Annotated in this window: 40 protein-coding genes, 1 other RNA gene and 1 pseudogene (1 of these 42 only partly in view); 15 read left to right on the forward strand and 27 right to left on the reverse strand. The window is 59.4% G+C overall.

Going from position 1 to position 57,671, the window contains the following annotated elements:
* Positions 1-92: 92 nt before the first annotated feature.
* The 9 genes from ABVN21_RS14635 to ABVN21_RS14675 all read right to left on the reverse strand — a co-directional run bounded on the left by ABVN21_RS14635 (position 93) and on the right by ABVN21_RS14675 (position 13,116).
* A complete protein-coding gene (locus ABVN21_RS14635; protein WP_339553144.1) occupies positions 93-2,054 on the reverse strand; it encodes a hypothetical protein in 1,962 nt (653 codons plus the stop codon).
* A gap of 34 nt (positions 2,055-2,088) precedes the next feature.
* Positions 2,089-2,454, reverse strand: a complete 366-nt coding sequence (locus ABVN21_RS14640) for a hypothetical protein (RefSeq protein ID WP_339553143.1) — start codon at positions 2,452-2,454, stop codon at positions 2,089-2,091.
* Entirely contained in the window at positions 2,447-2,887 is a 441-nt protein-coding gene (locus ABVN21_RS14645) for a hypothetical protein (RefSeq protein WP_339553142.1), read from the reverse strand. Before ABVN21_RS14645 ends, ABVN21_RS14640 begins: the two co-directional genes overlap by 8 nt.
* Positions 2,888-3,632: 745 nt before the next feature.
* An RNA gene (gene ffs / locus ABVN21_RS14650) (signal recognition particle sRNA small type) lies at positions 3,633-3,729 on the reverse strand.
* 147 nt (positions 3,730-3,876) lie between these two features.
* Positions 3,877-5,043, reverse strand: a complete 1,167-nt coding sequence (locus tag ABVN21_RS14655; RefSeq protein ID WP_339553141.1) for a putative zinc-binding metallopeptidase — start codon at positions 5,041-5,043, stop codon at positions 3,877-3,879.
* 231 nt (positions 5,044-5,274) lie between these two features.
* A complete protein-coding gene (gene ligA, locus ABVN21_RS14660; RefSeq protein ID WP_339553140.1) occupies positions 5,275-7,632 on the reverse strand; it encodes an NAD-dependent DNA ligase LigA in 2,358 nt (785 codons plus the stop codon).
* 220 nt (positions 7,633-7,852) lie between these two features.
* On the reverse strand, positions 7,853-8,707 hold the full coding sequence (gene zipA / locus ABVN21_RS14665) for a cell division protein ZipA (RefSeq protein WP_339553139.1): 855 nt from the start codon (positions 8,705-8,707) through the stop codon (positions 7,853-7,855).
* Between the two features lie 258 nt (positions 8,708-8,965).
* Positions 8,966-12,454 carry a chromosome segregation protein SMC gene (gene smc / locus ABVN21_RS14670; protein ID WP_339553138.1) on the reverse strand — a complete coding sequence of 1,163 codons (3,489 nt, stop codon included), beginning with the start codon at positions 12,452-12,454 and terminating at the stop codon, positions 8,966-8,968.
* Positions 12,455-12,456: 2 nt separating this feature from the next.
* On the reverse strand, positions 12,457-13,116 hold the full coding sequence (locus ABVN21_RS14675; protein ID WP_339553137.1) for a GntR family transcriptional regulator: 660 nt from the start codon (positions 13,114-13,116) through the stop codon (positions 12,457-12,459).
* A 266-nt stretch (positions 13,117-13,382) separates the two neighbouring features.
* Here ABVN21_RS14675 and xdhA point away from each other — a divergent pair, with 266 nt between their 5' ends.
* The 4 genes from xdhA to guaD all read left to right on the forward strand — a co-directional run bounded on the left by xdhA (position 13,383) and on the right by guaD (position 19,503).
* Positions 13,383-14,837 carry a xanthine dehydrogenase small subunit gene (gene xdhA, locus ABVN21_RS14680; protein ID WP_339553136.1) on the forward strand — a complete coding sequence of 485 codons (1,455 nt, stop codon included), beginning with the start codon at positions 13,383-13,385 and terminating at the stop codon, positions 14,835-14,837.
* Entirely contained in the window at positions 14,830-17,229 is a 2,400-nt protein-coding gene (xdhB, locus tag ABVN21_RS14685; protein ID WP_339553135.1) for a xanthine dehydrogenase molybdopterin binding subunit, read from the forward strand. Before xdhA ends, xdhB begins: the two co-directional genes overlap by 8 nt.
* 115 nt (positions 17,230-17,344) lie before the next feature.
* On the forward strand, positions 17,345-18,190 hold the full coding sequence (gene xdhC / locus ABVN21_RS14690; RefSeq protein WP_339553134.1) for a xanthine dehydrogenase accessory protein XdhC: 846 nt from the start codon (positions 17,345-17,347) through the stop codon (positions 18,188-18,190).
* An 8-nt stretch (positions 18,191-18,198) separates the two neighbouring features.
* A complete protein-coding gene (gene guaD / locus ABVN21_RS14695) occupies positions 18,199-19,503 on the forward strand; it encodes a guanine deaminase (protein WP_339553133.1) in 1,305 nt (434 codons plus the stop codon).
* Positions 19,504-19,584: 81 nt separating this feature from the next.
* Here the strand turns inward: guaD and ABVN21_RS14700 are convergent, their stop codons facing one another.
* Positions 19,585-20,349, reverse strand: a complete 765-nt coding sequence (locus ABVN21_RS14700) for a GntR family transcriptional regulator (protein WP_339553132.1) — start codon at positions 20,347-20,349, stop codon at positions 19,585-19,587.
* A 345-nt stretch (positions 20,350-20,694) separates the two neighbouring features.
* Between ABVN21_RS14700 and ABVN21_RS14705 the strand changes: the two genes are divergently transcribed.
* Positions 20,695-21,885: a benzoate/H(+) symporter BenE family transporter gene (locus tag ABVN21_RS14705; protein ID WP_339553131.1), complete on the forward strand. Its 1,191-nt coding sequence runs from the start codon at positions 20,695-20,697 to the stop codon at positions 21,883-21,885.
* 49 nt (positions 21,886-21,934) lie between these two features.
* Here ABVN21_RS14705 and ABVN21_RS14710 read toward each other — a convergent pair whose 3' ends face one another.
* Positions 21,935-22,279 (reverse strand): YggL family protein, encoded by a 345-nt coding sequence (locus tag ABVN21_RS14710; protein ID WP_007971486.1) that lies wholly within the window; start codon positions 22,277-22,279, stop codon positions 21,935-21,937.
* Positions 22,280-22,513: 234 nt separating this feature from the next.
* Here ABVN21_RS14710 and dacB point away from each other — a divergent pair, with 234 nt between their 5' ends.
* Positions 22,514-23,974 carry a D-alanyl-D-alanine carboxypeptidase/D-alanyl-D-alanine-endopeptidase gene (gene dacB / locus ABVN21_RS14715; RefSeq protein WP_339553130.1) on the forward strand — a complete coding sequence of 487 codons (1,461 nt, stop codon included), beginning with the start codon at positions 22,514-22,516 and terminating at the stop codon, positions 23,972-23,974.
* A 125-nt stretch (positions 23,975-24,099) separates the two neighbouring features.
* On the opposite strand, the gene ABVN21_RS14720 is transcribed toward dacB, so the two are convergent.
* Together ABVN21_RS14720 and rlmKL are read right to left on the reverse strand one after the other, a co-directional pair.
* On the reverse strand, positions 24,100-26,499 hold the full coding sequence (locus tag ABVN21_RS14720; RefSeq protein ID WP_339553129.1) for a diguanylate cyclase: 2,400 nt from the start codon (positions 26,497-26,499) through the stop codon (positions 24,100-24,102).
* Positions 26,500-26,641: 142 nt separating this feature from the next.
* Positions 26,642-28,912 carry a bifunctional 23S rRNA (guanine(2069)-N(7))-methyltransferase RlmK/23S rRNA (guanine(2445)-N(2))-methyltransferase RlmL gene (rlmKL, locus tag ABVN21_RS14725; protein ID WP_339553128.1) on the reverse strand — a complete coding sequence of 757 codons (2,271 nt, stop codon included), beginning with the start codon at positions 28,910-28,912 and terminating at the stop codon, positions 26,642-26,644.
* A gap of 530 nt (positions 28,913-29,442) precedes the next feature.
* Between rlmKL and ABVN21_RS14730 the strand changes: the two genes are divergently transcribed.
* Complete coding sequence (locus ABVN21_RS14730) at positions 29,443-29,658, forward strand: ribosome modulation factor (protein WP_003223300.1); 216 nt, start codon at positions 29,443-29,445, stop codon at positions 29,656-29,658.
* Between the two features lie 214 nt (positions 29,659-29,872).
* Here the strand turns inward: ABVN21_RS14730 and ABVN21_RS14735 are convergent, their stop codons facing one another.
* Complete coding sequence (locus tag ABVN21_RS14735; protein WP_339552908.1) at positions 29,873-30,892, reverse strand: quinone-dependent dihydroorotate dehydrogenase; 1,020 nt, start codon at positions 30,890-30,892, stop codon at positions 29,873-29,875.
* A gap of 228 nt (positions 30,893-31,120) precedes the next feature.
* Between ABVN21_RS14735 and ABVN21_RS14740 the strand changes: the two genes are divergently transcribed.
* The 7 genes and pseudogenes from ABVN21_RS14740 (at position 31,121) to cobA (ending at position 41,141) form a co-directional block, all read left to right on the forward strand.
* Positions 31,121-32,332: a CmpA/NrtA family ABC transporter substrate-binding protein gene (locus tag ABVN21_RS14740; RefSeq protein WP_339552907.1), complete on the forward strand. Its 1,212-nt coding sequence runs from the start codon at positions 31,121-31,123 to the stop codon at positions 32,330-32,332.
* A gap of 15 nt (positions 32,333-32,347) precedes the next feature.
* Entirely contained in the window at positions 32,348-32,923 is a 576-nt protein-coding gene (locus ABVN21_RS14745) for an ANTAR domain-containing protein (protein WP_090323954.1), read from the forward strand.
* Between the two features lie 249 nt (positions 32,924-33,172).
* Positions 33,173-34,384, forward strand: a complete 1,212-nt coding sequence (locus tag ABVN21_RS14750; protein ID WP_339552906.1) for a nitrate/nitrite transporter — start codon at positions 33,173-33,175, stop codon at positions 34,382-34,384.
* A gap of 7 nt (positions 34,385-34,391) precedes the next feature.
* A complete protein-coding gene (locus tag ABVN21_RS14755; RefSeq protein WP_339552905.1) occupies positions 34,392-36,059 on the forward strand; it encodes a bifunctional protein-serine/threonine kinase/phosphatase in 1,668 nt (555 codons plus the stop codon).
* A gap of 330 nt (positions 36,060-36,389) precedes the next feature.
* Positions 36,390-37,586 (forward strand): annotated as a pseudogene (locus ABVN21_RS14760) (FAD-dependent oxidoreductase); the annotation flags it as partial.
* Between the two features lie 59 nt (positions 37,587-37,645).
* Positions 37,646-40,363: a molybdopterin-dependent oxidoreductase gene (locus ABVN21_RS14765; protein WP_339552903.1), complete on the forward strand. Its 2,718-nt coding sequence runs from the start codon at positions 37,646-37,648 to the stop codon at positions 40,361-40,363.
* Between the two features lie 10 nt (positions 40,364-40,373).
* On the forward strand, positions 40,374-41,141 hold the full coding sequence (gene cobA, locus ABVN21_RS14770; protein WP_339552902.1) for a uroporphyrinogen-III C-methyltransferase: 768 nt from the start codon (positions 40,374-40,376) through the stop codon (positions 41,139-41,141).
* A 103-nt stretch (positions 41,142-41,244) separates the two neighbouring features.
* Here the strand turns inward: cobA and ABVN21_RS14775 are convergent, their stop codons facing one another.
* The 8 genes from ABVN21_RS14775 to ppsA form a co-directional block, all read right to left on the reverse strand.
* On the reverse strand, positions 41,245-42,276 hold the full coding sequence (locus ABVN21_RS14775) for an OmpA family protein (protein ID WP_339552901.1): 1,032 nt from the start codon (positions 42,274-42,276) through the stop codon (positions 41,245-41,247).
* A 107-nt stretch (positions 42,277-42,383) separates the two neighbouring features.
* Complete coding sequence (sigX, locus tag ABVN21_RS14780; RefSeq protein ID WP_075949123.1) at positions 42,384-42,974, reverse strand: RNA polymerase sigma factor SigX; 591 nt, start codon at positions 42,972-42,974, stop codon at positions 42,384-42,386.
* A gap of 90 nt (positions 42,975-43,064) precedes the next feature.
* Positions 43,065-43,889, reverse strand: a complete 825-nt coding sequence (locus ABVN21_RS14785) for a mechanosensitive ion channel domain-containing protein (RefSeq protein ID WP_008048604.1) — start codon at positions 43,887-43,889, stop codon at positions 43,065-43,067.
* A gap of 2 nt (positions 43,890-43,891) precedes the next feature.
* The gene (locus ABVN21_RS14790) at positions 43,892-44,140 is read right to left on the reverse strand and encodes a hypothetical protein (RefSeq protein WP_034147985.1); all 249 of its coding nucleotides are present in this window, start codon (positions 44,138-44,140) and stop codon (positions 43,892-43,894) included.
* Between the two features lie 63 nt (positions 44,141-44,203).
* Positions 44,204-45,199: a zinc transporter ZntB gene (locus ABVN21_RS14795; protein WP_034147986.1), complete on the reverse strand. Its 996-nt coding sequence runs from the start codon at positions 45,197-45,199 to the stop codon at positions 44,204-44,206.
* Positions 45,200-45,220: 21 nt separating this feature from the next.
* Entirely contained in the window at positions 45,221-45,712 is a 492-nt protein-coding gene (gene rraA, locus ABVN21_RS14800; protein WP_160038931.1) for a ribonuclease E activity regulator RraA, read from the reverse strand.
* Between the two features lie 137 nt (positions 45,713-45,849).
* The gene (locus ABVN21_RS14805) at positions 45,850-46,839 is read right to left on the reverse strand and encodes an alpha/beta fold hydrolase (protein ID WP_339552899.1); all 990 of its coding nucleotides are present in this window, start codon (positions 46,837-46,839) and stop codon (positions 45,850-45,852) included.
* 97 nt (positions 46,840-46,936) lie between these two features.
* Positions 46,937-49,312, reverse strand: a complete 2,376-nt coding sequence (gene ppsA, locus ABVN21_RS14810; RefSeq protein WP_339552898.1) for a phosphoenolpyruvate synthase — start codon at positions 49,310-49,312, stop codon at positions 46,937-46,939.
* Between the two features lie 174 nt (positions 49,313-49,486).
* Here ppsA and ABVN21_RS14815 point away from each other — a divergent pair, with 174 nt between their 5' ends.
* Positions 49,487-50,305: a pyruvate, water dikinase regulatory protein gene (locus ABVN21_RS14815; RefSeq protein WP_008048584.1), complete on the forward strand. Its 819-nt coding sequence runs from the start codon at positions 49,487-49,489 to the stop codon at positions 50,303-50,305.
* Positions 50,306-50,422: 117 nt separating this feature from the next.
* Here the strand turns inward: ABVN21_RS14815 and prpD are convergent, their stop codons facing one another.
* The 5 genes from prpD to prpB all read right to left on the reverse strand — a co-directional run.
* Positions 50,423-51,907, reverse strand: a complete 1,485-nt coding sequence (gene prpD, locus ABVN21_RS14820; protein ID WP_339552897.1) for a 2-methylcitrate dehydratase — start codon at positions 51,905-51,907, stop codon at positions 50,423-50,425.
* A gap of 141 nt (positions 51,908-52,048) precedes the next feature.
* The gene (gene prpF, locus ABVN21_RS14825; protein ID WP_339552896.1) at positions 52,049-53,239 is read right to left on the reverse strand and encodes a 2-methylaconitate cis-trans isomerase PrpF; all 1,191 of its coding nucleotides are present in this window, start codon (positions 53,237-53,239) and stop codon (positions 52,049-52,051) included.
* A 66-nt stretch (positions 53,240-53,305) separates the two neighbouring features.
* The gene (gene acnD, locus ABVN21_RS14830) at positions 53,306-55,900 is read right to left on the reverse strand and encodes a Fe/S-dependent 2-methylisocitrate dehydratase AcnD (RefSeq protein ID WP_339552895.1); all 2,595 of its coding nucleotides are present in this window, start codon (positions 55,898-55,900) and stop codon (positions 53,306-53,308) included.
* Positions 55,901-56,104: 204 nt separating this feature from the next.
* Positions 56,105-57,232: a 2-methylcitrate synthase gene (prpC, locus tag ABVN21_RS14835; RefSeq protein ID WP_339552894.1), complete on the reverse strand. Its 1,128-nt coding sequence runs from the start codon at positions 57,230-57,232 to the stop codon at positions 56,105-56,107.
* A gap of 131 nt (positions 57,233-57,363) precedes the next feature.
* Positions 57,364-57,671, reverse strand: the end of a protein-coding gene (prpB, locus tag ABVN21_RS14840) for a methylisocitrate lyase (RefSeq protein ID WP_053157387.1). 583 nt of this gene lie beyond the right edge of the window; the window shows 308 of its 891 coding nt (coding positions 584-891); the start codon falls outside the window, past its right edge — the gene reads right to left on this strand; it ends in the stop codon at positions 57,364-57,366.

A 57,671-nucleotide genomic window follows, 5' to 3' on the forward strand; every position in this document is an offset into this window, starting at 1 on the left:
CGTTTCGAAACATGCAGCACAGGCATAGAGAGGCGGGAATTCGATGCTGACTCCTTATAACGACAAACTGACGGCTGGAAGGGTGTATTCAATCAATAGTCGTGCGACTCGCGGTATTTCTGGTACTTGTGGTAATCGATCCAGTCAACCACATCGTAAGGAAGGTAAAGCTGCTGCCTGGCACGGGAGATCGCTATGTACACGACACAGATCCGCTGATCGAACTCATAGGCGTCCTTGAACTTCACATTTGTGAGCAGCTCGGGCGTCAGCAGCACGCGGTCGAACTCCATCCCCCCCGCATCTTCTGCCATCATAAGCATGCAGCTCTTTCCGGGGCTACCAATCATCCTGTTCAACCGGGTCACATCGGCGATCTTGAAGCCTTTTTCCAACTCGGACTCAACCCAGAGAAACGACTCATCGAATTGATTGGCATCACGCACCTGTTGCCAGTCGGCCATCTCACTGAAATACGTATGTACCCCCTCCGCACTGCACTCGACGCTGTAGTATTGCGGCTTGAACAACTCGATGGCAGTAGTCATGAAAAGCTCAAGGTCCTGCTGCGCCGCCTTGTTCGGGAAACTGAACGCACAGCTGGCATCGTGCATCTGGATCACCCATTTCATCGTGTCCCAGCGAGATGCGGTGAGCACCACGCAGCCCTCGGGCGGCACAAAGCCTTGCGGATAATGCTCGATACTCACATCAGCATTACGAGCGCCTTCGAATGGGACCTTGCTCTTCTCCGAGTGCAGGCAGATCAACGGGTTGACCAGACGCTCAACATTGCGACCTGAACGAACGGAGTAGCTAACATCGCTTTGCCGCACCTCACGCTTTCTTTTGACGATGACGCCACTGGCCTGCTGGTACTCATCGCCGAGGGTAATCAATACCTGGCGCCCTCTCTCGATGATCTGTAGCAGTGAAGCGGGAACATCCTGGCTTTCGTCAATGAGAACGTGTGTATAGTGAGCAGGCACCATACAGCCCGCAAGGCTTGCCCGCTTTATCATCAATAACCCTTCGAACCCGGTCCGACTGGCCCATGCCGGGTTTGTCTCAAGGTAAGACCAAAAGCGGCTCGAATACTCAAGAAGTACCTTGGCATCCAAGTTGGACAAGGCAAGCTTGAAATGAGGCAGGTGCTTAGCCGATAAGCTGTGATCCCTCGACTGACAATAGCTTTTGAGCACCCTTAGACAGGCGTCAAGTGCCCTCTCCGCATCGTGACCACGAAAACCGAGGATGTTCAGCTCCTGCGATAGTGCCTGCTTGCTCAGCCCCCTGACCGGCTTACTCACGGGTTTCGGCCGGGGACCGTGCAATAGGGCGTTCGCAAAGGCCTCGAAGGTCGTGCCCGTGCTCCTATCGCGTGCAATCCCCATACGCTCGTGAAGAGTCGCCAGCTTTTCAGGCGTGCGTGCCAGCACCAACGTACCTCCGGGCCGCAGACACTCCATCAGGGCACCTATCAGGTGGCTTTTCCCTATCCCCGCGTAGCCTTGAACATGCAGATCTTCATCCAGATTGGCACGAAAGGTTCTGACCAGTTTGTCTTGTGCATCACTCAACCAGCGCTCGCGGTGCCTAGGCGTCACCATCTGCTTACTGAATGGGTTGTTACTACTGTGGAGGCGGATCTTAAAATCGAAATCCCACTTACCATCGGGTAGCAGGTAATCCCGTGCCAATACCTCATCGGCGAGTAGAAAACGCACGTTCAATCTTTTAATGGCATTCAGACCGAAGTACAACTTTCGCGGATCGAACAGCCGCTCCGCCTCAGACAACAAACCTACGGCTGCCGACTCTCGAGAATCGACGGCCCACGCAATGAGCTTGGCCAGGACTCGCTCTGCTGCACCTGCATTAAGGTCTTTTTCTGCCGCTTGAGCTAGATTCTGGAGGACCAACATCGCTGCCAACTCTGGATCGGTCAGGACGCCAAGCGCCTTTGCACCATCGGCAAGCAACAAGCCCGCACAGGTTTCATCTGCAATGGGCAAGAAAACAGGGCTAGATAAATCAAAATGTTCCGGATGCATACGAACTCGCAACTAGGGGACTACACGCCAAGGGTCAATCCTGGCCATACTCTTCATTCGCTTCAGGGTCATCCTCCTCTGACTCACTCGACTCCCATGACGCCAGCTTGTCGATGACACGCGCGACGCCATCCCGGACCGGCAAGGTACTGCGGACATCGTTCAACCAGCCCAATTCGACCAATCTGGAACGGATCAGCTGAACGGGCACGCCAAGGTTGGCACTCAACTCCGTCAGTATTATGTGGGCTGTATAGATGTTGTCGTGCTGGTAGTCGACATAGATATGCCCATGCCCACGCCACTTGACGTCATGACGTTCAAGCAGCGGCGCCAGATGTGCCGCCAGCGCTTCCTCTACCATCCACTGCGAAATCTCTGCACCGCTTGAGTCACTCATGCTTGTCCTCGTCGTTGAAGCGAAGCTCGAAGTGATAGTCGCCTAAAGTACCCGACATAGCCCCGGGGAACCTCCTATCCTCACCAGTTACTTCAGCACCTTTCGCGTTGATCTGCTTCTGCAACTCATAAACTGCTATTTCAAGTAGCTTACTAAGGTCTTCGGGATTTTGTGCAGCTACATGCAATTGCAGATCAAACCTGCCAGGAACATGGTGCAGCGACTGCTCGGGGAGTGCTGTACGATCAAAAGTCGGACGTTCTTCAGCCTGATTGATGGCCACCCCACCAAGAATTGCAGCATGTTCATCATCCATGAGATCCAGCACCCTCGAAAGTTCCAGAGTTTTCTCCGGATGCAATTGCATCTGGTCCTTGATCCCCAAACGACGAATCTGCCACTCCCGAATCTTTTCTCGGGTCAAGTTGTCCATTTCACCCATTTCCACTATCTCTCAATGCTAGGAGGAAGCACGCCCCTCATTAACCTAGGTGGCTGGGGCTGTCTCCAGAATCTGCCCGATCAGGAATAATCCCGCTTTGTCGGGCTTCATATGCCACAGCCTCGGGCGATGCTCACGCGGCACAGCCCCCTACCTCTTCATCGCCTGACAAGAGCCGCCAAACCCACAGACCAGAGGGTGCCTGGTAAATCTGAAGAGCAAATTCAGGTTCTTCGTCGCTGTCCTCTTGTGCAGCTAGTGCTTCTGCTAGCTCGTTTAAAGCCGCTGCAAATCGGCGCATGTACGATATTTACTCACTCAAATCACCATGCTGGTAGGCCATGCGTGCAGCGTTTTTCCTAAGCGTTCGGCTGTTGAGATAGGAAGTCACCTTCCGTGAAGCCTCATAAGTCGGCTTTATCGCGAATGCCACTGAATTTGCTCATGAAAGCCTGCACGACGAGCCTAAGCTTCCCGGCTATTACTGTCGCCCGTGGTTCACAGAGCACATCTTCCCAATGCTCTACGCATTCGCTGCTACCGGCATAATTCTTTGGCATTGGTGCGAAATGCACTAGACCGTTGCTGGGTCGCTGCCACACGGTGGAGAAATTGATGCAAGCACGATAATATGCCGCTTATGATGCACCACTTTGGTGTACCTAAACGCTGTCACACTTCGAGTTTTTTGACTGATAAGTCCCTGTAGAATCAAGGACTTAGAGATAGGTGGCAACCCCACCAGCCACACCCCGGCACACAATGTTCCCGCTGTGGCTGCTGCCTTCCGGCTCTGACCAGGTTCACGGGTAATCGTTGCGGGGGGACCGATGGGGTCACCATAACGACGCTCACCTGTCGGCGAGCCGCGCCATTGTACCTATCTGAGACGAACTTACAACCGTTCGGACGGATTAAAAAATATGAGGCGCGTCAAGGACATGCGGGATACCACAAAAAATCGCAGCCGGCGGCAACTCCTACAGCTCTTTCAACACCTCGTCCGCCCTGCCGCCCTCGCGCTGGATCACCAGATGGATAAAGTGCAGCTTGGCGATCACCGCTGGCGGCAGCACGAAAGGATAGAAATCCGGCTGCCCCATGCTGCGTGATAGCTCATTGAGCATACCGGCGAGTTCGATCCACGCATTGACGAACGACAGAAACGCCGCGCCGCCGGGATGCTGCGGATCGTAAAGAGCGCTTGGAGGAAACGGCTGATAGTCGAAATCCATCTCCCGGGCGCTCATGCCGAATCCGAGCGCGGTGTCCACCGCGTCCATCATGTGCAGGTAGTGTGCCCAGGTTTCCGCCCAGTCTTCCCAGGGGTGCATGGTCGCGTAGGCGCTGACGTAATGCTGTTGCCAGTCGAGCGGCGCGCCTTGCTGATAATGCCGCTCAAGCGCCTCGGCGTAGCTGGCACGCTCATCGCCGAACAGGCCGCGAAACGGTTCGAGCCAATCACTGGTGGCGATCAGCCGATCCCAATAGTAATGCCCCACTTCATGACGAAAATGCCCAAGCAGGGTGCGATAAGGTTCGTGCATCTGCACCCGCACCTGCTCGCGATGGGCATCGTCGGCCTCTTTGATATCGAGGGTGATCAAGCCGTTGGCGTGGCCGGTGGTGGGTGCGTTGCCTTCAAAATCGACACCGATAACATCGAAGGCCAGGCCCGCGTCTTCATCGACGTTTTTTGGGATGACCCGCAAACCGAGGCTGACCAACTGCGCGACCAGACGACGCTTGGCGGTTTCCACCTTGCGCCAGCGATCATGGTTTTCGGCAATCGACAGATCCGGGATGGTGCGATTCAGGCTACAGGCGACGCACAGCACATCGTGATCATTGGCGGACAGCAGCCAGTTGCAGGCGGCCGGGGAATCGAGGTTGGCGCAGCGGCGCAAGACACCCGCTTCGGGATCGACGTCGAGCAGCCAGGTGTCAGGTTGCAAGCCTGGTTGTAGCGAGGACAAGCGACTCTGCTCCGGTTGATAGCCCAAGGCCGCGGAACAGGCCAGACACTGGCTGTTGCGGAAGAACAGCGACTGCCCGCAACGGCAGGACCAGATTTTGCTGTTACGCGAGCTTTCACCCATAAACGGGGCGGCGATGCGCGAGCTGAGCTGCTCGAAGAAACGGTACATGGCGATCTCTCCCTGGGGCTTGCCAAGACTAGATCATCGCTGCGCCGGGATCGTTCCGTTGTGTACTACCCACTCGAAGTAAAGAACCCACTGTGGCGAGGGAGCTTGCTCCCGCTCGGCGGCGCAGCCGTCGCAAAACCAGGACATGCGGTATGCCTGGTAAATGCGGTGATTGGATGGGGCTGCTTCGCAGCCCAGCGGGAGCAAGCTCCCTCGCCACCGGGAATTGCATCAGGCTTCGATGCCGTGCTCTTTCAGGAACACCACAAACGCCTCCTCATCCAGCACCTTCAACCCCAGCTCATTGGCCTTGGTCAACTTCGACCCCGCCCCCGGTCCGGCGACTACGCAATGGGTCTTGGCCGATACCGAGCCAGCCACCTTGGCGCCAAGGCTTTCGAGTTTGTCCTTGGCTACGTCGCGACTCATCAGCTCCAGCGAGCCGGTCAGCACCCAGGTCTGGCCAGCCAGCGGCAAGCCTTCGACGACTTTCTTTTCGCTGTGCCAGTGCATGCCGAAATCGGCCAGTTGCTTTTCCGTCGCCTCGGCCAGCAGCCGATTTTCCTCGACCGCAAAGAACTCACGAACAGCATTCGCCTGCTTCTCCGGCAGCGCCTGGCGCATGTCCAGCCAATCGGCGCCAATCACGCCTTGCAACGTACCAAACTTGTCCGCGAGCTTCTGCGCCCCACCCGGCCCGACCGAAGGAATGTGCAGCTTGTCGAGAAAACCGCCCAGCGTCGTACTGGCGGCGAACTCGGCCCCCAACTCACCCTGATCCTGAATCTGCAAGCCGTGCTTGAGCAGATCGGCAATCACCTGCTGGTTGTGCGCATCTTCAAAAAAGCTGTGAATCTCGTGCGCCACTTCCAGGCCGACATCCGGCAAGTACGTCAGCACTTGTGGCAATGCCTGCTGCACCCGCTCCAGTGAACCCAGAGAACGCGCCAGCACCTTGGCCGTCTCTTCGCCGACGTCGGGAATCCCGAGGGCGTAGATGAAGCGCGCCAGGCCCGGCTTCTTGCTGTCTTCGATGGCGCTGAGCAGCTTCTTGGTGGACAGCTCGGCAAAGCCTTCCAGATCGACGATATCCTCGAACTTCAAGGCATACAGATCGGCCGGCGACCTGACCAGCCCTTCATCCACCAGTTGCTCGACGCTCTTGTCGCCGAGCCCTTCGATGTCCATGGCCCGGCGGGAAACGAAGTGAATGATCGCCTGCTTGAGTTGCGCACCGCAGGCCAGTCGACCGACACAGCGATACACCGCGCCTTCACTGACCGTCTCGCGGCCCTTGCTGCGCTTGACCAACTGCGTGCGCTCGACGTGAGAACCGCAGACCGGGCACTGCTCCGGGATCTGCACTGGCCGGGCGTTATCCGGACGACGCTCAAGTACCACTTGCACCACTTGCGGAATCACGTCGCCAGCGCGGCGGATGATCACCGTGTCACCGATCATCAGCCCCAGTCGCGCCACTTCGTCCATGTTGTGCAGCGTCGCGTTGGCCACGGTGACACCCGCCACCTTGACCGGTTTCAGCCGCGCCACTGGCGTGACGGCGCCGGTGCGGCCGACCTGGAACTCCACGTCGAGCAGTTCGGTGAGTTCTTCCATGGCCGGAAATTTATGGGCGATGGCCCAGCGCGGTTCACGGGCGCGAAAACCCAGTTCACGCTGCGAGGCAATGCTGTTGACCTTGAACACCACCCCGTCGATTTCATAGGCCAGCCCGTTACGGCGCTCACCGATGTCGCGGTAGTAATCCAGGCATTCATCGATGCCGTGAGCCAGTTTCAACTCGTGGCTGATTGGCATGCCCCAGGCCTGGAGCTGCTTCAGATTGCCGATGTGCGTGTCGGCTATATCCGCGGAAATCTGGCCGATGCCGTAGCAGCAGAATTCCAACGGCCGATTGGCGGTGATCTTCGAATCCAGCTGCCGCAAGCTACCTGCCGCTGCGTTGCGCGGGTTGGCGAAGGTCTTGCCGCCGACTTCCAGTTGCGAGGCATTAAGCCGCTCGAAACCGGCCTTGGACATGAACACTTCGCCGCGCACTTCCAGCGTGGCCGGCCAGCCCGTGCCGTGGAGCTTGAGTGGAATGTTGCGCACAGTGCGCACGTTGACGCTGATGTCTTCGCCGGTAGTACCGTCGCCGCGTGTGGCGCCGCGCACCAGCACGCCGTCCTGATACAACAGGCTGACCGCCAGGCCATCGAGCTTGGGTTCGCAGCTGTACTCCACGGCCGCGCCGCCACCGAACAGATCGCCGGCGGGCAGATCCAGCCCTTCGGTTACTCGACGGTCAAATTCACGCATGTCGGTTTCTTCGAACGCGTTACCGAGGCTGAGCATCGGCACTTCATGGCGCACCTGAGTGAACGCCGACAACGCCGCGCTGCCCACTCGCTGGGTCGGCGAATCGCTGGTGATCAGCTCGGGATTGGCGGCTTCGAGCGCCTTGAGCTCGTTGAACAACCGGTCGTACTCGGCGTCGGGAATGCTCGGCTCGTCCATCACGTGATAGCGATAGTTGTGCTGATCGATCTCGGCACGCAGCTCTAGAATGCGGTTTCTGGCGGCAGTCATGGGTGTTCTCTCATAAAGCAAAAGAGCAGCCGAGGCTGCTCAATTTTCTGAATCACAGTAGCTCAAGGCTATGGACAGTGTGGCGAGGGAGCTTGCTCCCGCTCGGCGGCGTAGCCGTCGTAAATCCTGCAACCTCGAAGTACCTGGCACGACGAGGTCAATGGCCTTGGGGCCGCTTCGCGACCCAGCGGGAGCAAGCTCCCTCGCCACAAAAGCGACCTTAGCGCTTCTGCGTCAGGGCGCGGCGCTCGAACTCGACGATGCGCTGACGGTAGTGCTCGATCGTTTGCGCGGTCAGCACGCTGCGCTGGTCGTCTTTCAGTTCGCCGTTCAGCTCCTGGGACAATTTGCGCGCCGCCGCCACCATCACGTCGAAAGCTTGCTTCGGATGACGCGGACCTGGCAGACCGAGGAAGAAGCTCACCGCCGGAGTGCTGAAGTGGTCGATGTCGTCCAGATCGAAAACACCAGGCTTCACCGCGTTGGCCATGGAGAACAGGACTTCGCCGTTACCTGCCATGCTTTCGTGGCGGTGGAAGATGTCCATTTCGCCGAAGCGCAGACCGCTTTCCAGAATGTTCTGCAACAGCGCCGGGCCCTTGAAGCCGGCCGCGTCACGGCAGATCACGCTGATGACCAGCACTTCTTCCGCTTGTGGCTGCTCTTTGTCGCTCACCGCCGGCGAAGCCTTGGTGTCTTCCGGAAAATCGTCGTCACGGCTGCTGAAACTCGGGCCGCCATCCAGATCCAGACTAAGGTTCATGTCGCCTTGCGATGGCTCACCGTGACCACGCTTGCCGCGCTTGGTACCGGATTCACGAGGCTCACGTGCCGGCATGCTCACCGATGGCAAATCGTGCTCGTCCAGCTGCGGCTCCTTATGGGTATCCAATACACGTGGCGGGCCCAACAGCTCGGCGCTGGTGTCCTCGTCCGGTAGGTTGGACAGGTTTCGATCAAGACGGAACTTCAGTTTTCCCTTGCCGCCGCGCATACGGCGCCAGCCATCGAAAAGAATACCGGCAATGACAATAATGCCGATGACGATCAGCCACTCGCGCAGACCGATTTCCATGTAATCCCGTGCCTCTATAAAAAATGCTGAAAAATAAGGGGTTTACAACCTGTAAACCGCTTTAAAACGTGGCGCCAACTCTATGTTCTGACAGGCGTTTTGCCCACGTATACGAAAAATTGACATTAAACTAGCACGACCAAAGGCAACTTTACACCGTCTGTCACAATGGCTTCAGCGAATATGTCGATTTGCCAGCAAGTCAAGACAGGTTAAAAAGTCTTACAACTAAAAAACACCTGCCCTACAAGCGCCAACTCAGGCATCCACCATCGCCATCGCCTCCTCGACATCCACCGCCACCAGACGCGAGCATCCCGGCTCGTGCATCGTCACCCCCATCAGCTGATCGGCCATTTCCATGGCGATCTTGTTGTGGGTGATATAGATGAATTGCACCGATTGCGACATCTCCTTGACCAGCCGGGCGTAGCGTCCAACGTTAGCGTCATCCAGTGGCGCGTCAACTTCATCGAGCATGCAGAACGGTGCCGGATTCAACTTGAAGATCGCAAAAACCAGGGCCAATGCGGTCAGGGCTTTTTCGCCACCGGAGAGCAAATGGATGGTGCTGTTCTTCTTGCCGGGCGGCTGCGCCATGATCGTCACCCCTGTATCGAGTAGATCTTCGCCCGTCAGTTCCAAATACGCGCGCCCTCCACCGAAAACTTTTGGGAAAAGCGCCTGTAAACCGCCGTTGATCTGATCAAAGGTATCTTTGAAACGGTTGCGGGTTTCCTTGTCGATCTTGCGGATCACGTTCTCCAGCGTGTCGAGTGCTTCCACCAGATCGTCGTTCTGCGCATCCAGATAACGTTTACGCTCGGATTGTTGCTGGTATTCGTCGATGGCCGCGAGGTTGATCGCGCCGAGACGCTGAATCCGCGCGGCAATGCGTTCAAGCTCTTCCTCGGCAGCCTTCTCGCTGGCCTCGGCAGTCAGCGTGGCGAGCACGCCGTGCAGGTCGTAACCGTCTTCGAGCAACTGATCCTGCAACGCCTTGCGCCGCACCGTCAGGGCTTGCCATTCCATTCGCTGCTGTTCGAGTTGGCTGCGGATCAACTGGGATTGTTGTTCGGCCTGCGTACGACGCTTCTCGGCCTCGCGCAGTTCGCGGTCGGCGTCTTCGAGGGCGATCTGCGCGGTCTTGAGTTCTTCGTCGACTGTCATGCGCTTGTCGAGCAACTCTTCAAGTTTCAGGCGCAGCTCTTCCAGCGGTGCCTCGCCCTCTTCCAGATTGAGGCTCAACTGCTCGCGCTTTTCGGTCAGGCGCTCGGACTGCATTTCCAGGCGTTCAAGCGCCTGCCGCGTCGAGTCGTGCTGGGCCTTGAGCGAACCCAGGCGCACCGCCAATTGATGGGCGTGATCCTTATGTTGCCGGGCTTCCTGACGCACACGATCGAGGCGCTCGCGCAGGCTGTCGCGCTGGGCCAGCAGCAACTCGCGCTGCTCGGTGTCCAGCGCCATGCTGTCGAGGGCTTCCTGCAGTTGCAGGCGCGCTTCGCCGATGTTTTCGTGCTCCAGAGCACGCTGTTCGCCCAACTCTTCAATCTCTTCATCAAGACGCGTGCGGCGCAGGGTCAACTGCTCGGCCTTGGCTTTACCGGCCGAAAGTTGAGCTTTCAATTCTCCTTGCTGACGCGCTTCGTCTTGCAGCAAACGACGCAAATGTTCGCGGCCGTTTTCCTGCTGACGCTGTTGCGCCCGCAGGTTTTGCAATTCGGTTTCCAGGGTTTCGACGGCCGCTTCGCGCTCTTCGCGCTCAATGCTCAGTGTCTGGATTTCCTGGCCACGGGCGAGCATGCCGCTTTCGGCTTCGCTGGCACGTCGCACCCGCAGGAAATGCCTGCCGACCCAATAGCCGTCGCGGCTGATCAGGCTCTGGCCGACGGTCAATTGACCGCGCAAAGCCAAGGCCTGTTCGAGGCTGTCGACCGGTTTGACTTGCCCCAGCCATGGTGACAGATCGATCTGCGCCTCGACCTTGTCAAGCAAGCTGCCGGGCACGCGCACACCATCGGTAGCCGGGCTGAGCAAGCGCAGATCGCCCTGGGTAAACCCGGACAAATCGAAATCGTTGAAATCATCCACCAGCACCGCTTGCAGGTCGGCGCCGAGCACGGTTTCCACCGCCAGCTCCCAACCGGCTTCAACCTTCAGGCCTTCAGCCAGGCGCGGGCGATCCTCCAGATGCTGGTCGCGCAACCATTCGGCGGTGCCGGTTCCAGGATCTAGCGCGGCTTGTTGCAGGGCCTCCAAGGATGCCAGCCGACCATTAAGACGCTGCAAATCACCCTGAGCCTGTTGCTGCGCCGTCAGCGCGTGTTGCAGTTGCTGGCGCAGTTGCTCGAGCTTCTCGACCTGAGCTTGCTCACTGGTCTGCAAATCCTCGAGGGTTGCCTCGGATTCAGCGAGCTGCTCGCTGAGCTCCATGATCGCCGCATCTTCCGGATCTGCCGAGAGCAAGGCGCGCTCTTCGCCGAGGCGTTTCTGCCGATCGGCCAGACGCTCAAGACTGGTTTCGAGCTGCTGGATGCGCGACTGCTGAACCTCAGCCTGACGCCGCGGTTCGGCGGCGGTCAGGTTGAAGGTGTCCCACTGCTCCTGCCAGCCATGCATGGTGGTTTCGGATTCTTCCAGGGCGGCGGCGGCCTCTTCGGCGGCGGCGCTGGTGACTTCCTGCTCCGGCGTGAGCATGTCCAGCTCTTCGCCAAGGGTCAGCAGCAACGTGCGGTCGTGGCCCAGGTGAGATTCAGTTTCCAGACGCGCGCGCTCAGCTTCTTTAAGATCGTCCTGCAACTGACGCAATCGCTGCTGGCCGTGCTGGATGCTCTGCTCGACCCGGGCGATGTCGCCGCCGACCGAATAGAAGCGTCCCTGCACCAGATTGAAGCGTTCGGACAGGTCATGGTGCCCGTCACGCAAGCGTTCGATGCTGGCATCGGCATTGCGCTGCTCGGCCACCAGCGCTTCGAAACTGATTTCCTGGGTGCCGATGATCGCTTCGCGCTGGCCGACCTGTTCGTTCAGATCCTGCCAGCGCAGGGCCGACAGTTGTGCCTTGAGCTGACGCTCTTCGCCTTTGTATTCCTGATATTTCTTCGCCGCCTCGGCCTGGCGGTGCAAGCGTTCGAGCTGGCGCTCCAGCTCTTCGCGCAGGTCGGTCAGGCGGGCGAGGTTTTCGTGGGTGCGGCGGATACGGTTTTCGGTCTCGCGCCGGCGCTCCTTGTACTTGGAAATCCCCGCCGCTTCTTCGATGAAGTTGCGCAAATCCTCAGGTTTGGACTCGATCAGCTTGGAGATCATCCCTTGCTCGATGATCGAATAGCTGCGCGGGCCGAGGCCGGTGCCGAGGAAGATGTCGGTGATGTCGCGACGACGGCATTTGGTGCCGTTGAGGTAATAGGTGGTCTGGCTGTCGCGGGTCACTTTGCGGCGAATGGAGATTTCCGCGTAGGCGGCATATTCGCCGAGCAGTGTGCCGTCGGAGTTATCGAACACCAGTTCGATGCTCGCCTGGCTCACCGGCTTGCGGCTGGTCGAGCCGTTGAAGATGACGTCGGTCATCGACTCGCCGCGCAGGTTCTTGGCCGAGCTCTCGCCCATCACCCAACGCACGGCGTCGATGATGTTCGACTTGCCGCAACCATTGGGCCCGACCACCGCCGCCATGTTACTGGGGAAGTTCACCGTGGTCGGGTCGACGAAGGACTTGAACCCCGCCAGCTTGATGCACTTGAGCCGCAAGATCAGGCGTCCGTCAGGGCGGAGATCACCAGATCGCAGCTGCGCTGACCGTAAGCGGTCAGCACTTCGCGGATCTGTGCAAAGTCACGGGCGATCACGGCGGCGAGCAAGCGCTCGAACAGTTCCAGGTACTCGCTCATCGAGGCCTTGCGCTGATCCAGGGCAAGGAAATAGGCACGGCTCATGGCCGGTTGCAGATTTTCGACGGTTTCCTGCAAGTACGGATTGTTGGCGAACGGATACGTGGCACGCATCACATTGAAGCTGTCGTCAACAAAGCTGTGAATGTCCTGACGTTCGTAGCTGGCTGTCAGGCGCTGCTGAATCTGCACGAACGGCGCCAGGTCGGCCTGGACTTTCCAGCCATCGGCCACGGCGTTGGCGAGCAGGATGTACATCTCGCCCATCAGCGTGCACAGGCTCTGCACCTTGTGCGCGGTGAGTTCGGTCACATGGGCGCCACGTCGCGGCAGGATCGCGATCAGGTGGCGACGTTCAAGAATGAGCAAGGCCTCGCGAACCGATCCGCGGCTGACATTGAGGGCCAGCGTGACCTTCTGTTCCTGGATGCGCTCCCCGGGCTTCATTTCGCCGCGAATGATGCGTTCGGCGAGGTGGTGAGCGATTTGCTCGGCGAGGCTATCCGGCGCCTTGAACGTCATGGTTGTCCTTCAAACTCTTCGATCTGCACAAGCGGCGCAGTGTAGCGCAATTGATACGTCATGGCGGAGTGCCCGCCAGGTGGTTTTTGGCACGATTCAAGCAAAAAGCAAGCTAGCCCACGAGGGTCAATACTGAAGAAACCAGTAGTTAATCGACAAAATGCATTTTCCTGACCTTTAAGTCAGAAAATCATTGACCGAAAAGTCAGACCTGCTAAATTCGGTTCAAGTCGCTTAACAACAATAATGAGTCTGCGAGGCCTTCCGTGATCCAGTTTTTACTAAACCAGGAACTCCGTAGCGAGCACGCCCTGGACCCGAACCTGACCGTGCTCAACTATTTGCGCGACCATGTGGGCAAGCCCGGCACCAAAGAAGGCTGCGCCAGCGGTGACTGCGGCGCCTGCACCGTGGTGGTCGGCGAATTGCAGACCGATGGCGATGGCCGCGAACACATTCGCTATCGCAGCCTCAACTCATGTCTGACGTTCGTTTCGTCATTGCACGGCAAACAACTGATCAGCGTTGAAGACCTCAAGCACAAAGGCGAACTGCACAGCGTGCAGAAAGCCATGGTCGAGTGCCACGGCTCGCAATGCGGTTTCTGCACCCCTGGCTTCGTCATGTCGCTGTTCGCGCTGCAAAAGAACAGCGACGAACCCGATTCCCATAAAGCTCACGAAGCGCTGGCCGGCAATCTCTGCCGTTGCACCGGCTATCGGCCGATCCTGGAAGCGGCCCAGCAATCCTGCTGCGGCAAGCAACCAGACCAGTTCGACGCCCGTGAAGCCGAAACCATCGCTCGTCTCAAAGCCATTGCCCCGACCGATATCGGCGAACTCAACAGCGGTGACAAACGCTGCCTGGTGCCGCTGACCGTGGCCGACTTGGCCGACCTGTACGACGCTTATCCACAGGCTCGCCTGCTCGCTGGCGGTACTGATCTGGCACTGGAAGTCACGCAGTTCCACCGCACCCTGCCGGTGATGATCTACGTCGGCAACGTCGCTGAAATGAAGCGCATCGAACGCTTTGACGATCGCTTGGAAATCGGTGCCGCCACCGCCCTCTCCGATTGCTATGAAGCGCTTAAGGCCGAGTACCCGGACTTTGGTGAATTGCTGCAACGCTTCGCCTCATTGCAGATCCGCAACCAGGGCACCCTCGGTGGCAACATCGGCAACGCCTCGCCCATCGGTGACTCGCCACCGCTGCTGATCGCTCTCGGCGCGCAGATCGTCCTGTGCAAGGGCGAAACCCGCCGCACCATGGCGCTGGAAGATTACTTCATCGATTACCGCGTCACTGCCCGCCAGGAAAGCGAGTTCATCGAGAAGATCATCGTGCCGCGTGCCAGCGCCGATCAGCTGTTTCGCGCCTACAAAGTTTCCAAGCGCCTGGACGATGACATTTCCGCCGTGTGTGCTGCGTTCAACATTCGCCTGGAAAACGGCGTGATCGCCGATGCCCGCGTGGCCTTCGGTGGCATGGCGGCGATTCCGAAACGTGCCAACAGCTGCGAAACCGCGCTGATCGGCTCGCCTTTCAACAACGCCACCATTGAACGCGCCTGCGCCGCACTGGCCGAAGATTTCACGCCGCTCTCGGACTTCCGTGCCAGCAAGGAATATCGCCTGCTCAGCGCACAAAACCTGCTGCGCAAATACTTCATCGAACTGCAAACACCGCACATCGAGACTCGGGTGACCGCTTATGTCTAATCATCACGCCGTAGAGAAGACCCAGGCCGAATTGGCGGAACTGTTCACCAAGGACCTGACCACCGGTGTCGGCCGCAGCGTCAAGCACGACAGCGCCGCCAAGCATGTGTCCGGTGAAGCGCAGTACATCGACGATCGCCTGGAATTTCCGAATCAGTTACACGTTTATGCACGGCTGTCGGACCGCGCCCACGCGAAAATCATCAGCATCGACACCCAGCCCTGCTATGCCTTCGAAGGCGTGCGCATCGCCATTACCCACGAAGACGTGCCGGGCCTGAAGGACATCGGCCCGTTGCTGCCGGGCGATCCGCTGCTGGCCATCGACGATGTGCAATTTGTCGGTCAACCGGTGCTCGCCGTCGCGGCGAAAGACCTGGAAACCGCGCGCAAAGCGGCGATGGCCGCAATCATCGAATACGAAGACCTCGAGCCGGTGCTCGACGTCGTCGAAGCCCTGCGCAAACGACACTTCGTGCTCGACAGCCACACCCATCAGCGCGGTGATTCGGCGACGGCGCTGGCCACCGCCGCACATCGCATCCAGGGCACGCTGCACATCGGCGGTCAGGAACACTTCTACCTGGAAACCCAGATCTCGTCGGTGATGCCCACTGAAGATGGCGGCATGATCGTTTACTGCTCGACCCAAAACCCCACCGAAGTGCAGAAGCTGGTGGCGGAAGTGCTGGACGTGTCGATGAACAAAATCGTCGTCGACATGCGCCGCATGGGCGGTGGTTTTGGTGGCAAGGAAACGCAAGCTGCGAGCCCGGCGTGCCTGTGCGCCGTGATCGCGCACCTCACCGGCCAACCAACCAAGATGCGCCTGCCACGTGTCGAAGACATGCTGATGACCGGCAAGCGTCACCCGTTCTATGTCGAGTACGACGTTGGCTTCGACAGCACCGGCCGCCTGCACGGGATTGCTTTGGAACTGGCCGGCAACTGCGGTTGCTCGCCTGACTTGTCGGCGTCGATTGTCGACCGCGCGATGTTCCACTCGGACAACTCGTACTACCTGGGCGACGCGACCATCAACGGTCACCGCTGCAAGACCAACACCGCGTCGAACACCGCCTATCGTGGTTTCGGCGGCCCGCAAGGCATGGTCGCCATCGAAGAAGTGATGGACGCCATCGCCCGTCACCTGGCCCTCGATCCGCTGGACGTGCGCAAGGCCAACTACTACGGCAAGACCGAGCGCAACGTCACCCATTACTATCAGACCGTCGAGCACAACATGCTCGAAGAAATGACCGCCGAACTGGAAGAAAGCAGCCAGTACGCCGAGCGTCGCGAAGCAATTCGCCGCTACAACGCCAACAGCCCGATCCTGAAAAAAGGACTGGCGCTGACTCCAGTGAAATTCGGTATTTCCTTCACGGCCAGTTTCCTCAACCAGGCCGGTGCGCTGGTGCACGTCTACACCGACGGCAGCATCCACTTGAACCACGGCGGCACCGAAATGGGCCAGGGCCTGAACACCAAGGTCGCGCAGGTTGTGGCAGAAGTGTTCCAGGTGGAAATGGACCGCGTGCAGATCACCGCGACCAACACCGACAAGGTGCCGAACACCTCGCCGACCGCCGCTTCCAGCGGTGCCGACCTGAACGGCAAAGCCGCGCAGAATGCGGCAGAAATTATCAAGAAGCGTCTGATCGAATTTGCTGCGCGTCACTACAAAGTCACCGAAGAAGACGTCGAATTCCATAACGGTCACGTGCGGGTTCGCGACCACATCCTGACCTTCGAAGCGTTGATCCAGCAGGCGTACTTCGCCCAGGTTTCGCTGTCGAGCACCGGTTTCTACAAGACCCCGAAAATCTATTACGACCGCAGCCAGGCCCGGGGTCGCCCGTTCTACTATTTCGCCTTCGGCGCGGCATGTTGTGAAGTGCTGGTCGACACCCTGACCGGCGAATACAAGATGCTGCGCACCGACATCCTTCACGACGTCGGCGCTTCGCTGAACCCGGCCATCGACATCGGTCAGGTCGAGGGCGGTTTCATCCAGGGCATGGGTTGGCTGACCATGGAAGAGTTGGTGTGGAACAACAAGGGCAAGTTGATGACCAACGGCCCGGCCAGCTACAAGATTCCGGCCGTGGCGGACATGCCGCTGGATCTGCGGGTGAAGCTGGTGGAAAACCGCAAGAACCCGGAAGACACGGTGTTCCATTCCAAGGCCGTGGGCGAGCCACCCTTCATGCTCGGCATCGCTGCGTGGTGCGCGATCAAGGACGCCGTGGCGAGTCTGGGCGACTACCGGCATCAACCGAAAATCGACGCACCGGCGACACCGGAGCGGGTGTTGTGGGGTTGTGAGCAGATGAGACAGTTGAAGGTGGCGAAGGCGGTCGAGGCTGAAACCGAGCTGGCTCCCCTCTAGACCGAGGCGCCTGGATCGCCAGCAAGCCGGCTCCTACAAGGATCGCGCAAAACCTGTAGGAGCTGGCTTGCCAGCGATGAGGCCCGAACTGACAACAGAGATGTTGAGGTGAAACATGTACAACTGGATCGACGCCCTCGCCGACCTGCAAAACCAGGGCCAGCCCTGCGTGCTGGTGACCATCATCGAAGAGCTCGGCTCGACGCCGCGCAATGCCGGTTCGAAGATGGTCATCAGCGCCCGCCAGACGTTCGATACCATCGGTGGCGGGCACCTGGAATACAAAGCCATGCAGATCGCCCGCGACATGCTTGCCAGCGGCAAGCAGGACACCCATCTGGAGCGCTTCAGCCTCGGCGCCAGTCTGGGTCAGTGCTGCGGTGGCGCGACCGTGTTGTTGTTCGAACCGATGGGCCAGGTGCAGGCGCAAATTGCTGTGTTCGGCGCTGGCCATGTCGGTCGCGCATTGGTGCCGCTGCTGGCCAGTCTGCCCTGCCGGGTGCGCTGGATTGATTCGCGGGAGGACGAATTCCCGGAACAGATCCCCCACGGCGTGCGCAAGATCGTCAGTGAAGAACCGGTGGACGAAATCGACGACCTGCCCGCCGGCAGCTACTGCATCGTGATGACTCACAATCACCAGCTCGACCTTGAACTCACCGCCGCGATCCTCAAGCGCAACGACTTCGCCTACTTCGGCCTGATCGGTTCGAAGACCAAACGGGTGAAGTTCGAACATCGCCTGCGCGATCGCGGTTTCGACAGCAGCGTGGTGCAACGCATGCGCTGCCCGATGGGCATCGGCGAAGTCAAAGGCAAGTTGCCTGTGGAAATCGCCATCTCCATCGCCGGCGAAATCATCGCCACTTACAACGCGAATTTCGGCCAGCAGACTGCCAGCGCCGGATCATCGATTGCCAAACTGCTGCCTGCTTCACGCCGCAGCCAAGCCTCTAATTGAGAATGACCATGCCTTTGACTCGCAAAGCCTACCGCGCCGCCATTCTGCACAGCATCGCCGACCCCGCCGAAGTCGGGATCGAAGCCTCGTACGAGTATTTCGAGGACGGCTTGCTGGTGATTGATAACGGCAAGATCAGCGCCCTCGGTCACGCTTCTGAATTGCTGCCAACCCTGCCGGCCGATATCGAAATCACCCATTACCAGGATGCGCTGATCACTCCCGGCTTTATCGACACCCACATCCATCTGCCGCAAACCGGCATGGTCGGCGCCTACGGCGAGCAACTGCTGGACTGGCTCAACACCTACACCTTCCCGTGCGAAAGTCAGTTCGCCGACAAGGCCCACGCCGACGAAGTCGCGGATATTTTCATCAAGGAATTGCTGCGCAACGGCACCACCACCGCGCTGGTTTTCGGCAGCGTGCATCCGCAATCGGTGAATTCGTTCTTCGAAGCGGCTGAGCAGCTCGACCTGCGGATGATCGCCGGCAAGGTGATGATGGACCGCAACGCCCCGGATTACCTGACCGACACCGCTGAGTCCAGCTACGTCGATAGCAAGGCACTAATCGAACGCTGGCACGGCAAGGGTCGCCTGCACTATGCGGTCACCCCGCGTTTCGCCCCGACCAGCACCCCGGAACAACTGACCCTCGCCGGCCAGTTGCTCAGCGAATTCCCTGACCTGTATATGCAGACCCACATCAGCGAAAACCTCAAGGAAATCGAGTGGGTCAAGGAATTGTTCCCAGAGCGCAAAGGCTACCTGGACGTCTACGATCACTACCAGTTGCTCGGCGAGCGCTCGGTGTTTGCCCACGGCGTGCACCTGTGCGATGACGAATGCGCGCGCCTGGCCGAAACCGGTTCAGCGATTGCCTTCTGTCCGACCTCTAACTTCTTCCTCGGCAGCGGCCTGTTCAACCTGCCGATGGCCGAGAAGCATAAGCTGAACGTCGGTATCGGCACGGACGTCGGCGGCGGTACCAGTTTCTCGCTGCTGCAAACGTTGAACGAAGCGTACAAGGTCATGCAGCTGCAAGGTGCGCGCCTGAGCCCGTTCAAGTCGCTGTACCTGGCAACACTCGGTGGCGCCCGTGCGCTGCATCTTGAAGACAAGATCGGCAACCTGCAACCAGGTTCCGATGCGGACTTCCTGGTACTCGACTACAACGCCACGCCGCTGCTGGGCTATCGCTTGAAGCAGGCGAATAACATTGCCGAGACGTTGTTCGTGTTGATGACTCTGGGGGATGACCGGACGGTGTTGCAGACGTATGCTGCGGGGAATCTGGTGCATCAGCGCTGAGTTTTTCCGGGTATAAAAAATCCCCCGTCGCTTTTCAGCCCGGGGGATTTTTATTGCCTGTCCTGCCGCCATCGCGGTCTATCAGATTTTCGCCGGCGAGCGCCCAGGCTTCTTGGTCTGCAACAAATGCGAAAACACCGCATGCAAATCATCCGACGCACTTTCTTCGTCGAGGTTGAGTTTGCTGTCGATGTGATCCATGTGATGCATCATCAGGTTCACCGCCAGTTCAGCGTCGCGCTTTTCAATGGCGTCGATCAGTTGGGTATGCTCGTCGTAGGAGCAGTGGGAGCGGTTGCCGCTTTCATACTGGGCGATGATCAGCGAAGTCTGCGAGACCAGGCTGCGCTGGAAGCTGATCAACGGCGCGTTTTTTGCCGCCTCGGCCAGTTTCAGGTGAAATTCGCCCGACAAACGGATACCGGCGCCACGATCGCCACGGGAAAAACTGTCGCGTTCGTCGTTGACCATCTGCCGCAATTCGGCGATCTGTTCGGCTGTGGCGTGCTGGACCGCCAGCTCGGTGATCGCGCGCTCTACCAGACGTCGGGCCATGAACACTTGGCGTGCTTCATCGACGCTAGGGCTGGCGACTACGGCACCGCGATTCGGACGCAGCAATACCACGCTTTCATGGGCCAGGCGCGACAGCGCACGGCGAATGATGGTGCGGCTGACCCCGAAAATTTCCCCTAGCGCTTCTTCGCTCAACTTGGTGCCGGGCGCCAGACGCTGTTCGAGGATAGCCTCGAAGATATGCGCGTAGACAATATCGTCCTGGGTACCGCTGCGGCCGGCTTTGCCTGCTCGCGGTTGTTTCTTGAGGGGCTGCAACTGTTCGTTCATGGGCACTCGAGTCGGAAGAACTGCGGCGAATTGACCGTGACTGTAATACGGCACAGTGGGTCGCTGGCAAGTATCGCGTAAAAAACATGGCGATTGTACACAATGCTTAGTGGCAACACGACTGTACGGCTGTTTGTCACTTCCGCTGTATCGCAACGATCCATTACGTTTGAGTTTAGGCTTTAACGCAGAATCCGCAGATTTTGGCTCCCTGTAGGAGCCGGCTTGCCGGCGATTCGGTCTTGAGGCCAGCACCCGACACCAGCACGCCATCGCCAGCAAGCCGGCTCCTACAGAGGTTGTGGTGCTGCGGACATCTTCATCTGTATAAGGAACACCGCCGTCATGAACGACGCCACGCACACTCAGTTGCGCCCCTTGGCCGACACCTCGCCGTCGGCCATCGTCGCCGGTTTCATCGCCATGATGACCGGCTACACCAGCTCCCTGGTGCTCATGTTTCAGGCCGGGCAAGCGGCGGGCCTGACCAGCGGGCAGATTTCGTCATGGATCTGGGCCATCTCCATTGGTATGGCGGTGTGTTCCATCGGCCTGTCGCTGCGCTATCGCACGCCGATCACCATTGCCTGGTCGACGCCCGGTGCTGCGTTGCTGATCACCAGCCTCGGTGGCGTGAGTTATGGCGAAGCCATTGGTGCCTATATCACCTGCGCGGTGCTGGTGACTATTTGCGGGCTGACCGGCAGTTTCGAACGCCTGGTGAAGAAGATCCCGGCGTCGCTGGCGGCCGCATTGCTGGCGGGGATTCTGTTCAAGATCGGCAGCGAGATCTTCGTCGCGGCCCAGCATCGCACCGCGCTGGTGCTGGGCATGTTCTTCACCTATCTAGTGGTCAAGCGCCTCTCCCCCCGCTATGCGGTGCTGGGCGCTTTGTTGATCGGCACGGTGTTGTCAGGATTCATGGGACTTCTCGACTTCAGCGGCTTTCATCTGGAAGTGGCGACCCCGGTCTGGACCACGCCGCACTTCTCCCTGGCGGCGACCATCAGCATCGGCATTCCGCTATTCGTGGTGGCGATGACTTCGCAGAACATGCCCGGCATCGCCGTGTTGCGTGCCGACGGCTACACCGTGCCGGCCTCGCCGCTGATCACCACCACTGGCATCGCCTCGCTGCTGCTGGCGCCGTTTGGCTCCCACGGGATCAATCTGGCGGCCATCAGCGCAGCGATCTGCACTGGGCCCCATGCCCACGAGGATCGCAACAAGCGCTACACGGCAGCAGTGTGGTGCGGGATTTTCTACGGGATTGCCGGGGTGTTCGGCGCGACGTTGGCGGCATTGTTCGCGGCGTTGCCTAAAGAGTTGGTGCTGTCGATCGCCGCGCTGGCGTTGTTCGGCTCGATCATCAATGGCTTGAGCATTGCCATGAGCGAAGCGAAAGAGCGGGAAGCGGCGCTGATTACCTTCATGGTCACGGCGTCGGGGTTGACGCTGTTTTCCATCGGTTCGGCATTTTGGGGGATCGTGGCGGGGGTTATGACGCTGGTGATTCTGAATTGGCGCAAGGCCTGAAAAAATGCATAGAAAAACGGCGACCCTCGGGTCGCCGTATTTCAGAACATCAAGCTACCGGATTGATCGGCTTTTCCGGGTACCAGACGTCCAACAGCGGGCTGACTTCAACGCTGGTCAGCTCGGTGCGGCCTTTGAGCCAGGCTTCAACGGCAGCGCGCTGTTCAGCGCTGACCGAGCCACGCTTCTGCAGGCAAACCAGACCGTAGTCGTCGCCGCCAACATAGCCCAGACCGTTGGCTTCCATGGCTTCTTTCAGGAACGCGTCGAGGAAAGCATCAATGGCTTCATCAGCCAAATCTTCTTTGAAATCCAGGTTCAGTTCGAAACCCAGCTCTTGAAATTCATCGACGCACAATTTTTTGCGCAGACGCTGGGAACGGTTAGTCGCCATTGGAACAATCCTCATAAGTAATAACGGGCCGCACTTTAGCAGTTTAAGCCGCCGATTGCCCGTCTCTGAACGGCGCCACGCCTACCGTCGGTAAAAAAATAGCGGATTAGTGGACCAAGCCAAGGCACAAGCCGCGACACCTTGGGGCATAATGCCGACACTTTCATGACCGCTGAGGGAATTTATCTTCATGCCCTCGATTTTTTTCCCCTCGAATGCAGGGTTTTATTTCAGATGATCAAATCGTTGCGTCCATTGCTGCTGGCCGGCCTTCTTTTTCCCCTGGCCCTCCCCGTTTCCGCTGATCCGATCAACACCGCCTTATCGCCCAACGTTGAAAAAGCCCTCAAGGCCAGCAAGTTGCAGGACAACGCCCTGTCGCTGGTGATGATCCCGCTGAACGGTCCCGGCACCCCGACCATTTTCAACGCTGACGTGTCGGTCAACCCGGCATCGACCATGAAACTGGTCACCACTTACGCAGCCCTGGAAATGCTCGGTCCGAACCACCAGTGGAAAACCGAGTTCTACACCGATGGCACCCTCAACGGCGGCATCCTCAACGGCAACCTGTACCTAAAGGGTGGCGGCGATCCGAAGCTGAACATGGAAAAACTCTGGCTGTTGATGCGCGACCTGCGCGCCAATGGCGTGACCCAGGTCACCGGCGACCTGGTGCTGGATAAAAACTTCTTCGTGCAACCGCAACTGCCGGAATTCAACGACGACGGCAACGATGAGAACAAACCGTTCCTGGTCAAACCCGATGCGCTGCTGGTCAACCTCAAGGCCCTGCGCTTTGTTGCGCGCAACGATTCGGGCAAGGTGCTGGTCTCGGTGGAGCCGCCGATTGCCAGCATTCGCATCGACAATCAGGTCAAGGCGCTCAATTCCAAGCAATGCACCGGTGGCGTGCGCTACAACCCGGTGCCACAGGCTGATGGCAGCGTGACCGTCACGGTCGGCGGTCAGTTGGGCGAAGGCTGCAGCTCGCAGACTTACCTGTCGCTGCTCGACCACGCGACCTATACCGCTGGTGCCGTGCGCGCGATCTGGAAGGAGCTGGGTGGCAGCATCCAGGGCAAGGACGTCCTGGCACCTACGCCGAAAGACGCCAAGGTACTGGCGCGGGCATTCTCGCCGGACCTGGCGGAAATCATCCGCGACATCAATAAATACAGCAACAACACCATGGCCCAGCAGTTGTTCCTGAGTCTGGGCCAGAAATACCGCACCGATGCCGACGCCGACGACGCCAAAGCAGCCCAACGCGTAGTACGTCAGTGGCTGGCGAAGAAAGGCATCACCGCGCCGCACCTGGTGATGGAGAACGGCTCCGGCCTGTCCCGTGCCGAACGCGTCAGCGCCCGGGAAATGGCTTCGATGCTGCAGGCCGCCTGGCGCAGCCCGTACGCTGCCGAGTACATCAGCTCGATGCCGATTGCCGGCACCGACGGCACCATGCGCAAACGCCTGAAGACCACGGCAATGCGCGGTGAAGCCCACGTCAAGACCGGCACCCTGAACACCGTGCGCGCCATCGCCGGGTTCAGCCGCGATATCAATGGCAACACCTGGGCGGTGGTGGCGATCCTCAACGACAAGGCACCGTTTGGTGCGTCGTCGGTGCTGGATCAGGTGCTGCTGGACCTGTATCGCCAGCCGAAACTGCCGCAAACGGCTTCGGTGCTGTAGCGCACCACAATCCAATGTGGGAGCCAGCCTGCTGGCGATAGCGGCACATCATTCAACATGGATGGTGCCTGATACACAGCCATCGCCAGCAAGCCGGCTCCTACAGGTTTCGTGTGTGGGCCGGTTCAATTTGCTTCGCCCTGAACCCGATCCCTGCCGCCCTGCTTCGCCGCATAAACCCCTGAGTCCGCCCGCAGCAGCAGTGCATCCACACCTTCGTCGGCCCGCCAACTGGCAATCCCGAAACTCGCCGTGACCACCCCGACTTCATCGATCGGCGCGCTACGCAGGCTTTGCCATAACTCCACGGCCAACCCATGTGCCTGTTCACCGCCGATGTCCGGGCAGAGCACCATGAACTCTTCGCCGCCCAAACGGCAGAACACATCCGTACGGCGCAAACGCTGGCCGATTCGCTCGCAAACCGCCTGCAACACCCTATCGCCGACGGCATGGCCGTACTGATCATTGATGCGCTTGAAATGGTCGATGTCGAGCATGATCACCGACAGCTCGCCACCGCCGCGTTCGACCCGGGCCATCTCGATGGTCAGGCGCTCCTGGAAATAACGGCGGTTGTGGATGCCGGTCAGGGCATCGGTGATCGATAGCGCCCGCAGTTCCTCTTCCACCCGTTTCATATCGGAAATGTCCGAGATATAGCCATGCCAGAGCACACCGCCGCCGGGCAATTCCTCCGGGGTTGCCTCGCCACGCACCCAACGCAGGCCACGCTGTGGCAGCTGCACGCGGTATTCCTCGCGCCACGGGCTGACGGTGTCCGCCGAGGCACGGATCGAGGCACGGACGCGGGTGGTGTCCTGGGGATGAATCCGCGTGAAGATCGCTTCGGCATCGAGTAGCAGCACGTCTGGATCGAGTTCGTAGATCTCGCGGATGCCGTCACTGGCATAAATCACGCTGAAGCGACCGTCGAACTCCATCTTGAATTGATAGATGCCACCGGGCACATGGGCGCTGAGTTTCTTCAGCAACAAGTCCCGTGCGGCCAGCGCCTCATGCACGCGCTTGCGTTCGGTGATGTCGATGCAAATCGCCAGATGCCCGACCCACAGACCTTGCTCGTCAAGGACCGGGGTTGCCAGCATGTTGACCGTCAAATGGCTGCCATCACTACGCACCAGCGTCCACTCCCGCGCCTCGTGACCGTTCTCCTCACCACCTTCGACCAGCATCGCGTGGCAGGCCGGAACCGGTTTGCCGTAGCGGACACTCAATTCCGCCGAGCGAGCCGTGAGTTCACGGGGCAAGTGCAGATTTTCCAGGGTCATGTGACCCACCACCTCGGCCGCCTTGTAGCCGAGCATCTGCTCGGCGCCGGCATTGAAGGTGCTGATCACCCCGCGCAGGTCCGTGGCGATGATTGCCACCTGGGTCGCGGCATTCAGCACGCCGCGCAACTGGCCGTGGGTGCCACGCAGTTCTTGCTCGCGGGCGCGCAATTCCTCGGTCCGCTGATCGACCATCTTCAGCGCCCGTTGCCGTTGACTGACCAGCACATAGAGCAAGGCGCTGAGTAACACGCTGAGCAAACCACCGAGCACTACCAGGGTAGTCACCGACGAATGGTTGGCCTGCAGGAAAGCCTCGCTGGGCAGGATATCGACCTGATAATCATGGTCGGCCAGGCGTAACAGCCGGGTCGCGGACAAATTACTGAGGGCCGGTGCATTCGGCGATTCGAACAGCGCTTCGTGCTGGTCGTTCGTGGAGAGGTCGAGGATGCGTACCGAGAGGTAATCACGGTCCGCCTCCGGCAAGCCGTCCGCCAGCAACTGGCGCATGCTGATCACCGCCATGACGTAGCCAAACGGTTTGCGGGTGGGGTCATTGGGGCTGTTGCGCAACATGACCGGCGCAACCAGCAGCACCCCCCGTGCATAAGCCGGCTCGATGCTGACCAGATGCATCGGTTGTGACACCGCCATGCCGCGGTGCTGGTCGGCCCGTTCCAGGGTGGCTCGGCGCATCGGCTGCGCCAGCAAGTCGTAGCCGAGCGGCGCACCGAGTTTGCTCTGAGTCTGGCTGTACAGCACCACCACATACTCATCCCGCTCGTTGGCCAACTGCAGTTGGCCGTCGGCATTGAGATCGCGCAGGGTAAAACCGCTCAACCCCTCCTCCCGCGCACGCTGTTCGAACGCCGCGCGATCGTCACGACTTACCCGCTCGGCAAAGGAATAGGCCTGGGTCCGGTGTAATAAAGGTTGGGTGTAGCCGTCGAATTCGTCGCGGGAGACCGAATCGGAATTGGCAAAGAACCGGCGCAGGCCATCAAGGCGCTGTTCCTGATCTTCGAAACGTTCTGCGATACGGCTGTAACGTTCACTGGCCAGCAGTTGGAAACGTTGCCGCAATTGATGGTGGAACAGGTTCAGCGTCGACCAGGCCAGCAACCCGGTAAGAATCCCGCCGATGAGCAAAACCAACAGCGCGACCAGCCAGGCCGAGACATCTTCGCTGATAAACCCCAGGATTTTTGGGCGCACGGCGTGTAACGACATAAACGCAACTCAAAACGCCAGGTGCGGGAAAGCCCTTTGGCCCTGAGTTGAGTTATAGCTATTAGCCACTAATTTGACCAGTCCCGAAAGAATCCAAGAGCCTTTTAAAATCAAGGCTCTGTGGATCCAATCTTTTCAGGTGTCAACGAGCCGTGATTTTCCAGGCGCGGTGAATCTTGGCGTTACGGGCAAAATCCGGATCGATGGTCTGGGCGGTGATCTCTTCGATCGCATAGCGCTCGGAAAGATTGGCCTCCAGTTCGAACTTGCGGAAGTTGTTGGAGAAGTACAGCACCCCGCCCGGAGCCAGTCGTGCCATGGCCAGGTCGATCAACTGCACCTGGTCACGCTGTACGTCGAAGATGCCTTCCATGCGCTTGGAGTTGGAGAAGGTCGGCGGGTCGATGAAGATCAGGTCGTACTCATCGCGGCTGGCTTCCAGCCAAACCATGACATCGCTCTGCTCCAGTCGGTTCTTGTCGGAGAAGCCGTTCAGCGACAGGTTGCGCCGCGCCCAGTCCAGGTAAGTTTTCGACAGGTCGACGCTGGTGGTACTGCGCGCGCCGCCCTTCGCCGCGTGAACACTGGCGGTGGCGGTGTAGCAATACAGATTGAGGAACCGCTTGCCGGCGGCCTCTTTCTGAATGCGCATGCGCATTGGCCGGTGGTCGAGGAACAGCCCGGTGTCGAGGTAATCGGTGAGGTTGACCAGCAGCTTCACGCCGCCTTCATTGACCTCGACGAACTTGCCCTGCGCCGCCTGACGTTCGTATTGCTTGGTGCCGCTTTGACGTTCGCGGCGCTTGACCACCACGCGGCTCTTGTCGATGTTCAAGGCCTGCGGGATCGCTGCCAGGGCATCGAACATGCGCGCCGAGGCTTTTTCCGGATCGATGGACTTCGGTGCGGCGTATTCCTGGACGTGGACCCAATCGTGATACAGGTCGATGGCCATGGAGTATTCCGGCATGTCGGCATCGTAGACGCGGTAGCAATCGATGCCTTCACGCTTGACCCACTTGCCCAGTGCCTTGAGGTTTTTCTGCAGGCGGTTGGCAAACATCTGCCCGCCTTCGCTCAGGCGCGGCTGCTCGATTACCGGCGCGGGTGCCGGAGCCGGTTTGATCGGATTGCCGTTTTTGTTGTACTTGCGCTCTTGCGGCTCGTTCGGCGCCTGATCGTAGTCAGCCTGTTCGCGCTCGGCCTGACGCTGTTCAGGCGTGCGACGCTCGCCGGTGACGAATTGATCCGGCAGCACTTTGATCAGCAGCAGCTTGCACGGCAAGGCGCCGTTCCAGAACGAATACTGTTTGTGGCTGCGGATGCCCATGCGCTTGCCCAGGTCCGGCGCGCCGGTGAAGACCGCCGCTTCCCAGTTCAGACAGGCCTGACGCAGACGCTCGCCGAGGTTCTGGTAGAGGTAGAGCAGACTCGCCTCGTCGCCCAGACGCTCGCCGTACGGAGGGTTACAGATCACCAGGCCCTTCTGGTTCTGGTCCGGACGCGGCTCGAAGGTCGCGACTTCGCCCTGGTAGATCTTGATCCACTCGCTCAGGCCGGCACGCTCGACGTTGTTGCGGCCCGGTTGAATCAGGCGCGGGTCGGCTTCGTAACCGCGAATCCACAGCGGCGGCTTGGCCAGGCCGGCAGCGGCACGCTCACTGGCCTCTTCATGCAGTTTTTTCCACAGCGCCGGCACGTGGCCGAGCCATGCGGTGAAGCCCCATTGCTCGCGGCGCAGGTTTGGCGCCATGTCGGCGGCGATCATCGCCGCTTCGACCAGGAAGGTACCGACACCGCACATCGGGTCCGCCAACGCGCCACCTTCGGCGGCGATACGTGGCCAGCCAGAACGGATCAGGATCGCAGCCGCAAGGTTTTCCTTCAGCGGCGCGGCACCCTGCTGCAAGCGATAACCGCGCTGGTGCAGGCTGTGGCCGGACAGGTCGAGGGAGAGAATCGCTTCGCCACGGTCCAGGCGCAGGTGAATGCGCAGGTCCGGGTTAAGCTTGTCGATGGACGGGCGGTCACCCTGCGGGGTGCGCAGTTTATCGACGATGGCGTCCTTGACCTTCAAGGCGCCGAAGTGGGTGTTGTCGATTCCCGAGCCGTGACCGCTGAACTCGACGGCCAGAGTGCCGTCGTTGAGCATATGGTCTTGCCACTCGATATCGAGCACGCCGTGGTAAAGGTCTTCGGCGTCCTTCATCGGGAAGCGCTTGAGCACCAGCAACACGCGGTTCGCCAGGCGCGACCACAGGCACAGGCGATAAGCGGTTTCCATGGTGGCCATGCCGCGCACGGCAGAGGTGTGCTCACGTGCTTCCTCAAGGCCAAGCCCGACGGCTTCCTCGATGAGCAGGCCTTCAAGACCTTTAGGGCAAGTGAGGAAGAGTTCGAAACGATCGGACATGGGAATACCAGAGCCTTTAGCTGAGTGGACCGGCAACGCATTGCCGGCCCGGTTTTCAATCAGGCGCTTTTCTCGAAGAGCGCCCGCGTGGCACGAAGGTGTGCCGTTCCACCCCTGCTGCTCGGGTTAAATGAGCTTAGATGCAAGGACAGATAAAAAAGTTGATGCAACAAAATGTCATAAGTCGACCCTTCGTCGAATAATGCCGCTGAGCAACGCGAGGCATTCTCACCAAAGGATTAACCCCGTCATTCTGCGGGGCGCCGATCATACAGGGCTTTGGCCAATAAATACGCGCCAGACATCATGTTACTTATGGCCTTAGCATCTTTATGGTTACGTTCTTATGACAAATCGATCATTCCCTCGATGTGACGCATTGGTTAGAACTCAACACAGGTTGGCGCCGCAACGACGCCAACACCCTTGGCTCGCCACGCCGGCAGCGAGCCCCAACGGCAGAGTTTTTCTGCCAGACCTCAATTGAGGTCGACGCGATAAAAACAGTCAACAAGTGAGGGCTACACCCTATGAGAAGACTTAAGCGTGATCCGTTGGAAAGAGCATTTTTGCGCGGATATCAATATGGCGTTGGTGGTAAATCCCGTGAGCTTTGCCCATTTACTCTACCGTCGGTACGCCAAGCCTGGATTAACGGCTGGCGAGAAGGACGCGGCGACAACTGGGACGGTATGACCGGCACTGCGGGAATCCACAGACTCAACGAACTTCACGCCGTCGGCTAAACACAGGGCACAACACTCCGACACGACAATCTGATTAGTAACGAATTAACCACGCACGTCCCATCCGGACGGCGGGCTACGGCCCAGGGGCTCCTTTAAAGGGGCCCTTTTTTATGCCTGCTTTTTGGTTTGACACGCCCCCCTGTAGGAGCCCGGCTGGCCGGCGATGGCGTCCTTGAGATCGCCATCGCCGGCCAGCCGAGCTACTACAGAATCAGCGCAGGGCTGCGATAGCGTCGACGGATTCGCGGATGAGCGCCGGGCCTTTATAGATGAAGCCCGAGTAGATCTGCACCAGGCTCGCACCGGCAGTGATCTTCTCCGCCGCGTGTTTGCCTTCGGTGATGCCACCGGCAGCGATGATCGGCAAGCGACCACCCAACTCTGCCGCCAGCACCTTCACGGTGTGGGTGCTCTTGTCGCGAACCGGTGCGCCCGACAGACCGCCCGCCTCGTCACCGTGTTCCATGCCTTCGACGCCGACGCGGCTCAGGGTGGTGTTGGTGGCGATGACCGCGTCCATACCGGTTTCGATCAATGCCTGCGCGACTTGCGCGGTTTCTTCGTCGGTCATGTCCGGGGCGATCTTGATCGCCAGCGGCACGTGTTTACCGTGACGCAACGCCAGCTCAGCGCGACGCGCGGCCAGGTCGGCCAGCAGTTGCTTGAGCGAGTCACCAAATTGCAGGCTGCGCAGGCCCGGCGTGTTCGGCGAGCTTACGTTGACCGTCACATAGCTGGCGTGGGCGTAAACCTTGTCCAGGCAAATCAGGTAGTCATCAACCGCGCGCTCGACCGGAGTATCGAAGTTCTTGCCGATGTTGATGCCCAGCACGCCCTTGTACTTGGCGGCTGCCACGCGAGCCAGCAGATGATCGACGCCGAGATTGTTGAAGCCCATGCGATTGATGATCGCCTCGGCTTCCGGCAGACGGAACAAGCGTGGTTTCGGATTGCCCGGCTGCGGACGCGGAGTGATGGTACCGATTTCGACAAACCCGAAACCCAGTTGCGCGAAACCGTCGATGGCCGCGCCGTTCTTGTCCAGACCAGCCGCCAACCCCACCGGGTTGGGGAAATCCAGGCCCATGACCGTCACCGGCTTCTTCGCCGGCGCCTTGCACAGCAAACCGTTGAGGCCCAAACGGCCACCCGCGCCAATCAAATCCAGGGACAGATCGTGGGAGGTTTCCGGGGAAAGTTTGAACAACAGCTGACGGGCCAGGGTGTACATGGGCGGATTTGACTCTGGGCTACGAAATGTGGCGGCGATTATAGCCGGGCACGGGTCCACAGGCGAGGTGCGCGGCAAAGTCTGCGGGCGATGGCATATGCCTTGCACTCTTATGAGCATCAGCACTCATGTCAACGGCGGGATGAGTGTCAGGACAATGGCGTCGTCATCCGGTCTTTCTTGCGCATAGACCTGGAACGACGCTTTTTTTTCGAAGGTGCAAAAGCAATGAACGAACCATCAGCCGGCCCACTGGCCTGGGTCAACGGCAGCGATGCCCCGGAAAAGAGCGAAATCAACCTCGGTTTCATGGCCCTGAGCGACTGCGCCTCGGTAGTCGTCGCCGCCACTCAGGGCTTCGCTCAGCCCTACGGCCTGACGCTCAACCTCAAGCGCCAATCGTCCTGGGCCAATCTGCGCGACAAACTGGACAGCGGTGAACTCGATGCCGCCCATAGCCTGTACGGTTTGATCTACGCCGTGCACCTGGGCATCGGCGGCGTGGCGCCGACCGACATGGCCGTGCTCATGGGACTGAACCAGAACGGTCAGAGCATCAACCTCTCCCATGGCTTGCAGGGTCTCGGCGTGACCGGTCCTGAAGCACTTCACCGGCACGTGCACCAAAGTCGCCCAAAACTGACTTTCGCCCAGACTTTTCCTACCGGCACCCACGCCATGTGGCTGTATTACTGGCTCGCCAGTCAGGGCATCCATCCGTTGCTGGACGTCGACAGCGTTGTTGTACCGCCGCCGCAAATGATCGCGCATTTGCAAGCAGGGCGCATTGACGGGTTCTGTGTTGGCGAACCGTGGTCGGCCAGCGCGGTGCAGCAGGATCTTGGATTCACGATGGCGACTACCCAAACCATCTGGCCCGATCATCCGGAAAAAGTCTTGGGCTGCACTCGCGAATTCGTCGAGCAATACCCCAACACCGCCCGCGCCTTGGTGATGGCGATTCTGGAGGCCAGCCGTTTCATCGAAGAAAGTAGCGAGAATCGCCGCAGCACCGCGCAATTGCTCAGTGCGCCGCAGTACCTCGACGCTCCGCTCGAATGCATCGAGCCGCGTCTGCTGGGCGACTACGCCGACGGTCTCGGTCACCGCTGGCAAGACCCGCACGCCCTGCGCTTTCATGGCGAAGGCGAGGTCAACCTGCCGTACCTGTCCGATGGCATGTGGTTCATGACCCAGTTCCGGCGCTGGGGTTTGTTGCGCGACGACCCGGATTACCTCGCCGTGGCCCGTAAAGTCCAACAACTAGACTTGTATCGTGAAGCGGCCAGCGCGGTCGGCGTCGTTGCAACGGCCAGGGAGATGCGCAGCAGTCAGTTAATCGACGGCAAGGTTTGGGACGGTTCGGACCCGGCCGGTTATGCCCGCAGTTTCAAACTGCACGCCCTGAGCGACAGCTCAGCCCTTCTTGCCAGCCGCTGACAGGAGCTTGCGAATATGTTGCGAATCCTGCTGATCAACGACACCGCGAAAAAAGTCGGACGCCTGAAAGCGGCCCTCACCGAAGCCGGCTTCGAAGTAATCGACGAATCCGGGTTGACCATCGACTTGCCCGAGCGCGTCGAAACAGTGCGCCCGGACGTGATTCTGATCGATACCGAGTCACCGGGCCGCGATGTGATGGAGCAAGTGGTGCTGGTGAGCCGCGATCAGCCTCGACCGATCGTCATGTTTACCGACGAACACGACCCCGATGTGATGCGCCAGGCAATCAAGTCCGGGGTCAGTGCCTACATCGTCGAAGGCATTCACGCACAACGCTTGCAGCCGATACTCGACGTGGCCATGGCGCGCTTCGAAAGCGACCAGGCTCTGCGTGCGCAATTGCATGCCCGCGACCAACAACTGGCCGAGCGCAAGCGCATCGAGCTGGCCAAAGGGCTGCTGATGAAAATGAAGGACTGCAACGAGGAAGAGGCCTACACCCTGATGCGCCGCCAGGCGATGAGCCGCCAGCAGAAGCTGATCCAGGTCGCGGAGCAGATTATTGCCATGAGTGAATTGCTGGGCTGACTCGCCACAGGAAATCCTTCTAACCATAACTGTTGATGGTTGGCACAGATCTCGCTAAGCAATCATCACAGGTAACCAACGGCGGTTGCCCCACCTACGACAAAGACGTCGCTCACCTTATTTGCCCCATGGCGAATCCGGTGGCGGCGTTTTTTAGTTTTGGCCCCATTGCCCGGGGCCGGTGGTGCAGCCCTACGGCGCCCCACCAGCCTGACTCCCGTTCGAGACTCCTATCAGCTGAGGTGCGCGATGAATTCAAGCTTCTGGAAATCCGGCCATACCCCGACCCTGTTCGCAGCCTTTCTCTACTTCGACCTGAGCTTCATGGTGTGGTACTTGCTCGGCCCTCTGGCCGTGCAAATCGCCGGCGACTTGCATCTGACCACCCAGCAGCGCGGCATGGTCGTGGCCACACCGATTCTGGCCGGGGCGATACTGCGCTTTGCGATGGGCATGCTGGCTGATCGTCTGTCGCCGAAAACCGCCGGCCTGATCGGTCAGGTTATCGTTATCTGCGCCTTGTTCGGCGCCTGGAAACTGGGTATTCACAGCTACGAGCAAGCGCTGCTACTGGGACTGTTCCTCGGAATGGCTGGTGCCTCTTTTGCCGTAGCCCTGCCCCTGGCGTCGCAGTGGTATCCGCCGCAGCATCAAGGAAAAGCCATGGGCATCGCCGGGGCCGGCAACTCAGGCACCGTGCTCGCGGCGCTGATTGCACCGGTACTGGCCGCCGCCTTCGGCTGGAGCAACGTGTTCGGTTTCGCCCTGATCCCGCTGATCCTGACCCTGATCGTCTTCGCCTGGCTGGCCAAAAACGCTCCCGAGCGGCCGAAAGCCAAATCGATGGCCGACTACTTCAAGGCCCTCGGCGACCGTGACAGCTGGTGGTTCATGTTTTTCTACAGCGTCACCTTCGGCGGCTTCATCGGCCTGGCCAGCGCCCTGCCCGGCTATTTCAACGATCAATATGGCCTGAGCCCGGTGACTGCCGGCTACTACACCGCCGCCTGTGTGTTCGGCGGCAGCCTGATGCGCCCCTTGGGTGGCGCGCTGGCCGACCGCTTCGGTGGCATTCGTACCTTGCTGGCGATGTACACCGTGGCCGCAATCTGCATCGCTGCCGTCGGCTTCAACCTGCCGAGTTCCTACGCGGCACTGGCGCTGTTCGTATGCACCATGCTTGGTCTGGGTGCGGGTAATGGCGCGGTGTTCCAACTGGTCCCTCAACGTTTTCGTCGCGAGATCGGCGTGATGACCGGCCTGATCGGCATGGCTGGCGGCATCGGCGGTTTCGCCCTGGCGGCGGGCATGGGTGCAATCAAGCAAAGCACCGGCAGCTACCAGATGGCGTTGTGGTTGTTCGCCACCCTCGGCGTCCTCGCCTGGTTCGGCCTGCATGGCGTCAAACGTCGCTGGAGAACCACCTGGGGCTCGGCCGCTGTGACCGCTGCCCGGGTGTGAGGGCTGAATGAGCCTGCAACTGAGTTTCGCCGAAGCCAGCGCCACCGGCCCTCGCGAAGAGAACCAGGACGCCCTGCGCCTGGTCACTCCCGCCCCGGCGCTGGCGGCGAGCAAGGGTTACCTGTTCGCCATCGCCGACGGCGTCAGCCAGTGCGCCGATGGCGGGCTGGCTGCGCGCTCGACTTTGCAGGCCCTGGCGTTGGACTACTACGCCACCCCGGAAACCTGGGGTGTCGCCCAGGCGCTGGATCGTTTGTTGCTGGCACAGAACCGCTGGTTGCAATCCAACGGCGGCGGGCAACCCTTGCTGACCACGGTCAGCGCATTGGTCATGCGGGGCCGGCGATTTACCCTGGCCCACGTCGGTGATTGCCGAGTCTATCGCTGGCACGCCGGGCAGTTGCAGCGTATCAGCGAGGATCACGTCTGGGACCAACCGGGCATGCAGCATGTGCTCAAACGGGCTCTGGGCCTCGATCAGCACCTGGTGCTGGATTTCCTCGACGGCGAATTGCGCATCGATGAAAGCTTCGTGCTGCTCAGCGACGGAATCTGGGCCGTACTCGGTGACACGGCGATTGCCGCGATCCTGCGTGACCAACCGGATCTGCACAGTGCCGCGCAGACGCTGGTGAACGCCGCGCATCTGGCCGGCAGCCAGGACAACGCCAGCGCCTTGCTGGTGCGGGTCGATGCCCTCGGTGAAACCAGCATTGGCGATGCGTTGATTCATTTGCAGCAATGGCCGCTGCCGCCGGCATTGAAACCGGGTCAGGATTTCGAAGGCTGGCAGGTCGAAGGGGTCCTTGGGCAGAGCCAGCAATCGCTGCTTTATCGGGTGCGCGACAGTCAACAGCAATCCTGGCTATTGAAAACCCTGCCCGGCCAACTGCGCGACGATCATCAGGCCGGACAAGCGCTGCTCTCGGAAGAATGGTTCCTCAAGCGTGTGGCCGGGCGACACTTCCCTGAAGTACACGCTGTCAGCCAGCGTCAGCATTTGTACTACGTGATGCGCGAATATTCCGGGACGACCCTGGCGCAGCTCCACGAACAAGTCGGACCGCTGTCGATGGCTCAGTGGCATGACCTGGCCGAACGCCTGCTGCGAGCGGTCGGCATGCTGCATCGACGGCAGATTCTGCATCGCGACATCAAGCCGGAAAACTTGCTGTTGGGCGATGACGGCGAACTGCGCCTGCTGGATTTCGGTCTCGCCTATTGCCCGGGGCTGTCTGAAGATCAGGTTTCTACGTTGCCTGGAACACCCTCCTACATCGCCCCGGAAGCTTTTCGCGGCGAAGTGCCGACGCCGCAACAGGATCTATATGCGGTCGGTGTGACCTTGTATTTCCTTCTAACCGGTCATTTTCCCTACGGAGAAATCGAAGCTTTCCAGCGTCCACGGTTCGGCGTTCCTGTCAGCGCCAGTCGCTATCGTCCCGACTTGCCTGAATGGCTTGCGCAAAGTCTGGAACGCGCGGTGGCGGCGGACCCGGGACAGCGCTTTGAAACGGCGGAAGAATGGTTGTTGTCGATGGAGCAGGGAGAACGACGCAGCTTGAGCGTGCGGCCCAGACCGTTGCTGGAGCGCGAACCACTGAAGGTCTGGCGGACATTGGCGCTGGTGTCGTTGGCGGTGAATCTGCTGCTGTTGTTTTTGCTGCTTCACTGATTTTTTATCGGCCTCGCCACAGTTCTGCTGTGCGCCAACACCGGGCGTCCCGCCTCGAATCGGTGCGGGAACATAAAATCTGCTCCTGAGTAACCACCAAAAACCCACGAAACCCGTCCTCTGAGCGACTTGGCACAACCACTGCATTACCTTTTCCACCACACATAAAGTGCAGCCCTCAAAGACGACGGCTGCACTTCCCGAGAGAACGGGACCGGACAAAGGCGTCCTCGCTAGGCAACTAGCGGGACGCCTTTTTTTGTTTGCGCAAAATCGTTGAGCAAGACCCGCAAGCCTGATGAGGCGGGTCTGAGTTCCCCGGAGAACCTGATGAAAAAACTAAAACTGGTGATGATCGGCAACGGCATGGCCGGGGTACGTACCCTGGAAGAACTGCTGAAACTGAGCAACGAGCTGTACGACATCACGGTCTTCGGCGCCGAACCCCATGCCAACTACAACCGTATCCTGCTGTCGCCGGTGTTGGCCGGCGAACAGACCTTCGATGAGATCGTGCTCAACGATCTGAACTGGTACCTGGAAAACAACGTCAAGCTGCTGCTTAACCGCAAAGTCGTCGAGATCGACCGAGTCAAACGCCGGGTCATCGCCGAAGACGGCACCGTGGCCGAATATGATCGCTTGCTGATTGCCACCGGTTCGAGCCCGTTCATCCTGCCGATTCCCGGCAATAAACTGCGGGGCGTGGTCGGCTACCGTGATATCGCCGACACCCAAGCCATGATCGACAGCGCCAAAACCCACAAGCATGCCGTAGTGATCGGAGGTGGCCTGCTCGGCCTGGAAGCCGCCAATGGCCTGATGCTGCGGGGCATGCACGTCACCGTGGTGCACAACGGCGAATGGCTCTTGGAGCGGCAACTGGATAAAACCAGCGGCCAACTGCTGCAAACCGCCCTGGAGAGTCGCGGCCTGCACTTTCGCCTCTGCGAACAAACCCAGGCCTTGCACGATGCCGGCAATGGCCGGGTGGGTTCGATCGAGTTCAAGAACGGCGACATCCTCCCCGCCGACCTGGTGGTGATGGCGGCGGGCATCCGCCCCAACATCGAACTTGCGGAAAAATCCGGCATCCCGTGCAGCCGCGGGATTCTGGTCAACGACACGATGCAAACCTTCGACCCGCGGGTCTACGCCATCGGCGAATGCGCCAGTCATCGTGGCATTGCCTACGGCCTGGTGGCACCGTTGTTCGAACAGGCCAAAGTCTGCGCCAACCACCTCGCCCAACTCGGCTTCGCCACCTACAAGGGTTCAGTGACTTCGACCAAATTGAAAGTCACCGGCATCGACCTGTTTTCTGCCGGCGACTTCATGGGCGGCGAAGGCACCGAAACCATCACCCTTTCCGACCCCATCGGCAGGATCTACAAAAAACTGGTGATCAAGGACGACGTGCTGGTCGGCGCCTGCCTCTACGGCGATACGGCGGATGGTGGTTGGTATTTCAACCAGATTCGTGAGCACCAAAGCATTGACGAGATTCGCGACCACCTGATGTTCGGCCAATCCTTTGCCCTGGAACAGGCCTTGGGTGATGCCGGACTTGCGCGGGAAGTCGCCTGATGAACCGCCAGATCACCGCTTCCACCTGTTGCTACTGCGGGGTCGGCTGCGGCGTGCTGATCGAGCATGACGGCGAGCGAATTCACGGCGTCAGCGGCGATCCGGCCCACCCGGCCAACTTCGGCAAACTGTGCAGCAAGGGCTCGACCCTGCACCTGACCGGCGACCTGACGGCCCGGGCGTTGTACCCCGAATTACGGCTGGGCAAAGGCCTCGCGCGGGGTCGCACCGATTGGGACACGGCCCTCGATCACGCCACCCGCGTTTTCGCGCAAACCATCGCCGACCACGGCCCGGACAGCGTCGCCTTCTACATCTCCGGGCAACTGCTCACCGAGGATTACTACGTTTTCAACAAACTGGCGCGCGCGCTGGTCGGCACCAACAACATCGACAGCAATTCACGGCTGTGCATGTCGTCGGCGGTGGTGGGCTACAAGCGCAGCCTCGGCGCCGACGCGCCACCCTGCAGCTATGAAGACCTGGAATTGAGCGACTGCGTGATGATCGTCGGCAGCAACATGGCCTACGCGCACCCGGTCCTTTTTCGTCGCTTGGAAGAAGCCAAATCCCGTCGCCCGCAGATGAAAATCATCGTGATCGACCCGCGTCGTTCCGACACCTGCGATTTGGCTGACCTGCACCTGTCGATCATTCCGGGCACCGACGTCGCGTTATTCCATGGGATTTTGCACCTGCTGCTGTGGGAAGACTGGGTCGACCGCAAGTTCATCGAGGCACACACCGAAGGCCTTACCGAGCTCAAACACCTGGTGCACGATTACACGCCGCAAATGGTTGCGCAGCTGTGTGGCATCAGTGTCGAACAGCTTCAGCAATGTGCAAAATGGGTTGGCACGTCACCGAGTTTCCTGTCGTTGTGGTGCATGGGACTGAATCAGTCCACGGCCGGCAGTGCCAAAAACAGCGCACTGATCAATTTGCACCTGGCCACCGGGCAAATCGGCCGCCCCGGCGCAGGACCTTTCTCGCTGACCGGTCAGCCAAATGCCATGGGAGGTCGGGAAACCGGCAGCTTGTCGAACCTTTTACCCGGCCATCGCGAGGCCGCCAACGCCGAACACCGCGCTGAAGTAGCGTCTTATTGGGGTGTCGAACAACTGCCGGCGAACACCGGGCTCACTGCGATTGAGCTGTTCGAGCAGGTGCGCAACGGCACAATCAAGGCGCTGTGGATCGCTTGCACCAACCCGGCGCAGTCGATGCCGGATCAAACCTCCGTACGTGCCGCACTGGAGGCCTGCCCGTTCGTGGTGTTGCAAGAAGCCTTTCGCACCACCGAAACCGCTGCCTTTGCCGACCTGCTGCTGCCGGCTGCCAGTTGGGGCGAAAAGGACGGCATGGTAACCAACTCCGAACGGCGCATTTCCCACGTCCGCAAGGCCATCGTCGCACCGGGTGATGCGCGACCGGACTGGGAGATCACCGTCGATTTCGCACAACGATTGGAAAATCATCTACGGCCAGGGCAAACCAGTCTGTTTGCTTTTGAAACCCCGGCGCAGATCTTCGATGAATACAAGCAACTGACGCGCGGCCGAGACCTGGACTTGTCCGGCATCAGCCATGACCTGATCGACCGCCTCGGCCCGCAACAGTGGCCCTTCCCGACGGATGCCCGCGCAGGCACCGCGCGATTGTATGAAGACGGTATTTTCCCGACCGCCAGCGGTCGCGCGCAGTTCGTCGCCGATCCGTTTCGCGCCGCCAAGGAACAGCGGGATGCGCATTTCCCCCTCACCCTGATCACCGGCCGTTTGCGCGATCAATGGCACGGCATGAGTCGTACCGGCACCGCCGCGCAGCTATTCGGCCATGTCAGCGAAGCCGTATTGAGCCTGCACCCGGATGAACTGCGCCAGCATCACCTGCAACCGGGCGATCTGGTCAGCCTGGAAAGTCGGCGTGGTGCACTGATCGTTCCGGTCAGCAGCGACGATAACGTTCGCCCCGGTCAGGCGTTTTTACCGATGCATTGGGGTGACCGCTTTCTAAAAGGCGGGGTGAATAGCCTCACGCTTCCTGCCTTCGATCCACTGTCGAAGCAACCGGAACTCAAACACAGCGGCGTACGCCTGGAACCCGTGGACTTGCCGTGGAAGCTGTTTGCGCTCATCGAAGGCGATGTTCAACGGCATTTTGAGACGCTACGACCGCTGTGTGAGGCGTTTTGCTACATCAGCCTAAGCCTGGCAGGCCGGGAGCGCCCTGCGCTGCTTATACGCGCTGCCAGCGCCACAGCTCCCGAACCGAAATGGCTGCAAGAGATCGATCAATGTCTGGGGCTGAACGAAGGTCCGGTGCTGGCCTATGACGACCCCAAGCGCTCCATCGGCAAACGGGTTCGTATCGAGAACGGTCGAATCACCGCCCTTCGACTGGCTGGCGAAACCCTCGCCCAGCATTGGCTGCAAAGCCTGTGGCTCGAAGGTCGCGCCGACGAACAACTGCGACGCTGGCTGCTGGCGCCGCTGAGCGCACCGCCGGGCAATGCCGGAGCAGCAGCGGTCGGCAACAAAATCCTGTGTAACTGCAAGAACGTCAGCCAAGGCGCGGTGAGTGCCGGTATCGCTCGCGGACTGGACTTGCAGGGGCTGAAAAAAGAATTGGGCTGCGGTACGCAATGCGGCTCGTGTGTCCCGGAAATCAAGCGTTTGCTGGTCGCCACTGCGCGGCCGGTTGCCGTCGTCTCGTGAGGAAAACACTATGAACGCAAAAGTCTGGCTGGTGGGTGCAGGCCCCGGTGATCCGGAATTGCTGACGCTCAAGGCAGTGCGAGCGCTGAGAGAAGCGGATGTGGTGCTGATCGATGATCTGGTAAATGACGCGGTACTTGAGCATTGCTGCAACGCTCGGATCATCCCGGTCGGCAAACGTGGCGGCTGCCGTTCTACACCGCAAGCGTTCATTCATCGGCTGATGCTGCGGTATGCGCGCCACGGCAAATGTGTGGTGCGGCTCAAGGGTGGCGATCCGTGTATTTTCGGGCGCGGCGGTGAAGAAGCGCAGTGGTTGCGCGAGCGCGGGGTTGAGGTTGAATTGGTCAATGGCATCACCGCCGGGCTTGCTGGCGCAACCCAGTGCGATATCCCGCTGACCTTGCGCGGTGTGGCGCGCGGCGTGACGCTCGTCACTGCTCACACTCAGGACGGCAGCAGCCTGAATTGGCCAGCATTGGCTCAAGGCGGCACGACGCTAGTGATCTACATGGGAGTGGCCAAGCTCAGCGAAATTCGCGAACAGCTTCTGGCCGGTGGAATGACGGCGGATACGCCTGTGGCGATGATTGAAAACGCTTCCCTGCCCCATCAGCGGGAATGTCGGAGTGACCTGACGGGGATGGAGGAGGATGCCCACGCGTTCGGGCTCAAGAGCCCTGCCATCTTGGTCATCGGCGCGGTGGCGATGAGCGACAAGATCAAAAGATCGCAGCCTGCGGCAGCTCCTACAGAAATGCACGCGCGGCTCCTGTAGGATCTGCCGAAACTTCGTGGCAACGCCATTCACGCTGGAACACCAAATCGCAGACAAAGAAAAGCCCGGCCTAAGCCGGGCTTTTCTCAGAGCTGCGAGCTAATTACTTAGCTTGAGCTTCAACCTGCGCTTCTACGCGACGGTTTACAGCGCGGCCAGCGTCAGTTTTGTTGTCAGCAACTGGGCGGGATTCGCCGTAGCCAACAGACTGAACGCGGGACGATTCAACACCGTACTGGTTGGTCAGAACTTGCTTAACGGCGTTTGCACGACGCTCAGACAGTTTCTGGTTGTAAGCGTCAGGACCGACGGAGTCAGTGTGACCTTCAACAGTAGTGGTGGTGGATGGGTACTGCTTCATGAAGTCAGCCAGGTTTTTGATGTCGCCGTAGCTGTTAGGCTTGACTACCGACTTGTCGAAGTCGAACTTCACGTCCAGCTCAACACGAACAACTTCAGCAACTGCTGGGCAGCCGTCAGCGTCAACAGTTACGTTGGCTGGGGTGTCCGGGCACTTGTCAACGTTGTCGCAAACGCCATCGTTGTCGCTGTCGGAGCAGACTTCTGGAGCTGGTACTGGAGCAGGAGCAGGCTTGCTGCCGCCACCGAAGTTCACACCGATACCAACGCTAGGAGCCCACTCGGTGTTGCCCTGGTCGATGTTGTATTGAGCTTCAACGCCAGCACGGGCGTAGAAGTTCTCGGTGAAGTACAGCTTGGCACCGCCGCCAACATTGGCGAAGGTGGAACGGTTACGACCGTTCGAGCCGTTCTGGTCGATGCTCTGGTCGGAGAAACCGGCAGAGACGTAAGGACGAACCAGGTCACCTGGGTTGTTGAAGTGGTACAGAGCGTCCAGAGCGGTGTTAGCGCCTTTAACGTTCTGGCCATCATCGGTCACTGCGTTGTGTACTTCGTCGTACGACAGGCGCAGTTCAACATCGTCAGTCAGGAAGTAACCGATCGAACCACCCGGCAGGATGCCGTCGTTCTTGAAGTTACGGTCGCTATCGAAATATTGCTTCTTTGCGTAGCCTTCGATTTCAACTGCGCCTTGGCCCTGTGCCAGAGCGCCGAACGAAGTGGCGGCAATAAGAGAACCAATGGCCAAGCCCAAGGTGTTTTTCAGTTTCATCCGTTAAATCCCCATCTGGTGATTGTGAAGCAGTCCCGCAAACCGGGGGACAACTCGGCGGCAAGTCTATCAGAACTTGCCTACACGTAAGAGATATTTGCGCCGAACTAAGTTTCAGCAATGCCTGCAAATTTCTCACGCAATTTATCTAGAGCGCGTTTGTACCGCATTTTTGTTGCACTCAAACCCATGTGCATTATGTCTGCGATTTCCTGAAATTCCAGTTCTGCGACAAATCGTAGCACCAAAATTTCACGGTCAATCGGGTTCACATACACCAACCAGCGATCAAGTCCACCTTTCTCCTCGGGCTTCGGCGCCTTTTCTTCAGACGCTTCTTCGAGGGGGTCCAGACTTAAAGCATCCATCAAGCGACGCTTTCGCCGTTCCTTTCGATACTGTGTGATGCACTCGTTGTACGTGATGCTATATAGCCATGTCTTGAACTTCGATTTGCCCTCGAAGTTCTTCAGGCCATACAGCACCTTCAACATGACCTCCTGACAGACATCGTCTGCGTCGCGATCGTTCCCAAGATATCGTGCACAGACGTTAAATAATGTTCGCTGGTAACGCCGCATCAGTTCTTCATAGGCGCGCGTTACGTGAAACAGCTCGGTATGCGAGCGCGCGACCAACTCCTCATCAGAGAGCTCGCGGGGGTCGTAGCGCATGGATAGCGATTGGGCTTTATTCAAAACAAGTCGGGCCGACAGTCAGGTCAATGTCCGCCGCAGCCAGCATCAGCGGCATTTTTGCGGCGGCATACATTAGCAGGGTTTGCCGGGTTAGCGGCTACTCACATGCTGCTCGAGAAGGATCCGATTGGAGAGAGAGACTAGCTCACCCTCATCGGTCAGCAATGTGGTTTTAACCGTGCCGATCTCTTCGATCTGACCTTCGACCTCGCCAACACGTACTTGTTGCCCAACCTGATACAACTCACGCACATAGATTCCCGCAAGAATCTGACCGGCAATTTCCCGGCTTCCCAGCCCCATGGCCAGCGCTACTGCCAGACCAACGGTGATCAATACAATGACAATGACATGGTTGAGCAGATCAGTTTTGACTTCCAGCTGGCTGATCGCAACCGAGATACTGATGATGATCACCAGGCCCTGGGCAATTCGTCCCAACCCTGAAGCGTAGTCCAGCCCTACGCCTTCTGCCGCACCGCGCACCAGTCCGTTGGCCAGTTGCGCCAGCAAAACACCCACCAGCAACACCAGCGCGGCACCGAATACCTTCGGCAAATACAACGCAAGCATGTCAAGCGTAGCTGAAACTCTCTCAAGTCCAAGGGATTCTGCGGCAGAAACCAGAAAAATAAGCAGAACGAACCAATAAACGATTTTTCCGATCAGCGTCGAGATCGGTACTTGAAGGCCAGCACGCGATAACAACTTGGTCAGACCGGTACCACCCATCAGGCGATCAAGTCCCAATTTGGCGAGTAACTTGGAGAGTAGAGTGTCCAGCAACTTGGCTACGACGAAACCCAGAAGCAGCACAACCAATGCGCCAAACAGGTTCGGAATGAAGTTCGCAACCTTGGTCCATAACGCAGTCATTGCAGTGACGAGGCTCTGTGTCCAGAGATCAAGTTCCATATTCAATCAGCCTTATCAGCAGTGCGAACAGTAGGTTTACGAAGACGGGATACCGGCGCGACATGGGCCGATCCATTATTCAGGGCGATCATCAGGGCGGGCAGCCAACGGCCCAGCAAGCTGAACAAATCACCGGCGCCGACCTGGCGGTTGGCGGTTTTCAGCACACGATCAAGGCACGCATCGTCGTCCCGGGTGGACGGTGATGACTTGAGCATGTCACGCAAAGACTGTTCAAACGGATCGTGCATACGCACCTCTCGTGATGTCTGTGAAAGACGCGGTCAATTTTGCCCGGGTCACATGCTTTACTTTCAAACCCAGCGCAAACGGCGGAACAACCACCACTGCCCGATGGCCACCGAGACCATCAGCAGGCAGGCTACGAGGAAACCATAAGGGCTCGCGGAAAAGGGTATTCCGCCGACGTTTATCCCCAACAGACCGGTCAGAAAACTCATCGGCAAAAAAATCCCGGTGATGATCCCGAAGCGATACATCGTGCGGTTCATGCGCACGCTCAATCGTCGGTCTTCAGCCTCCAGGACCAGCCCCACCCGCTCGCGGGTCAATTCCAGCTCCTCAAGATAGCGGGTCAGGCTGTTGTTCAATTCGTTCCAGTAATCACCATCGTCGTCGACGAACCAGGGCAATTTGATCCGCGTCAGCTGACCGAAAATATCCCGCTGCGGAGCGAGAAACCGCTTCAACGCAGCAGCCCGGCGACGAATTTGCAAAATGGATCCGTGCTCGGGCGTATACCGTTCGTCGGAGTCCAGTTTTTCTTCTTCCTCGTCGACCACTTCCGAGAGGCAACTGACCAGATCCTGCACCTTGTTGGTCAAGTACTGCGCCATATAAAGGATGAGTTCCGAAGCGGTTTTCGGCCCCTTGCCTTCCGCCAGTTGCACCAGCAACTCTTCGGTGGCGCGCAACGGACGCAAACGCAGGGAAATCACCCGTTGGGCGGAACCGAAGATCCGCACCGACACCATGTCCTCTGGCTCGGCACCCGGATTCAGGTTGACTCCACGCAAAAATAGCAGCAGTTCGCTGTCGGGAAGCTGTAGTAATCGTGGACGGGTGTTTTCTTCAAGTAACAGGTCGCAGCTGAACTCACTCAGGCCGCTGGATTTGCGCAGCCAGGTCTGGGTTTGCGGGTGACTGCGATCCCAGTGCAGCCACAGGCTTTCATGGGCCTGCAACTGCAAGTCATCGAGTTCTGTTCGGGCAATCGAACGCGCACCACCTTTACCGTTCAGCACCAGGGCATGCACCAGCCCCCACTGCGCGTTTTCTTCCTCGAACATCCGCATTCCTTTGGTCGGGTCTTACTCAGGCATTTTCAGGGGGCTCGGCGAGACGATCACGCCGTTGTTATCCGCATAGATGTAATGGCCTGGATGAAAGGTCACGCCGGCGAAGGTCACGGCTACGTTCAAGTCACCGATGCCGCGCTTCTCGGTTTTCATTGGATGGCTGGCGAGGGCCTGAACGCCGAGATCGGTTTGTGCGATGACGTCGACGTCACGGATGCAACCGTAGATCACCAGCCCTTCCCAACCGTTCTTCGCGGCTTTCTCGGCGATCATGTCGCCCAGCAGCGCACGACGCAGGGAACCACCGCCATCGACCACCAGCACCTTGCCGTTGCCCTTGAGTTCGGCTTGTTCCTTGACCAGCGAGTTGTCTTCGAAGCACTTGATGGTCACGATTTCGCCGCCGAAAGAATCACGGCCGCCGAAATTGCTGAACATCGGTTCCAGCACCTGCACCAGCTCCGGGTAGGCATCGCACAGGTCAGGCGTGAGGTAATGGTTCATCGAGAAACTCCTGTAAAGAGGAAGAAAGCACGAACATCACTACTGTTTCAGTCATCGAAAATGACCAGAACAGCTCAATGCGTCATATCTTAGCCGCAAGCCGATCAGAGCGAAATGCCCTTGATAGAGCGTCCAGCTTAGATCGCCGCAGCCAAATCCGCTTTATCACCGAGCAACGGCGTTTGCTGATCCACCAGCCAGCGCGCCACCAAAGGCCAAACCTCGGCCTGGGCGACTTTGCTGACCAACATTTCGACGTGACCGAAATTATCGGCAAAACCCTGCTCACGTCCCAGGTTAATAAACTGCTTGTGCTCGGACCCCAACTGCTCGAACAACTTGCGACAAGCCCAGGCCGGGTCTTGATGGTCGCCCACTGCACTGACAGCCAGTACCGGCACTTGAACGTTAGCCAAGCCTGCCCACCAGTCCTTGTCGGCATCGCCAAAGCGCCCGAACAGGCCATACCAGCGCATGCTTTCCAGGGCCAGGCCAATCGGCTCGTCCTCCGGGCCGCGCTTGAGTCGTGACCCGGACAACTGGGCAAAACGCTTGAGAATGAAGCGCCCGCTCCACTCAATCGGCGGAATCTTCAATGGCCAGTAAGTACGGCTGACTTGCGTACCAAAGAATGCGGCGGACGCGACCACGGGCTCGCCGATGTATTCACCGCCCAGCGCTGCCGCCAGGGTTATGCCGCCCAGCGAGTGGCCGATCCAGTGCGGGACCTGGCCACTTTGCTCGCGCACGAAGGCACCAATGGCCGGCAGATCGTACTGCGCATAGTCGGCGACACGGTTCTTGCGGTAGTTCTGGTTACGCTGTGACAAGCCGTGACCGCGCATTTCCGGAATCCACACATCGAATCCCAGGCGCGTCAAATGGGCACCAAGCCCCAGCCCTTTTGGCGAAAACCAGAAACGCCGATTGGAAAAACTCCCGTGCAACAGGATCACCGGCACGCCGCGCACCGCCGGTTCATCGGCCATGCCGAGGCGTGTCACAGCCAGTTCGACGGTGAAGTCTGGGCTGTTACCGGGTTTCAAACGATAGACATCTTCGCTCAGATCGCCGCGCCGCTCGGCGCTGATCAGGGCGACAGGAAATAGGTTGCTGCTGCTTTGCATAATCTCTTGCACAAAAAAGGGCGGCATCCTGATGGAGCCCGCCCTGCTTGAATCTCAAAAAGGCCGCCCCCTGCGGGAGCGGCCCGTTCACACTGGATCAAGCCTGCGCTTGACCCTCAGCCAGGAAGAACCAGGTTTCCAGAACGGAATCGGGGTTCAACGAAACGCTTTCGATGCCCTGCTCCATCAGCCACTTGGCCAGGTCCGGGTGGTCCGAAGGGCCCTGACCGCAAATGCCGATGTACTTGCCTGCCTTGTTGCACGCGGCAATGGCGTTGGCCAGCAGCTTCTTGACCGCCGGATTACGCTCGTCGAACAAGTGAGCGATGATTCCGGAGTCACGGTCCAGGCCCAGGGTCAGCTGAGTCAGGTCGTTGGAGCCGATGGAGAAACCGTCGAAGAATTCGAGGAATTCTTCAGCGAGGATCGCATTGGACGGCAGTTCGCACATCATGATGACGCGCAGGCCGTTTTCGCCACGGGCCAGGCCGTTTTCCGCCAGCAGATCGACCACTTGGCTCGCTTCGCCGAGAGTACGGACGAACGGCACCATGATTTCAACGTTGGTCAGACCCATCTCGTTGCGCACGCGCTTGAGGGCGCGGCATTCGAGTTCGAAGCAGTCACGGAACGATTCGCTGATGTAACGCGAAGCACCGCGGAAGCCCAGCATCGGGTTCTCTTCTTCCGGCTCGTACAGCTTGCCGCCGATCAGGTTGGCGTATTCGTTGGACTTGAAGTCCGACAGACGCACGATGACCTTTTTCGGCCAGAACGCTGCAGCCAGGGTGCTGATGCCTTCAACCAGTTTCTCGACGTAGAAGCCAACCGGATCGTCGTAACCGGCGATGCGCTTGTCGACGCTTTCCTTGATGTCCTGCGGCAGACCGTCGTAGTTCAACAGGGCTTTCGGGTGCACGCCGATCATGCGGTTGATGATGAACTCCAGACGGGCCAGGCCCACACCGGCGTTCGGCAGCTGAGCGAAGTCGAAAGCGCGGTCCGGGTTGCCGACGTTCATCATGATCTTGAACGGCAGATCCGGCATGGCGTCCACGGAGTTCTTCTTGATGTCGAAGCCCAGTTCGCCTTCGAAGATGAAACCGGTGTCGCCTTCAGCACAGGAAACGGTCACGCCCTGGCCGTCTTTCAACAGCTGGGTGGCGTTGCCGCAGCCCACTACGGCCGGGATGCCCAGTTCACGGGCGATGATCGCCGCGTGGCAAGTACGGCCGCCACGGTTGGTGACGATGGCGCTGGCGCGTTTCATAACCGGTTCCCAGTCCGGGTCGGTCATGTCGGAAACAAGTACGTCGCCCGGCTGGACCTTGTCCATTTCGGACACGTCCTTGATGATGCGGACCTTGCCGGCGCCGATGCGCTGACCGATGGCGCGGCCTTCAACCAGCACAGTGCCGGTTTCTTTCAGCAGGTAACGTTCCATGACGTTGGCCTGGGTGCGACTCTTAACGGTTTCCGGACGGGCCTGCACGATGTACAGCTTGCCGTCGTCACCGTCCTTGGCCCATTCAATGTCCATCGGGCACTGGTAGTGCTTTTCGATGATCATCGCCTGCTTGGCCAGTTCGCTGACTTCAGCGTCGGTCAGGCAGAAACGCGCGCGATCAGCCTTGTCGACATCGACGGTCTTGACCGAACGACCGGCCTTGGCCTCGTCGCCGTAGATCATCTTGATGGCTTTGCTGCCCAGGTTGCGGCGCAGGATCGCAGGGCGACCGGCGGCCAGCGTGCCTTTGTGGACGTAGAATTCATCCGGGTTCACCGCGCCTTGTACGACGGTTTCACCCAGGCCGTAGGCGCCGGTGATGAACACCACGTCACGGAAGCCCGACTCGGTGTCGAGGGTGAACATCACGCCGGCGGTGCCGGTTTCGGAGCGGACCATGCGCTGTACGCCGGCCGACAGGGCAACCAGCTTGTGGTCGAAGCCCTGGTGCACGCGGTAGGAAATCGCGCGGTCGTTGAAAAGGGAAGCGAACACCTCTTTGGCGGCGCGAATGACGTTTTCGACACCGCGGATGTTCAGGAAGGTTTCCTGCTGACCGGCGAAGGAAGCATCCGGCAAGTCTTCGGCGGTAGCGGAAGAACGCACGGCCACGGCCACGTCAGGGTTGCCGGCGGACAGCGTGGCGAACGCGGTACGGATTTCGGCATTCAGTTTTTCAGGGAACTCGGCTTCCATGATCCACTGGCGGATCTGGGCACCAGTCTTGGCCAGGGCATTCACGTCATCGACGTCCAGGGCATCGAGCGCGTCGTGAATCTGCTGATTCAGGCCGCTCAACTCCAGGAAATCACGATAAGCCTGAGCGGTCGTGGCGAAGCCACCAGGCACGGATACACCGGCACCTGCAAGGTTGCTGATCATCTCGCCCAGGGATGCGTTCTTGCCCCCCACGTGCTCAACATCGTGTTTGCCGAGCTTGTCGAGGGAAACTACGTACTCTACCAAGGTGATCTCTCCACTAACTGTGTTGGAAATGCTCAGAAGCCGGCCGCTATCAGAAGCGTTTGCCAGCTGTATGGCCTGGACCTGGAAAATAAGTGAGAATGCGGGCCATTGGCGGCCGGCAAATCGCGCCTATCATATCCAAGAATGCTCATTAGCTTAAGGCCCAAGGTGCAAATGAAACGATCTGCTTTCTTTATCTCCGATGGCACCGGCATTACTGCCGAAACCCTGGGTCAAAGCCTCCTGGCGCAGTTCGAAAACATTACCTTCAGCAAAGTCACGCGGCCGTACATCGACAACGTGGACAAAGCGCGGGCCATGGTACAACAAATCAACAAAGCCGCCGAAACCGACGGCTTCCGTCCAATTATCTTCGACACCATCGTCAATCAGGACATCCGTGAGATCCTTGCGACTTCCAATGGTTTCATGATCGACATTTTCTCGACCTTCCTGGCACCTCTCGAACAGGAACTGACCGAGCATTCTTCCTACACCGTCGGCAAGTCCCACTCCATTGGTGCGAACACCAATTACATGGAGCGTATCGAGGCGGTGAACTTCGCTCTCGACAACGACGACGGCGCCCGTACGCATTACTACGACAAGGCCGACCTGATCCTGGTCGGCGTGTCGCGTTGCGGCAAAACCCCGACCTGCCTGTACATGGCCATGCAATTCGGGATTCGCGCGGCCAACTACCCGCTGACCGAAGACGACATGGAACGCCTGCAACTGCCTAGCGCCCTGCGTGCCCACCAGCACAAGCTGTTCGGCCTGACCATCGACCCGGACCGCCTCACCGCGATCCGCAACGAACGCAAGCCCAACAGCCGCTATTCGAGCTACGCCCAGTGCGAGTTCGAAGTGCGCGAGGTGGAAAACCTGTTCCGCCGCGAGAACATTCCGAACATCAACTCCACGCATTTCTCCGTGGAAGAAATCTCCGCGAAGATTCTGGTGGAGAAAGGTGTCGAGCGGCGGTTCAAGTAATTAACCATTGCCTGTTCTGGCCTCATCGCCATCAGGCTGGCTCCCACAGTTGATTTGTGTAAACCGCAAATCCCTGTGGGAGTTAGCCTCCTGGCGATTGAACGATAACGCGGTCTCCTAGATAACAAACAAATCCACAAACCGGTTAACCGGTGTCGCTTCAAGCCTCTGCTGATCCTTGCACAACGCAAAAATCTCCTCACTCCGCTGACTGGTGAATCGTGTCAGCAAGTTCGCCTTGAACTTGTCCTCCAGCAATGGAATGCCATCGGCACGACGCCGACGATGGCCAATCGGGTATTCCACCACCACATTCTCGGTGCTGGACCCATCCTTGAAAAACACCTGAATCCCGTTGGCAATGGAGCGCTTGTCGGCCTCCAGGTATTCACGGGTGAAAACCGGGTTTTCGACGATGACCATTTTCTCGCGCAGCACATCGATGATCGGGTGCGCCTTATGGAAATCATCCTCGTAGTGCTCGGCTACCAGATTGCCGAAGGCCAGCGGCACAGCGGTCATGTACTGGATGCAGTGATCGCGGTCGGCGGCATTGGCCAACGGGCCGACCTTGGAAATGATGCGAATCGCCGATTCGTGGGTGGTGATGACGATCCTGTCGATTTCGTGCAGACGGTTTCGAACCTGCGGATGCAAGGTGACTGCTGCTTCACAGGCCGTTTGCGCATGGAATTCGGCAGGAAAGCTGATTTTGAACAGCACGTTTTCCATCACATAGCTGCCGTATGTTCGGGAGAAACTGAAAGCCCGTTTGTCCTCAGGTTTGAGCGCCAGATCCTTATTGGTATGGCTGAACAGCACGTCGTAGAAGCCCCACTGCTTGGCACTCAACACCCCGGGAATGCCCATCTCGCCGCGCATCGCGACATCCGCCAGACGCACGCCACGACTGGACGCATCCCCTGCCGCCCATGATTTGCGCGAGCCGGCGTTCGGCGCATGACGATAGGTGCGCAATGCCTGGCCGTCCGAGAACGCGTGGGACAACGCCGAGAGCAACTGCTCGCGATTGGCGCCCATCAGTTTCGCAGTCACGGCAGTCGAGGCTACTTTCACCAGGATCACGTGATCGAGACCGACCCGATTGAAAGAGTTTTCCAGGGCGATGATGCCTTGGATTTCGTGAGCCATGACCATTGCTTCGAGAACCACACGAACCGTCAACGGCGCCTCGCCATTGGCCACGCGCTTTTGCGACAGGTGATCCGCCACCGCAAGGATGCCGCCGAGGTTATCCGACGGATGACCCCATTCAGCGGCGAGCCAGGTGTCGTTGTAGTCGAGCCAGCGCACGATGCATCCGATGTCCCATGCTGCCTTCACAGGATCGAGCCGATAACTGGTGCCCGGCACACGGGCACCGAACGGGACGACCGTGCCTTCGACAATCGGGCCCAAATGCTTGGTGCATTCAGGAAAACGCAGCGCCAACAGGCCACAGCCGAGGGTATCCATCAGGCAGTTGCGGGCAGTGTCGAGGGCTTCCCGAGACTCGATTGTGTAGTTCAGGACGTAATCGGCAATGTCCTGCAGGACCGGGTCGTAGTCGGGGCGGTTGTTGAGGTCAACGTTGGCGCTCATGTTGTTCGATCCCCCTGTGGGAGCTGGCTTGCCAGCGATAGCGGTGTCTCACATGACAATGATGTTGAATTTGACGGCCTCTTCGCTGGCAAGCCAGCTCCCACAGGATGGTGGTGCCGGTTCCTTCACGGGCGGTGTCGCTTAGAACGAATCGCCCGGCACGCGCACGAAGCCTTCCATCAACACCCGCGCACTGCGGCTCATGATGGCTTTGTTCACGGTCCATTCGCCGTTGACCAGACTGGCTTCCGCGCCAACGCGCAAGGTGCCGGACGGATGACCGAAGCGCACAGCATTGCGCTCGACGCCGCCCGCCGCAAGGTTGACCAGAGTGCCGGAAATCGCCGCCGCCGTACCGATCGCCACCGCCGCCGTGCCCATCATCGCGTGGTGCAGTTTGCCCATGGACAACGCGCGCACCAGCAGATCGACATCTTCCGCTGCTACCGCTTTGCCGCTGGACGAAACGTAATCCGCAGGCTTGGCCACAAACGCCACTTTCGGGGTGTGCTGACGCTTGGCCGCTTCGTCGACATTGGAAATCAGGCCCATGCGCAATGCGCCGTAGGCACGGATGGTTTCGAACATCAGCAAGGCTTTCGGATCACCGTTGATCGCACCTTGCAGCTCGGTGCCCTTGTAGCCGATGTCTTCGGCATTGACGAAAATCGTCGGGATACCGGCGTTGATCATGGTTGCCTTGAAGGTGCCAACGCCAGGTACTTCGAGGTCATCGATCAGGTTGCCGGTAGGGAACATCGACCCGCCGCCGCCCTCTTCTTCCGCTGCCGGGTCGAGGAATTCGACCTGCACTTCCGCTGCCGGGAAGGTCACGCCGTCGAGTTCGAAATCGCCGGTTTCCTGCACTTCACCGTTGGTGATCGGCACGTGGGCGATGATGGTCTTGCCGATGTTGGCCTGCCACACGCGCACCACGGCCATGCCGTTGTGCGGGATGCGGCTGGCGTCTACCAAACCATTGCTGATGGCGAACGAACCGACCGCCGCGGTCAGGTTGCCGCAGTTGCCGCTCCAGTCGACGAATGGCTTGTCGATGGAGACCTGACCGAACAGGTAATCGACGTCGTGATCGGCCTTAATGCTTTTCGACAGGATCACGGTTTTGCTGGTGCTGGAGGTCGCGCCGCCCATGCCGTCGATTTGCTTGTCGTAAGGATCCGGGCTGCCAATTACGCGCAACAGCAACGCGTCGCGGGCCGGGCCAGGAACCTGTGCTACTTCGGGCAAATCCTGCAGGCTGAAGAACACGCCTTTGCTGGTGCCGCCGCGCATGTAGGTGGCGGGAATTTTAATCTGAGCTGCGTGAGCCATGGTGCTCGTTACTCCTGATCTGAAAACAGACACGGGACTCAAAGTCCCGTGTCTATGCAGCGTGTGTTAAACGGCAACTGCCGATTCTTCGAGGAAGTCCTGGGCGAAGCGTTGCAACACGCCGCCAGCCTCGTAAATCGACACCTCTTCAGCGGTGTCGAGGCGGCAGGTCACCGGCACATCGACGCGTTCGCCGTTCTTGCGATGGATCACCAGCGTCAACTCGGCGCGTGGCGTGCGATCGCCAATCACGTCGTAGGTTTCGCTGCCGTCGATGTCCAGGGTGTGGCGGTTGGTACCCGGTTTGAACTCCAGCGGCAACACGCCCATGCCCACCAGGTTGGTGCGGTGAATGCGCTCGAAACCTTCGGCGGCAATGGCTTCAACACCGGCCAGACGCACGCCTTTGGCCGCCCAGTCGCGGGACGAACCCTGACCGTAGTCGGCGCCAGCGATGATGATCAGCGGCTGCTTGCGATCCATGTAGGTTTCGATGGCTTCCCACATGCGCATCACTTGGCCTTCCGGCTCGACGCGGGCCAGGGAACCCTGCTTGACCTTGCCGTTTTCCAGAACCATTTCGTTGAACAGTTTCGGGTTGGCGAAGGTCGCGCGCTGCGCGGTCAAGTGGTCGCCACGGTGGGTCGCGTAAGAGTTGAAGTCCTCTTCCGGCAAGCCCATTTTCGCCAGGTATTCGCCGGCGGCGCTGTCCATCATGATCGCGTTGGATGGCGACAGGTGGTCGGTGGTGATGTTGTCCGGCAGCACCGCCAGCGGGCGCATGCCCTTGAGCGGACGCGCGCCGGCCAGTGCGCCTTCCCAATACGGCGGACGGCGAATGTAGGTGCTCATCTCGCGCCAGTCGTACAGCGGCGCGACTTTCGGGCCGGTGTCTTCATGGATGGCGAACATCGGGATGTAGACCTGACGGAACTGCTCAGGCTTCACCGAAGCTTTCACCACGGCGTCGATTTCTTCGTCGCTCGGCCAGATGTCTTTCAGACGGATTTCCTTGCCGTCGACCATGCCCAGCACATCTTTTTCGATGTCGAAACGGATGGTGCCGGCAATGGCGTACGCGACCACCAATGGCGGCGACGCGAGGAACGCCTGCTTGGCGTACGGGTGAATCCGGCCGTCGAAGTTACGGTTGCCGGACAACACGGCCGTGGCGTACAGATCGCGGTCGATAATCTCTTGCTGGATCACCGGATCCAGTGCACCGGACATGCCGTTGCAAGTGGTGCAAGCGAACGCCACGACGCCGAAACCGAGCTGTTCCAGCTCATCGGTCAGGCCGGCTTCGTCGAGGTACAGGGCGACGGTTTTCGAGCCCGGTGCCAGGGATGATTTGACCCACGGCTTGCGGGTCAGGCCCAGTTTGTTGGCGTTGCGCGCCAGCAGGCCGGCAGCGATCACGTTGCGCGGATTGCTGGTGTTGGTGCAGCTGGTGATGGCGGCGATGATGACGGCGCCGTCGGGCATTTGGCCGGGAACATCGTCCCACTGACCGGAGATGCCTTTGGCCGCCAGATCCGACACCGCAACACGGGCGTGCGGGTTGCTCGGGCCGGCCATGTTGCGCACGACCGAAGACAGATCGAAGGTCAGGCCGCGCTCGTATTGCGCGTCTTTCAGGCTGTCAGCCCACAGGCCTGTGGTCTTGGCGTAGTTCTCTACCAACTGCACCTGCTCGTCTTCACGGCCGGTGAGCTTGAGGTAGTCGATGGTCTGCTGGTCGATGTAGAACATCGCCGCGGTTGCGCCGTATTCCGGGGCCATGTTGGAGATGGTCGCGCGGTCACCCAGTGTCAGCGCCGCAGCGCCTTCACCGAAGAATTCCAGCCATGCGCCAACAACCTTTTGCTTGCGCAGGAACTCGGTCAGCGCCAGCACCATGTCGGTGGCGGTGATGCCCGGTTGCAGCTTGCCAGTCAGTTCAACGCCGACGCTTTCCGGCAGACGCATCCACGATGCGCGACCGAGCATCACGCTCTCGGCTTCCAGACCACCGACGCCGATGGCGATCACGCCCAACGCATCGACGTGTGGGGTGTGGCTGTCGGTGCCGACGCAGGTATCAGGGAACGCCACGCCGTCACGTACCTGGATCACCGGAGACATTTTCTCCAGGTTGATCTGGTGCATGATGCCGTTGCCCGGCGGGATCACGTCGACGTTCTTGAACGCCTTCTTGGTCCAGTTGATGAAGTGGAAACGGTCTTCGTTGCGACGGTCTTCGATGGCGCGGTTCTTCTCGAACGCCTCCGGATCGAAGCCACCGCGTTCGACGGCCAGGGAGTGGTCGACGATCAGTTGTGTCGGCACCACCGGGTTGACTTGCGCAGGATCGCCGCCCTGCTGGGCGATGGCGTCACGCAGGCCGGCGAGGTCGACCAGTGCGGTCTGGCCGAGGATGTCGTGACACACCACACGGGCCGGGAACCACGGAAAGTCGAGGTCGCGCTTGCGCTCGATGAATTGCTTCAGGGATTCGGTGAGCGTGGCCGGGTCACAGCGACGCACAAGGTTTTCCGCCAGCACGCGGGAGGTGTACGGCAGGGTGTCGTAGGCGCCTGGTTGAATGGCTTCGACAGCCGCACGGACGTCGAAGTAATCCAGTTTGCTGCCGGGCAGCGATTTGCGAAATTCTGTGTTCATCGTCGGGACTCGGTCACGGTAAATACAAAGGGTGGGGCCTGGCGCAGCTCTCAAATTGAACACAGACCTCTGTAGGAGCTGGCTTGCCAGCGATCGCGGTAGGTCAATCAACAGAGATGTCGAATGACAAACCGCCTTCGCTGGCAAGCCAGCTCCTACAGGGTCACCAGTTCATTCAGTGACCTGTGCAGGCATTCCCACCATTCAGCGTTGTTCGATTGGCACGAACTTGCGCTGTTCGACGCCGGTGTATTCGGCGCTCGGGCGGATGATGCGGTTGTTGGCACGTTGTTCGTACACGTGGGCGGCCCAGCCGGTCAGGCGCGAGCAGACGAAGATCGGTGTGAACAACTTGGTCGGAATACCCATGAAGTGGTACGCCGAGGCATGGTAGAAGTCGGCGTTCGGGAACAGTTTTTTCTGCTCCCACATGGTCTTGTCGATGGCTTCGGAAACCGGGAACAACACCTTGTCGCCCACTTCGTCAGCGAGTTTTTTCGACCAGCCTTTGATCACCTCGTTGCGCGGATCGTTGTCCTTATAGATCGCGTGGCCAAAGCCCATGATCTTGTCCTTGCGCTCCAGCATGCCGAGCGTGCCTTTGATCGCATCTTCCGGCGACGAGAAGCGTTCGATCATTTCCATCGCTGCTTCGTTGGCGCCACCGTGCAGCGGACCGCGCAGCGAACCGATGGCCGCGGTGATGCAGGAATAAAGGTCGGACAGGGTCGACGCGCAAACACGTGCGGTGAAAGTCGAGGCGTTGAACTCGTGCTCCGCGTAGAGGATCAGCGAAACGTTCATCACTTTGACGTGCAACTCGCTTGGTTTCTTGCCGTGCAGCAGGTGCAGGAAGTGGCCGCCGATGGACTGCTCGTCGCTCACGCACTCGATGCGCTTGCCTTCGTGGCTGAAGCGATACCAGTAGGTCATGATCGCCGGGAATGCAGCCAGCAGACGGTCGGTCTTGTCGTGCTGCTCGGAGAAGTTGTTCTCTGGCTCAAGGTTACCCAGGAACGAGCAGCCAGTGCGCATCACGTCCATCGGGTGGGCGTCGGCGGGGATGCGTTCCAGCACTTCTTTCAGCGCTTGCGGCAGGTCACGCAGCTTGCTCAGCTTGGTGACATAGGCGTTCAGTTGCGCCTTGCTCGGCAGTTCGCCGTACAGCAGCAGGTAGGCAACTTCTTCGAACTGTGCGTCCGCCGCCAGTTCACGTACGTCATAACCACGATAGGTCAGACCGGCGCCCGACTGGCCCACGGTGGACAGTGCGGTTTGCCCGGCTACCTGGCCACGGAGCCCGGCGCCACTGAGTACTTTTGCTTCGGCCATTTCTGCCTCCAGTTTTTCTTGAATTTGTTAGGAAATTGGCAAATTTACATGGATCGCGATGCAGGTCCTGACACCACGGTGTGTCAGGGATCCCTCGTTATCGTTAACGACCATCGCGAGCAAGCTTGCTCCTACTTCTTCGCCGCAAACAACGCATCGAGCTTCTGCTCGAAGGTGTGGTAGTCGATGCGATCGTAAAGCTCCATGCGAGTCTGCATGGTGTCGATGACATTCGCCTGCGTGCCATCGCGACGCAGCGCGTTGTAGACGTTTTCCGCCGCCTTGTTCATGGCGCGGAAAGCCGACAGCGGGTACAGCACCAGCGATACATCGGCACCGGCCAGTTGCTCGGTGGTGTACAGCGGAGTTGCGCCGAATTCGGTGATGTTGGCCAGGATCGGCGCTTTCACGCGGCTGGCAAACAGCTTGTACATGTCCA

This window comes from Pseudomonas sp. MYb327 (assembly GCF_040438925.1).
Taxonomy (GTDB): Bacteria; Pseudomonadota; Gammaproteobacteria; order Pseudomonadales; family Pseudomonadaceae; genus Aquipseudomonas.

Excerpts from the sequence above, each read along its gene's own strand:
- ABVN21_RS14635 (WP_339553144.1), bottom strand. The coding sequence starts at position 2,054 with ATGCATCCGGAACATTTTGATTTATCTAGCCCTGTTTTCTTGCCCATT.
- ABVN21_RS14640 (WP_339553143.1), bottom strand. The coding sequence starts at position 2,454 with ATGAGTGACTCAAGCGGTGCAGAGATTTCGCAGTGGATGGTAGAGGAA.
- ABVN21_RS14645 (WP_339553142.1), bottom strand. The coding sequence starts at position 2,887 with ATGGACAACTTGACCCGAGAAAAGATTCGGGAGTGGCAGATTCGTCGT.
- ABVN21_RS14655 (WP_339553141.1), bottom strand. The coding sequence starts at position 5,043 with ATGTACCGTTTCTTCGAGCAGCTCAGCTCGCGCATCGCCGCCCCGTTT.
- ligA (WP_339553140.1), bottom strand. The coding sequence starts at position 7,632 with ATGACTGCCGCCAGAAACCGCATTCTAGAGCTGCGTGCCGAGATCGAT.
- zipA (WP_339553139.1), bottom strand. The coding sequence starts at position 8,707 with ATGGAAATCGGTCTGCGCGAGTGGCTGATCGTCATCGGCATTATTGTC.
- ABVN21_RS14675 (WP_339553137.1), bottom strand. The coding sequence starts at position 13,116 with ATGACGTTCAAGGCGCCGGATAGCCTCGCCGAGCAAATCGCTCACCAC.
- xdhB (WP_339553135.1), top strand. The coding sequence starts at position 14,830 with ATGTCTAATCATCACGCCGTAGAGAAGACCCAGGCCGAATTGGCGGAA.
- xdhC (WP_339553134.1), top strand. The coding sequence starts at position 17,345 with ATGTACAACTGGATCGACGCCCTCGCCGACCTGCAAAACCAGGGCCAG.
- guaD (WP_339553133.1), top strand. The coding sequence starts at position 18,199 with ATGCCTTTGACTCGCAAAGCCTACCGCGCCGCCATTCTGCACAGCATC.
- ABVN21_RS14700 (WP_339553132.1), bottom strand. The coding sequence starts at position 20,349 with ATGAACGAACAGTTGCAGCCCCTCAAGAAACAACCGCGAGCAGGCAAA.
- ABVN21_RS14705 (WP_339553131.1), top strand. The coding sequence starts at position 20,695 with ATGAACGACGCCACGCACACTCAGTTGCGCCCCTTGGCCGACACCTCG.
- ABVN21_RS14710 (WP_007971486.1), bottom strand. The coding sequence starts at position 22,279 with ATGGCGACTAACCGTTCCCAGCGTCTGCGCAAAAAATTGTGCGTCGAT.
- dacB (WP_339553130.1), top strand. The coding sequence starts at position 22,514 with ATGATCAAATCGTTGCGTCCATTGCTGCTGGCCGGCCTTCTTTTTCCC.
- ABVN21_RS14720 (WP_339553129.1), bottom strand. The coding sequence starts at position 26,499 with ATGTCGTTACACGCCGTGCGCCCAAAAATCCTGGGGTTTATCAGCGAA.
- rlmKL (WP_339553128.1), bottom strand. The coding sequence starts at position 28,912 with ATGTCCGATCGTTTCGAACTCTTCCTCACTTGCCCTAAAGGTCTTGAA.
- ABVN21_RS14730 (WP_003223300.1), top strand. The coding sequence starts at position 29,443 with ATGAGAAGACTTAAGCGTGATCCGTTGGAAAGAGCATTTTTGCGCGGA.
- ABVN21_RS14735 (WP_339552908.1), bottom strand. The coding sequence starts at position 30,892 with ATGTACACCCTGGCCCGTCAGCTGTTGTTCAAACTTTCCCCGGAAACC.
- ABVN21_RS14740 (WP_339552907.1), top strand. The coding sequence starts at position 31,121 with ATGAACGAACCATCAGCCGGCCCACTGGCCTGGGTCAACGGCAGCGAT.
- ABVN21_RS14745 (WP_090323954.1), top strand. The coding sequence starts at position 32,348 with ATGTTGCGAATCCTGCTGATCAACGACACCGCGAAAAAAGTCGGACGC.
- ABVN21_RS14750 (WP_339552906.1), top strand. The coding sequence starts at position 33,173 with ATGAATTCAAGCTTCTGGAAATCCGGCCATACCCCGACCCTGTTCGCA.
- ABVN21_RS14755 (WP_339552905.1), top strand. The coding sequence starts at position 34,392 with ATGAGCCTGCAACTGAGTTTCGCCGAAGCCAGCGCCACCGGCCCTCGC.
- ABVN21_RS14765 (WP_339552903.1), top strand. The coding sequence starts at position 37,646 with ATGAACCGCCAGATCACCGCTTCCACCTGTTGCTACTGCGGGGTCGGC.
- cobA (WP_339552902.1), top strand. The coding sequence starts at position 40,374 with ATGAACGCAAAAGTCTGGCTGGTGGGTGCAGGCCCCGGTGATCCGGAA.
- ABVN21_RS14775 (WP_339552901.1), bottom strand. The coding sequence starts at position 42,276 with ATGAAACTGAAAAACACCTTGGGCTTGGCCATTGGTTCTCTTATTGCC.
- ABVN21_RS14785 (WP_008048604.1), bottom strand. The coding sequence starts at position 43,889 with ATGGAACTTGATCTCTGGACACAGAGCCTCGTCACTGCAATGACTGCG.
- ABVN21_RS14790 (WP_034147985.1), bottom strand. The coding sequence starts at position 44,140 with ATGCACGATCCGTTTGAACAGTCTTTGCGTGACATGCTCAAGTCATCA.
- ABVN21_RS14795 (WP_034147986.1), bottom strand. The coding sequence starts at position 45,199 with ATGTTCGAGGAAGAAAACGCGCAGTGGGGGCTGGTGCATGCCCTGGTG.
- rraA (WP_160038931.1), bottom strand. The coding sequence starts at position 45,712 with ATGAACCATTACCTCACGCCTGACCTGTGCGATGCCTACCCGGAGCTG.
- ABVN21_RS14805 (WP_339552899.1), bottom strand. The coding sequence starts at position 46,839 with ATGCAAAGCAGCAGCAACCTATTTCCTGTCGCCCTGATCAGCGCCGAG.
- ABVN21_RS14815 (WP_008048584.1), top strand. The coding sequence starts at position 49,487 with ATGAAACGATCTGCTTTCTTTATCTCCGATGGCACCGGCATTACTGCC.
- prpD (WP_339552897.1), bottom strand. The coding sequence starts at position 51,907 with ATGAGCGCCAACGTTGACCTCAACAACCGCCCCGACTACGACCCGGTC.
- prpF (WP_339552896.1), bottom strand. The coding sequence starts at position 53,239 with ATGGCTCACGCAGCTCAGATTAAAATTCCCGCCACCTACATGCGCGGC.
- acnD (WP_339552895.1), bottom strand. The coding sequence starts at position 55,900 with ATGAACACAGAATTTCGCAAATCGCTGCCCGGCAGCAAACTGGATTAC.
- prpC (WP_339552894.1), bottom strand. The coding sequence starts at position 57,232 with ATGGCCGAAGCAAAAGTACTCAGTGGCGCCGGGCTCCGTGGCCAGGTA.